This is a genomic window from Clostridium sp., assembly GCF_036781005.1.
In the GTDB taxonomy this organism is placed as follows: domain Bacteria; phylum Bacillota; class Clostridia; order Clostridiales; family Clostridiaceae; genus Clostridium_B.
Genome location: NZ_DAIQBT010000029.1, coordinates 1 through 40,646, shown reverse-complemented (window position 1 = coordinate 40,646; position 40,646 = coordinate 1). Strand labels below are relative to the sequence as shown.

The following is a 40,646-nucleotide window of genomic DNA, read 5'->3' as shown; positions in this document are numbered from 1 at the left end:
ATTATAAAATAAATAATGGTAGTATTGACTTTAATTATATTGAAAAAATTATAAATGTGAATGCCCTAAAATAATTAAAAAATCACTTGAAATTCAAACAAAATTTCAAGTGATTTAAAGTTGTTTTATTATTTTTTGTATGCCAAAAGGGAGATATACTGATTTCATTTATTTTAAAAAAATCTTCAGTGAAATTTCTGTATTTCTCCCTTTAGACATGATTGTAGCCCTAAAATACTGCCGTTCTTTATTGCATAGAAACCCAACCAGTTCCACCTTTGACATGGGCTCTTACAATTCTTCCATCACCTTGTACATAACGTATACCCTTATCCTTAAAATCTATAAATGGAAATTCAAGTTCAAATAAATCATATTTGGAAAAGGCTAAAAGATCAGATACAATTTTTCCCATACTATTACATCCATTTTGCATAACAGTTACTAAAAGTGAGTTATAAGATGGATAAGTACTTATAACTCCAGCAGTTGCACTAACAAGGCCTGATATTGTCGCATAAATTCCAGGTGCAAATAGTCCTATTACACCAGCTGTGAGAGAAATGCCGTTTAACTTTGATTCTAATCCTGAAGTACTGCGGTTTTCTATTGACTCTAACATAATTAATTGTGCTTTGTTCATTTGAGCTAGTTCTGCTGCTGTTACTTGGATTGTTGCAATATATTCTGTTGTTGCCATAAAAATACCTTCTTTCATTTTTTATTTATATTTGTAAACTTAACCGATTAAGTAATTACATATATAAAAGAGCGCATTACATTTATAATGTCAACCAAATTAAAATATTTTTTTCTTTTTCATTTATAAATCTTACATAACAATGTTATGTAAGATTTTATTTTCCCTAAAATCAAGGCTTTATAAAGTATTTAAAATAAAATATAATTATAAATATTACATTTTAATAATAATAATCATATTATGTAAGATTAAAATAAGAAGGGAAACATACTATGAAATCAGTAGAACCTATACGAGATTTAAAAACAATAAAAAATATGAGAGCTGTTCTTAAAAGCCAAAGCACTAGAAATGAGCTTTTGTTTATACTAGGCATAAATGTAGGACTTAGAATATCTGATATACTTAAACTTAAATTTGGAGATATAGTAAATTTTAAAAATATGAAGGTACTGGATCACGTAATAATTAAAGAAAAAAAGACCGGTAAAACTAAAAAGTTTTATATAGGATCTATTGTAAAAAAGCTTATAGAAAACTATATAAAAGAACTAGGGGAAGTGTCTAGTGAAGATTATATATTTAAAAGTAATAAAGGAGAAAATAAACCTATATCAAGACAACATGCTTGGTTTATATTAAATACTGCAGCAGAAATTATAGGACTTGTACAAAGAGATGAGTTTGGAAGAATAATTCAAGGGGAAATAGGTACTCATACTATGAGAAAAACATTTGGATATCATGCTTATAAAAATGGAACATCTCTAGAACTTTTAATGGATATTTTTAACCATTCCTGTAAAAGTGAAACTTTAAGATATATTGGTATTACTGAGGAAGAAAAAAGAATGGTTTATTTGAAGAGCAATTTAGGATAATAGATTATTATATATACTTTATATATTAACTAATACATAACCTAATATAATTATTAATACATTATTTTATGCAATATAAAATCCAGTATTACCAAAGTATTGCTTTGGTAATACTGAACTATAATCTGTATATTTGTTTTTATTAATTATTTCAGTAAAATAATCAATATAATTTTTTCCTATCATTTTGTTTTAAAAAATGATTTAGGTTCTTCTACTTCAGGATATTCCTCATATATTATAAATGGATCAACATCTAAACAAGTTGACTCATCATAGGTACCATCTAAGCTCCAAGATAAGGTACCATTAAGTACAGTACAAGTTTCTTTAAAGACTTTGATATCAGATAAAGGTTTAAATATGCCTTTCGTAACTAATTCACTAGCATCATATAAATGAATTGAACCATCATCAAAATAAACATACACTTTAAATTCTTCTGTTGGAATTACTTGAACAACTTCCGGCATGTACTCCATATTTATCCCCCCCTAAGAAAGTGGTGCTATTCTATATAATGGCTTATGATTTCTTGCAAGCTCCCAATTTTGCATTAACTCGTCACTATGAATCTCAGTCCAAGCAAGTATTAATTTTAACTGTCTCTTAGGAAAATATCCTTTAATTACTTTGCAATTAACTATATCTACTAATACCTTATTACCATTATATTCGGCATGAAAATGTGGAGGTATATGATCATTATAGTTTATAGTAACCCTAATTCCAAAAAACAAGCTTATTTCTGGCAAAATAACCACCACCCTAATAATTAATCATATATATTATATCAAATATGTTTTGTTTTATTCAACAATAGCTAACTAATTCCAACTTTAATGCTGTCATTTTTAAATCACCCAATTTGAACTAATATAATAAAATTGTAACAGCTCTATAAAATAACAAAAAGTTTAGAATAACAGTTTGCTTTTAATTATAATATCTTTTCTTATATGGTGTAAGGCAAAGTTAATCGATTAATAAAATCTTATAAATTAAATATATAAATTAAAGGAGAGATTTGTATGCCAAACGTAGGAGATATTACATAACTAGTAAGTATTGACATTCCACTAAGAAAGTACTTTGACAAATTTAATTATGACGTTACTATGGCCGGAGTTGGCGCTCTTGCAATAGCAGCTGCAGTTAATAAAATGTTATCTTAGGTACAAAGTGATCTTTTCACAAAATTAAAAGACAAAGTAAATGTCCAAGCTGCATTTGTAGGGGATGCTGCTACTATAATAGGAGGCCTTTCTGCATATTTAACTTACAATGGACATTATAATAATTTCTCATGGCTATTATACTAGCCACACACATTTGTATCCAAAAAATATTATTTAATAATATTTTAATATCTATTTGACCAACTTTTAAGTAATTTAATATATTCCTTAAAAGTTCAATTGAATAAATTAGTACAATTAACTTAATACATGTACATATACATGTATACAAATTTAATTTATTATTATTTACCATAGGTTTTCTCTTAATTTTTACCTGCTTTAATATAAAATAAAATAATCCAATATTAAAAATAATATACCTACTTAAACTAAACATTCTCATCCTCCATTACAATCCTATAAATCCTCCATAAAATTTAAAACAAAATTTATACTTTCATTCTAAAAGATCAACAAATCAAGTCTATTAATTAGATCTTCTTTTATCATCATATAGAAATAAGTTATGCAATAATTTTTAAAATTAATATAGCAGTTTTCAAAGTAAATCCCTTCTGAATTATTTAAATATAATAGTTGCTATATATTAAAATTATCACATAAATGCCATACCTTTCATAGCAAATTTTTTACACAACACAGCGGTTTACCACATTTTATTATTACTTATTCAATGTATATTTCAACTTTCAACAGTACTCCTTAATTTTATATTATCTATAATTTCACATATTTACTCCTACATAATTTAATATTATAATTAATATATTAACTAATATATTAATTGGCGGTGATATTTTTGAAAATCATTACATTTAGCACCCTTAAAGGTGGAGTTGGCAAAAGTTCTTGTTTATTTAATATATCTGGTATTTTAGCTGAGGATAATAAAAAAGTTTTAGCTCTTGACATAGATCCCCAGGGAAATACAACAAATAACTTCGGTATAGATAGAACTGTCCCCTCCTTTAAAAGTTTTAAAGATATAATGGAGGATAATCTATCTTTAAATGAAGTAATAATAAAATCACCTATATCTGAACTACCTAGTCTAGATATAATCCCAAGTTCTATTTTCCTTACTGGAACGGAGATGAAACTTGTAAGTCTTGCTGGCCGTGAATACATACTTAAAAATTATATAGAAGAAAATATGGATAAGTTTTCTTCCTATGATTACATATTAATTGATACTAATCCTAGCATGAGTATAATAAATCAAAATGCATTTGTGGCAGCAGATAATATAATACTTGTTTCAGACATAAGCATGAATTCTTTGGAAGGCTCTGAGCTATTTATAGCCCTTTGGAATGATATTAGTAAAAGGTTAAGACTTCAACCTAAAATATCGGGATTTTTAATAAATATGTTTGATAAAAGAATAAATCTATCTTCTCAATTCTTTGACTTTTGTAAAAATCACCAGGATATAAGTAAACTACTTTTTAATACTGTAATACCTAACAATGTAAAAATAAAAGAATCAGAGCTTGAGGCAAAACCCATTAATCTATACGATACCTCCTCCTCTGGATATAAAGCTTATGTAAATTTATATAATGAAATGAAAGAAAGGGGAATTCTTTAATGGCAAATAAATTTGAAAAGGCTGTTCAAAATAGAACTTCTGAAATCCTTGAAAGTGGTAAAAAAAACTTACCCAAAGATGAAACTTTAAATAATGATACTCTAGTGGATTTATCGAGTATAATAGATATTAAAGAAAAGAGTGGCAAAAATAAAACCTTTTATCTTGATGAAGAGGTTATAAAAAATATTAAAAAATATGCTAAATCTCAAAAGGTCAGCGAGAGTAAGCTGGTTAATGACATACTTAAACATGTGTTTAAGTTACAATAAAAAATATGCTTCACTTTTTAGCTGATAGATATAAGCATTAATAATTATCACTTATTTTTGTAATAATAGTTTGAGAAAGTATTTTAAAAGGAGTGGTTTAAATGTCATTAGCAGAAAGAATATTTGAAGATGTTAAGGACCTACCAGAAGATAAACAAGTAGAAATTATAGAGTATATAGAATTTATTAAGTATAGAGAAAAAAAATATAAAGAAAAATTAATGGATAGCTTTATAGATGATAATCTAGAAGCACTAAAGGAGCTAGCAAAATGATAGTATTTGAATTAGATGAAATATTAATGCTCCACGAGAAGTTAATTAATAGAACTGGTGGAAGTCATGGTGTAAGAGATATTGAACTATTAAAAAGTGCTTTAGAAAATCCATTTCAAACATTTGCAGGAGAAGAATTATATCCAAATAATATCTCAAAAATAGCTGTTTTAACTCATTCAGTAATAAATAATCATTGCATGATAGATGGGAATAAAAGGTTAGGAATTGCATTGATGGCACTATTATGTCAGCTAAATGGAATCAAATTAGGATATACTCAAGAAGAATTAATAGATCTAGGTCTTAATATAGCAAAAGGCAACTATACCAAAGAAAATATTGAGAACTGGATCGAAAACCATATCAAGTAGCACCTTAACAAATAAGTTATAGATTTACTAAAGGTAAGTATTACAAAAGTGTTTCTTTTGTAATACTTATTTTTATAACTACATCACTCAAGTTAAGTTTGCATTGTTAATACTTAAAATAAAAACATACTTAATGCACTACTTAACATATTACTTTATTATTAATTACTACTAGAAAGTAAGTTAAATTTAATAGTATTGGAAGGTGGAAATTTCGAAAAAATTTTTAATTTCTATAGTTACTATATTTACAATTTAATGATTTGAAAGATATACCAATAACCTATATAATTAATTAAGAACTCATTGATAAACATAGTAAATTAACCGTTAAAATATGAAGTAGAAATTGTTATTTAAAATAGTTTTTTGGAGGTAAAATAGTGAGAAAATCGTTAACACTTTTAAGTGGAATTCTATTAGCAGCGATTACAATTGTAGTATTTTTATATATAAAAATAAATAAGCCATATTCTGAAATTATTAATATTAATTGGTCTATCAAACTACCGAACTCATATAAAGAAATCTATTCAGTAGATAGTGGTAAAAGCTTTCATGGTGATGGAGAAAGATATCATATATTTCAATATAAGAGAAAAGATGATATTGACTTATCCTTAGATTGGGAAAATAATCGAAATTCGGAAATTGAAGCAGAAGTAGAGAAAGTTCTTAATAATTTAAATGTTTCAAATGATAACATGCCAGATTTCCAAAGTAACTATAAATATTACATTACAGGAAAAAATGATTCTTCAAAAATATATTTAATATTTGTTCCTGATACAAAAATACTTTATATAATTGAAGATATATATTAATAATTTTTAAAGTTAAAATAAATCGGTGCTATACTGTATTGTTTACTTAAATATTTTAAAAAGGCTTAATTCCGTACTTTACAGAATTAAGCCTTTTTTCTATTCTAAAAAATAATTTTATATTATAGTTTACAAATTTATTTAATTCTTATCTTTATATTATATATCAGTTAACTGAATTAAATTAAATTTTTAGGAGGTTTTTTTATGAATTTATCACAATTAAAAGAAATATGGCGTGCTGTTGGTGGAGCATGTGCAACACAAGGTTTAAAATACACTTCTGAATTTATATTTAGAGCTGTAGATAAAACTGATCCATCAGTTGTTTACTATTCTGATTCTGATTTAACAGCTAAGGTTCTACAAACCAAAGCTGTTCAAGACATATTAAACAAATGGATAAGAGAATATAAAACTTCAAATAAAAAATCTTTTTCTGACACTATAACTTTCACTAGCTCAAATTCTTCAAACGATTTATATTTATCTATCCATAAAGCAAGTATTGGTGGAAATATAAGTAGTAATGGTTACTTAAACTTCACTATATATGATAATTATAACTTTGAGCACTGGGATTATAGTAAAGCTGAAACATTAAAACAGCTTGGAGTCACTGCAATTAACAATTTTGCTGATTGGAGTGAAGCAAGGTCAGCTCTTAGACCTTTTGGCATATTTATAAATTGTGACTACTATGTGGGATAATAAAAATATGCCGAATTCTAAAATGTAACCGAAAATAATTTAGTTAATACATTACTTAATATATTAACTAATATAATATCAATTATGTTTTAAAAACTATTATACAACATATTTCTAAAATACTAATTACCTTTACTTACCATAGCAAAAATCCATACGCAAATTCGCTGATTAGCGTATGGATTTTTTTAATTCCGTTTCAAAATTTAATTTAGACTTAAAACTATTTTCTATCGAATAATATTATATGAATTTATCTATCTTTTTTATTCTATCTATTGATCTCAGTTAGCTTAAAATCCTCATAAAATTTTAAATTTCTAAGCATTACTAAAGATTTTTCAAACTGCTCTTTAAAAAGCCTAGACTTTTCCTTGATCTCATTAAATTCAATCCACTTTCCCTTTTGATATTCCCAGCTTGCTTTTTCTAATTCAGTAACATCCTTTTCAAATAAAGCAAATTCTTTGATTTTACTTTCATAAGAAGAATTAAGATTTTCAAGTATTGTATCATGTAAAACCTTAAAAGCCACTTCATCTTCATTTTTAAACTTTTCAGTTTCTTCTTCAATATATTCCTTATACATTTTCTTTAAATCTTCTTCTCTATTAAACTTATTACTCTTCTCACTTAACTTTTTACTCTCTACAAAATCTATAATATGCTTGTGAGTGTTTTTAAGATTAACAGTTCCACTTTCTAATGCAAATCTAAGCATTCCAGGAAAGTTTTTTACTGATTTATTATTCTCAAACTCCTTTTCCTGAAGCCAAAGTATATATTTAATTACATCCCATTTATCATACTTATATAAAATTTCTTTTGCTACTATTTCATTGAAGCCTTTATGAACTAAAAAATTATGTAGATCCTCTGGAACCTCCATTTTAAACTTTAATTCTTTTTCATCACTGCTTATTTTAAGCTTTTTATAGGATAAATTTTTAATTAAATCCTCCTTGGTTCCTTCAAATATAAAATATACACATCTTTCAGCTACACCATTTAATATTACTTCATCACCAAAAAAATAATCAGAAATAATATTAAATTTTTTAAGATACTCTAATGGCTTTTTAAGCCTTTCCTTTATTTTTGAAGGCTGATATTCATATATAGGAAGTTTATTTCTAAGTACATCAAAGCTCCTTTTTATGTATATACTTTTATGTCCATTTGAAAGATATGAGTTTCCCTTAAGATATATATATAGTCTTCTTGTAAAACCCCTAGGTGGCAGAGCAAAGTACTCTTTAGGATTTATGTATTTTATATACTGATACCTTATATTATCTACAATAAGCCTATTAAACTGAACTTTACACTTAGTATTTACCTTTTGATCCTTAACCCTTTTCTCGCTGTCAAATTCGCAGTCTACAATAAGGGAAAAACCCTTTGTTTTGGATTTTAAATATTTATCATTTTTTTTATCAAAAATAACTCCATTAGCAAAACTATAATAAGTAGCATTGTTAAGCCTTATTATTTCCTTCATAAGATTGTCTAAACTTTTTCCTCCTGTTGATTTATTCATAAATTTAGCAAGCTCATATAAGGTATACTCCATTTCATCTTCACTAATATCATAAGTGCTGTTTTCTTTGTTAAAATAGATTGGTGTAATCTTTTGAATATATAATCCTATAAGGCCATTCCATACATCCATAGTAGTCATATCTGGAATGGAGCATGTTATAAGCAGCTCTCTCTTCATTCCCTTACTATCTTTCCAGCTCTTATATACTACAGGAAAGTTTTCATAGTCAGCAGGAATAGGTGCCTTTTGAAAATCTTCTTTAAGCACCTTTAAAACCCTTTCAACACTTGGACTTATATCACTTTTTTCTAGCTGCCCTATAGTCATAATTTCCTTTGCACTTGATATAAAAAGAGGAGACTCTATTATATTATTGTCTACTATACTGGTGTTACTTTTTATAATTTTAGTTTTTTTATCCTCTAAGTTTTCCAAAAGAATTCCCCCAAATTATTATATTGATCACCATATTATTTTATCATAAATTTCACGTACTCTACAGAATTTTTCACGTACCTTATGGAATCTTTCACGCACCATATAGAAATTGAGTATTGTACTTTATAGAAAGCTTCTCGTACTTTATAGAATTCTTCACGTACTATATAGAAAAATACCATATTCAAGCCATTGGTACAAGCCACTTTAGAAAAATGTATTTAACAACAACATAATACTGTATATTGTTTTTATACTGTTCTTTTACTGTTCTTTTACTGTGATGAAAAATAGCATAAGTTAATCCATAAGAAGTGTTCTGTAAAACCTTACAATATATAAATATAAAGAAAAATAAGGAGAAAAACGAATATAATATTAAATGAAAGTAAATGAGGGCGGAACAGGTAGCCACCACCACGCTTATGCGGTTGGAGAAGCAGATTACCACATGCCTTGGCTTCCAAAATATATAAAGCCATAGGTTTTCCTATGGCTTTTCATCTATAAAATATCTATTTAAATGCTCTTCTCCCTCAAACCATCTATATGTTTTAGCTCCACAAGTAGCCTTACCTCTTCTATACCCTGGATAATCTTTTTCTGAAACTACCCTAAATAGGGTGTCAATTAATTAATTTACTAGTACAACTTTAAGGCTCCAGTATCTCTAGTAGATCCAAAGAACATCATTACTAGAGTACTCCATAAAAGGAACCAGGGCTACGCCCCCATAATATAATAGTGACGTTTCACTTCACCACCTATTTAACATAATTTATTACAGTTCTTCTACTTATTCCAATTTCTTTTGCTATATCTGTGTAACTTAATCCCTTTTTCCTAAGTTCTTTTACTTTATTTATTTTGTCCATCTTTTCTTGTTCCCTTTCAGTTAATCCATTCTCATTTCTGCGTTGAGATTTATGATACTCATTGGTTCTTTTATTAGTTCTTCTTTTAACTTCTTTTTTATCTATTATAGTTTCTAACTGTCTTTCTTCTTCCTCTGTAATATTTAAAAGCTTTATTAAAGTTGTATTTTTATAATTATATCCTCCCCTGCTATAGGTTCCTGATGGGCAGTCATTTAACCACTCCTTATAAGCTTTCTCAGCTGACTTTGTAGCTTTTGTGGCTTCTGATATGCTTAGAGGTTTTTTAAAGCCATTATTGAAGCCTAAAGTGGATTTTAAAGCATTTTCAGTATTACTCTCATAGCAGCAGCTAAAATATCTATATAAAAAGCACATAAATTCTCTAAGTCCAGTGCTTTTAAGTGTACCATCTTCCATTCTACACATACCCTTTCTTAGCTCCATAAGCTTTACTAAATCTCTAAGACGTGCATAATGCAAACTATATAATGTAAATAGATTTACTACCTTAGGTTTTCTTCCTTTTGACTTATGGTATGGATTTTTTATGTATGGTGTAAGCTCTGGTAAATAGTCTTCTTGAATATTTCTCAAATTGTATGTTTCATTACTATATAATAATAAATCTGCTGTATTTCCATTCTTTTGATTTATACTCCCAGAAAGCCTCATAACCCTTGCTGCATCTATACTTTTTTCATCTGCTCCAATTTCTTTTAATTTGTTTAAAAAATTTTTTTGTACTGCATTCCAAAGTGGTAGAGCTTTATATGGCAATGGCTCTATTAACCAATATATTGCTAGTCCCCTTCCTGTCATAACTACAAAGCTGGCTTCTGGTACTTCTATACCAAAGTAATCATTCTCTAATTGCCAAAGTATTTGATCATTTGTAAGGTCCCTAAGCTTGTCCAAAGTATAATAATCTAAATCTATGTAGAGGGCGTTTAATTTTCTTATATTTTCAATTCTTCTTATAGGCTTGTAAAAACTATTAGGGGATAAATATACATTTACTCCTTCTACACTTAATACTTTCCCTATATTATCCTTTAATTCATCTATTTTATAGTGATATTGTGCCCACTGATTGTCCTTTTTAAGAGCTATAGTAATATATCCATCATCTAATCTATGCAAAGTATCTATATGAAGCACTGCTTTTTCTATATTTTCAACATCTACTTTAATTTCTACTTCTGTACCAGATAAATTTTTAAACAATTTATCTGTATAGTCATATAAACTTAACTGTTCAGCTATCAAAAAAAGCCCCCCTATCTTTCCTTCAAAGATAAAAGAGGCTATGCATTTCTTTATTTAAACTTTTTATATATTCTTGGTTTAATATATTTATTGACTATAGCATATAAATATATTAAACTAAAAGTATATAAGTAAATAAAGTATTCTTCTATCTTTGAAGATACTGTGTTAACTCTTAAAGGTTTTGAGTGGCCAAACTTTTCGCCTTTAGGAGTTTTTTATTTTTCATTATATATTAAAAAATATCATAAATTTACTTAATTCTAAATTTATTTTAACCTTTATTTCCTTATATTTCAATTATATATGAATAAAAATATTTATTTTTTATATTTTTCTATGAATTCTACCATAGCCAGTGCCAATAAATCCTTTTGAGTTTCTTTTCTGCTCTTACAAAATGCAACAAATTCACTTATCACATCTCCATAGGTTTTAAAACTTTTTGAAATAACCTCACCTTTTAGTTTTGGGTTATTTATATTTATCTCAGGAACTTCTATTATATTTTCCTTCTCTTTATGTTCCTTATACCAACTTATTATATCCTTAATTTCTTCTATTTCAGGATAATTAGTTTTTATTACATTTTTAATTGCATCTGCCATTTTCTTATTTAAAACTATGGTTTCATCCTTAGGTAATGCCTTGGTATTACCTTCATTAAGATTATAATTTTCAATATTTTTTTCTGGTAACATTTTAGTATCATCTTTATTGAAATCTTCATTTTCCTTGGGTATTACTATGGTATTACCATCTAAATATTTCTTTGGTATATCATATAAAAAAGTAGATCTATTATATTCAATTCCAGTCCCTTTTATAGTTTCTGAAAAGTCCTTTCTAGTTATATTGAATTTTCTTATAAATTTATCAGTAGTTATTTTATCTTTTTTGCTTCTATTTCTATTTTCTATAGTGTTTTTATTAATTTCTTCTGCTATTTTTGCCAGCTTTTCTATTGTCATATCTAACCTTTTAGTTCTAGACATGGCCCCTCCCCCTTTAAACTTCCCCTAATTTAAGCATTACTTTAGTATTACTTCATTAAAGCTTAAAATCCTTCTTTATTTTATAAAAATTAAAAGGCAATACCTTAGTATATCTAAAGTATTACCTCTATAAAACCAAAAGCTTCTTTTCCAGTAATAAAAAATAAGCACTATACTTTTTAAAAAAAGTAAAAAAATGTTTAAGCAGCAAATAAATTTTACTGCTTAAACATTTTTTTATAGTAAATTTTTAATATATTCACTGCATCATCTACAGAAATATCACCTTTTATTTCTCCAAACTGAGAACCATTTGAATAAAAAATTTTAGCATTATTTTTTGAATTTTTATTTACAGAATAAATGAAATCCTTATCCAATACCTTAAATTCACCATAGTTTTTTAAGTTAATAAATTTTTGCATTTGTTCTGTGAATGTATACTTTTTACCATTGTTATTAACATACTCATATTCTGTTACACTATCATATCCACTTTTTATAGGATAAGCATTTATCTTATTTAATTTAAATCCTTTAAATTCCCCTATTTTATCCTGTTTTCTATTACTAGGATAACTTATAGAACCATTTAATATTTTGTTATAGGTATCCATATTAAAATTAGTTAGAAAATTACATATTAAATAAGATACATTTTTTAGCTCTTTCAAATCCACATATTGAAATTGATCTTCTTTTTTATCTATTTCATTATTAGGGCTTTTATTTATTAACATAAAGGCTGGTATCTCTCCATTATAAAATGAAAGATCATCACTGGAACCTCCAAGTGAAATTTGTAATTTATTTTCTAATTCCTTATTTAGCATTACAGTCATTACATTATTTTCTTGATTAGCATTTCCTATAACTACATCACCAGCATCTTTTTCACCCACCATATCAACATTAATACATCCAAGTGTATTCTTCTTTTCTTCATCTGTTAACTTGGATACAAAATATCTTGATCCACTTCTATAATATTCTTCTGCACTAAAAAACACTATTTCAATATTAAAGGGACTATCATAATTTCTTAACTGTCTTGCCACTTCAAGTATAACACTGACACCAGTACCATTATCTATAACTCCTTTAGTATAATCTGTAGTATCATAATGTGCCGTTAAATATATTGTTTTTTTCTTATCACTATGATTATCTCTTTTAGCAATTACATTTTTTCCAGCACCTTTTTTCTCTGAATTATATGGATTTAGTTTAAAATAATCTTTATTATTTTCTACATATGTTGTAGATTTAAATGTCTGCTTATAAACTGGGAACTCTTGAAACTGAACTATATAACCATATTCTTTAAGTTTATCTTTTAAATAATTGCTGCATATCTTTTCACCCTCTGAACCATAATTCCTTACATTTTCACAAACCCTTTTTAAGTTATCCATTATTAAGTTTTCATCAATAGAAATTTCAATATTCTTCTTATATTTACTTTCAGTTGATAGGCTTTTATCATTATTATCTGCGTTTGTTTTGGAATCACTTGAACAAGAAATAAATACTACACTTATAATTAATGTCATAATTAAGCTTATAACTTTTTTCATAGTATTTTCTCCTTTAATTTTTGTTTATATATTAAATAAAGTGTTTCTAAAGTATGTTATTTAGAAACACTTTACTATATTTTAATTAGTCTTTATGCTCCATAAATATATTTTGTTGCAACCCAACCATAAATACCATTGTATGAAACAGCTGCCCATGTAAGTCCATCAACATCTCTCATTTGGTATCTTGAATCAAATACAACCATATCACCTTTATTTAATTGGCGCAAAATAGTTCCATTGTTACCTGGTGTTTTTCTTAGTCTTACGCCATTTGCAGTTATTGTTCCATATTGTTGTAGAGCTCTAAAATTCATATCTTCTACAACTTCTTCTTGCTGTATGCTATTACTTTCAACTGCAGGTACATTTTTTTCTTGTGCACAAACTGGTACACCTGTTAATAAACTGATTGACATGATTGCTGCCATACAAGCTGATGCTTTTATCCTTGAAGCTCTCTTATATCCCGCCCAGTATTTTCGATAAAAAAGCACATTTCCTTTAGCCTGCTATAGGTTCTGTAATCATATCTTTCCACAATTTTATTTATACTCATGTTGGTGGTTATAATAAGAGGAAGCCTAGAGTTATTTCCCTTCTCCACTATTTGATATATGATAGCTCTTGTCCATTTATTATCTTTTTCTGCAATTATATGCATTTTATTGGGATTAATGTTACAATTGTTATATAATCTATTTACAATATATTTCACATTTGTAGATATAAACAGTATTAGTTAAAACCTGTACTTAATAAGGGGGTAAAAATGTCTGAATACAATTTTTCCAACAAAGAGCTTTTTATATTTTTTATGGTAACCTTTGGTTTGACCATAGGTATGGGTATTGTTATGGGGTTTGCATACACTAAATATCCAGTGGATTCTTTTACCTTAACACAGATGTATTATCCATCTATAGGTGTGATGACAGCTTTATTGTTAAACAAAGAAAGACGCAAAAACCTTCCCATGAAATTTTATGGAGTTTATTTGTTTTTTACCATTACATCAATTTTAGTTCTTTTAATAGATATATTTGTACTTAATAAAGATCCAAATGCATATATGCTAATGTTGTGGGTTGTAGGGAGCATTATCTTATCTCTTGTATATTTTATAGATAAAAAAGAGAAAATATATCATTCCGGATTGGGACTTGATAAAAATGTGAAATCATCTATTGGTTATACTTTGTTATTTGTTGTTCTATGTATATGTGAGAGCTTTTTAAGTGCACTTATCTCGGGAAATAGTAAAAAATTTATTGATGCTTTCATAAGCACAGAAAAATCGAATAGCGTATTTCACTTTCCGAGTATGTGTATTGCATTTTTAGGAGAAGAATATGGCTGGAGATATTTCCTTCAACCTGCCCTTCAACAAAGACTGGGTAAACGAAAGGGTGTAATTCTTTTGGGGATTATATGGGGAATATGGCATTTGCCAATAAATTTATTTTATTATAGTCCAGCAACGCCTTTTTACTCTGTTTTAAATCAATTGATTGTCTGTATTGGCTATGCCATATTCTTTGGATTTGTCTATATGAAAACGGAAAACATATGGGCTGTTACTGTAATCCATTTCGCAAACAATGGAATTGTTCCTACCCTTAACAGTGCTGCAGGAGTTAATGTTATCCTTAGCGGGAAATTAGTATTAGCAAACTTAATTTGTTTCTGTGTAATCTATTTGCCTTTCATATTTACTAAAGAATATAGTGAAACAGAAAAAAATACTTTTACTATTCACTCATAGATCTGTGCTCTTTGCCCTTTACTATATATCCTCTCTATATTCCAAAATATCACCCGGTTGGCATTGTAGTATTTTGCATAATGCATCAAGAGTTGTAAATCTAAAAGCTTTTGCCTTTTGATTTTTAAAGTTAGAAACATTAGCCATAGTCATACCAAGCTTTTGGGATAATTCTGTTAGTGGCATTTTTCTTTTTGCCATCATAACATCTAAATTTACAACTATCATACTTGTCCCTCCAATTAAAAAGTAAGATCCATTTCTTCTTTTATCTCAGCAGCTTTTCTAAAAATATTTGACATAACTAAGGAAAGAAATCCCGCTGTTATAGCAACAAAGGGGATAACTATCATAGGAATAATTGTTCCTGCATACAGAAAAAAGTCCTGTACAAAATATAAGAATAACTCTGCTAATATAAAAATTATAACTTCACTAAATGCACATATTGCCATCCCTTTGAACTCCTCAGCAATTTTAGGTGAAAAGGAATTCCCTTCGGTAAGTAACTTACATATGGATTTTAATTTAAACAGCGGCACAACATAAGGAGCAGCACAAGCATATATACACCAACATTTTAATGATTACAATAAATATTTATCATTATTCTTTATATTTTTATCGTTCTTACAACATTTTTTATGAATATAATTTTCGTATCCTTCAGTTCTAAAAATTTCTTGGTCTTGATATAGAAGTCAAAAGCAAAGAAAAAAGTGCCTCATCCTGCAAAGATTAGCACTTCTTCCTTAACAAATTTACTTAATTAAATTCATCCAATAGCCCTAAAACAAAATAAGCACTCTGTGAAAGCAACTAGCACCAAATCAAAGATTTGGGTTATCTGCTTTTGTTCTAAGACTTGGCTTAGTGTTGACGCACTAAGCTTTTCTTATTTATATTATATCAATTTATCAATCATGATATTATGCACCTTTCACATTTATAAACCGCCATAAGTTGTGCAGCTACCTAATAATTTGTTATTAAATATTCTCTACAAACTGAATTTTTAATCCATTTGGATCTAATACATAGAAAAACTTGGTATGTGGATTAGGTTGAAATGGTCCACTATGGATGTCTATGCCCTTTTCTTTAACTAAAGCCATCATTTCATCTAATGAATTCACTTCAAATCCCAGTGAAATATCTTGCCCAAAATTTACTTCATTAGAAGCTTCATTGCATACAAGTTCAATCTTTGTTTCTCCATCTCCTAAAAATGTAATTTCTACCCCTGGCCCTGCTTTGAATCTTCTATCCACCTGAAGCCCAATTATTTCTTTATAAAACTTTAAAGATTCCTCCATATTTTTAACCATTAATGTACTCCAGCAAAATTTCATAATCTAGTTCCCCCTATTCTATAAATTCTCAAAAAATAATACTATAATAACATTATAATCCACCCTTGGTAGCACATCAATTACTATTCCTCCACTATGTTATTTACTATCTTCTCTGCCAATGGAATAAATATATTAGCCAATGGCACAGAGATGGCTGTACCCAACAATGCAGATTTTAAAAATGCTATAAAAAAGCCCTCTCTAAATCCATAATTTATTAATACCATAAAAAAGGCAATGGGTATAGATATAAATGCAGCAGCAAGACATGAAAAGACAACTCCCCTATACTTCTTATTTATTTTCACAAATATCATCCCCCTCATTAATCTTCTCTATTAATATCTATTCAGTGCCTTTGCTTGTTATAACGACCACTATCACAGGAGAAATTTTTACGCTAAATGCAAGTTAAAATAAAACACTCCTCATTTATCAATAATATATTCACCTTAGAATAGATTTTGCTTATCTTTTTATTGCATTTAATCTAATTTTAATCTTCTACAAGTACAATAATGAATGTTAGTATAAAGTTGCCGAAGTGAAAATGAGTTAATTAAGGGTTTAAAAATTGTTCAAGCAGATATAATGTATTATGAAATAATATCATTCCAGTTGTTACTAGAGGTGAAAAAACTGGATTATATAACATAGGCATATGTAGTTAAATGCTTTTGAGATTGACCTCTTACAATAATACTTTCAAAATGTTACAATATAAAAGATGCATAGCAAAAAGTTAAGAAGCTAGATATTTAATAATCATTGAATGCAAGATAAGGAATACAAGGAGGAAAATGCTAAATTGGATAAGATTCTTTTTATATCATCTAACTATACTGGAAATGGTCATAAAAGTATAATTCAGTCCTTATATAATCAATTTGAAAAATTAAACCAAGGGATATCCATTGAAGAGGTAGATGCTTTTTTACTTGGTGGTGTTTTTACAAAAACATTGTCCAAGCTTTATAATAAAGTGGCAGTCTTTGCTCCTCGTTTATGGGGGGCTTTATATAAATTAGGGAATAAAATTCCCAGCCTTATTAATTCTTTCATAGAAAGTACCATAAAAAAGAATTTTCTTAAGCTAATACAAGAAAGCAAACCAAACTTAATTGTCACTGTTCATCCAGCTTTCATAGGATCTATTATTAATATTCTCGAAAAAAATGGTTTAAATATACCTGTTATAGTAATAGTAGCGGATTTGGACAATATCTCCCATCTTTGGGCTGATAAACGTTCATTATATACTCTATGCCCGTCAAAAGAATCCTATAATAGCTTAGTTGAGCTAGGAATTCCTAAAGATAGGTTGAGGATTTTTGGGTTTCCAACAAGGGATATATTCAACCATGTAAGTGCTGAAAATGTCCATATACCAATAGCTTGTACCGTTGATAATAGCAGACTTAATTTTTTCATTATGAATGGCAGTCAAGGTGGAAGTTTTTCAAAACAAATATCTGAAAGCCTTTTAGAAAACTTTAATTGTAATGTGGTAATTTTAGTTGGAAAGAATACTAGGCTTAAGAAATCCCTTGAGAGCTATTTGAAACCTAAATACCCTGACAGGATAACAGTTTACGGATTTACTGATAAAGTTAACTACTATATGATGAATTCCGACATACTTCTAATAAGAGCTAGTCCTAACGTACTTATGGAAGCTATAAATTTGTGCAAACCAATAATAATAACAGGCTCCTTTACAGGACAAGAAGAAAAAAACCCTCAGTTTGTTACACGTAACAATCTAGGAGTTGAGTGTGAGGATATAAATAAGCTGCCGCAAGTTGTAAGGGAACTTATTGATAATAATGGAAAAATGCTTAAAGAAATAAGAGAAAGTCAATTAAAATTTAGACAGCCTAATGCAGCAAGTGATATAGTTAAATTTATTGTAAGTGTTTTGCAAAATATCAAAAACAAAAGGGATTAAACTTCTGTCCCTTTATGTTTCATAATTGATATTATTCTAGGTCTATTATATCTTTGAATTATTATAAAAGGAAAATTTAATATGATGGCTAAAAACAGCATAGAAATAAATGCTGTAATGCCATCAAATATTAAAAATATAACTGTAGAAAAAATAATAGACCAGTGTGTAAATTCAGCTTTGCATGACTCCATTAAATATTTCGCTATAAATTCACCCTGGAATTCCTTTATAAATTTTTTAGGAAATATAGATTTAATAAAATCAGCTAATTCTGGAAGTTTCTTTTTCCATGCCCTCACTTTAAATTTATCTTGATAAAACTCTCCGCCCTTTTCCCAATTTCTTTCCTTGTACATCCAGCTATTATATCGATAATACCGTTCAGGCAATTTTGTTGATACAAATGTTAATATCATCGAAATAAAAAGGAATACTCCCGTGTAAATTGCAAACTTTCTTAAAAAAGATGATTTAGATATTATTCTCATAGTATGCCCTCCAATACAAAATCATATTTCCGACGAAGCTTATCTTTGCTAAATTATATTTTCAATGTCTTCTTAAAATTATCCAACAGCACGAGGCTATGACCAAAATTGATAAATTCTGAACTGTAGAAATGCTCTTATGAAAAATAAAATAGGAACAAATTAAAGGATAAATTATTGTAAGAGACATTTGAACAGGTACAATATGTATTATATCACCAAATTTATATGCAACTTGTAGAAATGCCCCTGAAATAAATCCAACAATAATATATTCATATATATAAGCAGATCTAAAAATTCCGGCAAATGAACCTCTTCCAGTATTAACACTTACATTTAATATAACATATGCAACTCCGCCAGTAAGTCCGGATATAGATGAAAATAAAACGGCCTTTATCTTATTCGTCAATTTTTTTAAAAAAACTGGTATTAACAATAAAAATGGAGACAAGGTCAATGCATAAAAGGCTGTTTTATCAACGTATGTAATAGTTTTCCTTTGCTGAGCAGCACAGATTACATATAGGCAGACAATAATAATTATTGCAAATAGTATATCTGATTTGTAAAGCTCCTCTTTTAAAAAAATGTGTGACAGAATAATAACAAATACTATACCTAAGCCTGAAATTGCTGAAATCACTTCAGGAGCCAGTCCTTTAGAGGCAATTGCTGTTGGAAAAACAGAAATATTATAGGCCAATATAAGCCCTATAACCCATATTATTAAGTCAGAGGAAATCTTCATATTTTTTATATTTTTCAAATTAATTAGTTCTTTAAAATTTATGCCGCTTGTACCTTTTTTTTGCAGCAATATGCCTATAGAATGTAAAAGTATTCCCATAATTGCCAATATGACACTCCATAAATTAGTCATTTCATAATACCTCGAATAAACATTATTTAATTTTTTTAAAGCTATTTACATTACCTTGTAGATACTTTATTATATAACATAAATATTAAAATTATATTAATTTTTAAAATTTTAAAAAAGCACATATACCTTTCCCAACTTACAGGAATTAGATACATGTGCTTTTCATTATTATTTTTCTAAAATTACTTCATTGATTCTATAATGCTATTAGCAAGGGATTCCATTGAATCTACATCTTGTTCTTTCATGCTGGAGTTCACTGATATCTCGTTGTCTAAAACAGTTATGTCTTTCATTTCATTTAAAAGTTCACGCATCAATTTATCAGATTGAGGAGCCCATGAACCATTTTCTATAAGACCAAAAGTACGTTTTTGAACATTTAATGCCTTCATATCCATAATGTAATTTAGCATTGGTGGATAAATCTTTAAGTTATAAGTTACAGAAGCAAGAACCACATGGCTATATTTAAATGTTTCAGAAATCAAATAGGACACATGAGTTTTTGAAACATCATACATAACTATATTAGTCATTCCTTTTTTAGCTAATCTTGTTGCCAAGTCGTTAGCAGCGGCTTCTGTGTTGCCGTACATTGTTCCATAAACAATCATTACACCCTTTTCTTCAGGTTCATAACGGCTCCATTTATCGTACTTACCTAACAAGTACCCAAAATTATTACGCCATACCAATCCATGTAAAGGACATATAATCTTGATATCTATAGTACTTGCCTTCTTCAAAAGAGCTTGAACATGTGGACCATACTTACCTACAATGTTTGTATAATATCTTCTAGCCTCATCAATCCAATCTCTATCAAAATTTACTTCATCATTAAATAGTTTACCATCCAAAGAGCGGAAAGAACCAAAGGCATCAGCAGAGAATAGTACACCATCAGTAGCATCATATGTCACCATAGCTTCTGGCCAATGTACCATTGGTGCAGATACAAACACAACATTATGCTTTCCAAATGACATAGTGTCGCCTTCTTTTACTTTCATTACCTTACCATCAATATGGAAACCAAATTGATTCATAAACATGAAAGCTTTTTCAGTGCATATAATCTTTACATCTGGATAACGAAGAATAATCTCTTCAATGCATGCCGCATGATCTGGTTCCATATGGTTTATTACCATGTAATCTAAAGGTCTGTCCCCTAAAACCGCTTGAATATTCTCAAGAAACTGACGGCAAATTGACCAGTCCACTGTATCAAAAAGTACTGTCTTTTTATCTAAAAGTAGATAAGAATTATATGAAACGCCTTTTTCAATAGGATGAATATTTTCAAATAGGGCAAGGCGGCGATCATTGCCACCAACCCAATAAAGATCCTCAGTTATATTTCTAACACAATACATATTTAATCCTCCTTCATACCAAAACACATTATTCCATTTATTTAATCATGTAAATTATACTTCTATAAATTCATCTTTTCCTTCACCGCAAGCTGGACAAGTCCACTCTTCAGGTAAATTTTCAAATAGTGTACCTGGCATTATTTCGCCTTCTGGATCACCTACGCTAGGGTCATATTCATAACCGCATCCGTTACATACATGATACTTCCAAGTTGGAGCAGCTTTCTTTGGAATTGCTCTTTTCATCTTCTTCATTGGTGGTGCTTCCTTCTTTGCTTCTCCATTATCTAAAGCAGCAGTAAGTAGTGGCAATATCTCCATCAAATCTCCAACAATACCATAGTCCGCATTTTTAAAGATTTTAGCATTAGGATTTATATTTATAGCAACAATTGTGGAGGCATCCTTTATGCCTTTCAAATGCTGACTCGCACCTGAAATACCACAGGCAATATAAAGATTTCCTTTGAACTTTTGACCAGACATACCAACATAACGATTTAGTGGTACATATTTAAGTGTTTCAGCTACTGGACGAGAAGAGCCTATGGCTGCACCAGCTTGTACTGCTAAATCTTTTATAAGCTTCATATTTTTCTTTTCTCCTATGCCTATACCTGCACTAACTACCCTTTCAGCTTTACCAATAGGAGTATCCAAAGGAATTCCAACTGTAAAATCATAGCCATCTTCCTTAAGAGCTTTTACTAGAGCATTAACTCTTTCTTCAGGAGTTCCTTCCTTAAAAATAACTTTCTTACGATAACCTGTAGCAGGTTCTCTCTTAGAAGTTTTACCTGTGTGCTCTTCCTTAGGCATTTTTCCTATAATGTTAGAAGCTATAACCACACGCTGAATCTCATTAGTTCCTTCATATATTGTACAAATCTTAGCATCCCTATAAGCACGTTCAACTTCCATACCCTTCATATAACCGCTTCCGCCAAATATTTGTAAAGCGTCATTTACAATCTCAAGGCAAACATCGGAAGTATATTGTTTAGCCATAGCGGCTTCCATACTATAATGCTCATGATTTTCTTTTAGCTCTGCTGCACTATAAACTAGTAATCTTGCTGCTCTAAGTTTTGTAGCCATATCAGCCAACTTAAATGCTATAGTCTGCTGCTGACAAATAGGCTTGCCAAACTGAATTCTTTCTTTTGAATACTCTAGTGCATGTTCATAAGCACCCTGTGCTATACCAAGAGCCTGAGATGCAATACCAATACGGCCGCCATCTAATGTGGACATAGCAATTTTGAAGCCTTCTCCTTCTTTACCTAATAGATTTTCTTTAGGTACTTTTACATTATTGAAAACCAGTTCTCCAGTTGCAGAAGAACGAATACCCAGCTTATCGTAATGTTTACCAAAGCTAAAGCCTTCAGAGTCCTTCTCCACAATAAATGCACTGATACCACGAGTACCTATATCAGGTGTAGTAACTGCAAAAATAATGTAAATATCAGCCTCACCTGCGTTTGTTATGAAAATCTTTTCTCCATTTAAAATGTAGTGATCTCCTTCTAACACGGCAGTGGTCTCAGTACCAGCAGCGTCACTACCGGCATTTTCTTCAGTAAGACCAAATGCTCCAAGTTTCTCTCCCTTTGCCAGTGGAACCAAGTATTTTTGCTTCTGCTCCTCAGTTCCATAGGCAGCAATTGGATATGTACCCAAGGATGTATGAGCGGAAAGGATTACCCCTGTACCACCATCAACTCTTGATAATTCCTCAACGGCAATTGCATAGCTTAATACATCCAGACCTGCTCCACCGTATTCTTTGGGATATGGGATTCCCATCATGCCCATATCAGCTAACTTATGAATTGCTTCCGAAGGGAATTTATTTTCCTGATCCAACATAAATGCAATAGGTTTTACTTCCTCTTCAGCAAATTCTCTAATTTTTGTTCTCAAATTTTCATGTTGCTCTGTAGTCTTAAAAAACATAAATACACCTCCGATTTATCTAATATATTTCATTGCATAAAGCATATTTTGAAACATCTTATTTAAATGTATACTTAATTCGTATATTTTTATTGTATACCTAAACAACATATTTTTCAACCCCAATTGAAACTTTTTTTATCATGATTACCAACTAAATAAGTTAAGTTATTTATAAACATTTCAATACTGAAGTAAACACATCTTATTTAATTTCACATATGATATAAAGAAACAAAGACAATATAAATATTTTATTACATTACTGATGGTAAATATGTTTCTGATTAGCTATATAATATGGAGGTCAATGTTATGAAAAATGAAGTAAGTCTATGTATGAGTGTAAAAAATGAAGAATACTATTTGCCAAGATGCTTAAGTAGTGTTAACAACATTGTAGACGAAGTCATTATTGTTGATACAGGTTCTACAGATAAGACTGTAGAAATTGCAAAAAGCTTTGGCGCTAAAGTTTACTTTTTCCCTTGGAATAATAATTTTAGTGAAGCGAGAAATGAATCATTAAAATATGCATCTAAAGAGTGGATATTGATTTTAGATGCGGATGATGAATTATACACTGAAGATCAAAAAAATTTAATAGCCTTATTAAATAGGCAGTTAGACGAAAATGCAATTTATAATTTAGTAAAAATTCACCACTATGGTTATATGAATAAAGGTATAGAGTCTAAAGATAAAAGAAATAGAACTATTACTCTCCTAAAGGAACAAATAAAAAAAGATCCAGATAATTATTTTGCCTACTTCAATCTAGGCACTGAATACGCTGGATTAAATGATACAAAAAAGGCTTTAGATTATTATTATAAATCTTATGAAAAGTTTGATCCTCTTAATGGATATAGTTTTTTGCTAATACTACGAATAGTTAAGTAAAAATACACCTTTAGAAGATTTCAAAAAAATTATGGAGGAGTTTCTTTCTAATTCTTCTAAGGCTAATTTAATACTTATAGATTTATTTTATAGTGAAGGCTATTACGAAACTGCATTAGATTACATTAAAAAATATGAACAAACTTCAGTGATTACAGAAGATCTAGTTCTGCTGAAAGCTAAATGTCTTGTAATGACCGGTGGCTTTAATGAATGTCTAGCTATAAATAATATAGATAAAAAAAGTTCCTCCTATTTAAATGGTTGTATAGGTGCTAAAATAATCAATCAGTGGGTATATCATAAACTCTTTACTACTATCATTATAAAAATTATTTGTCTTGAATAATACAAGCTCTGCACTGGAAATAACAACATTACTTGGTATTGAAGAAATATCAAAGAACAAATAACTGACGTAAATAAATCCTCCATCTCCACCTACAATTATAATATCTTCATTTATATTTCCATTTGACTGTTTATTTGTTACTGTAAGACTTTTGATTGCGGGAATTAGTATACTTTGCAAATCTACCACCCCTTTTTAGGGCTTAATCTGAAGCATGGAGTCAATTATGGTTCCATGCATTTTTTAAAGAATTAGTGTTAATCCTCTGAAACATATGACCATGCTGGTACTACGGTAACAGTGTCTGAACCCAAAAGCTTTGGTACAATTGCCAAAGTATAAGAGGTGTTAACAGCTAAAGCTGTATCACCTGCACTATTATCATAAGCTATTACCTTATAAAATGAACGATTTCTAGTTGGAGTAGAAGCGTTAGTAACATTAAGTGTAATTATTAAATACCCAATGCTATTTGTAGCAACAGTTCCTGTAACATCGACAGGACGAGCTGTAGCAGATTGAGGGGTATCAAAATCAAGTGTTGCAGCCATAGGATTTCGCCTCCATAAATTTTTAGGGCTTCTAATCCTACTATAATATATGAGCTTGTACATATAGTGTGCTATTATTTAAATAATATATTGATGCATACAAAAAGAGCCTAAATATTAGGCTCTTTGAACTGGCACATAACTCAATTTATTATCTTTTTTTACAATTTTATATATTTGGGATACTTTAATATTATTGTTCTTTACTATATCTATTACGGTTCTCGTATCCTCTATGTGAAAAATTATTGATTGACTGCAGCCTCTTGAAAGCCCACAAGGAGTAGAAATAAGCTTTACATTACACCCTGATTTTTCAAGCTCATTATATAACAACATTGCTTGGTTATATGAACTGAATACCATTAAAAACTGATTTTCATAAACTTCCACAAAATTCATCTCCAATTTTAATTCATAAATTACATACCACATTATATATTATTCAGTAAAGCTGTTATATGCTATTCTTAGTCCTAAAAAATTAGCGTTCATTTAAGGATAATATATTTTTTAGTGAAGAAACAATTTTACTAAACAATCTCTTTAAATTTAAAATGTAGCTTTTCTTTTTTTTCATATTCTTCACTTCCTGCCTTAGCAATTCCAGCTCTTCTTCTTTTTCTACATATAAAGCTTCAAGTTCATTCAATCTTTTTTCCTTAATTATAAGACTATCCTGAAGAAAACTTATTCCTTCATTTAACTGGTTTTTATTTTCATTAAAGTTTGCCATGCTGTTATTTATAGTTTTAAGTTTATTTTCACAATATTGTAGTTTAATTTTTTGTTCTTCCACCATTTGTTTGAGCTTAACAATTAAAATATCCTTTTCTTCTAAATCTTTATCACTTTTATAAGACTTGTTAATTAAATATTTAGTATAGAATAGATACTTATTACTTTTATTACTGCTATGGACAATTCCACAAATATTATCCACCACCAAACATTCTATATTATTATTATCTACAACAAAAATTTCCCCTATATACATATTTCTTTTATTTTCTTGAAAATTTGATATATATGTTGCTTTAAATATACTTGATGTTTCTATTAATTCAGCCTGGGGAGGAATGCTAAAAACTTCTCCATGGTCAATAGATACGGTACTGTAAATTTGATTATTTTGCATCCACAAGCACCAAATATGTTTATTTATTATAAAAAAAGCACATGAAATAATATTATGACCACTCCAGATATTATTACGATTATGGTGTAATGGATTACCCCTACAATAGGTAATGGAATAAATGCTTTCTTCATCCTTTTTTATATAAAGTGAATGTATTTTGTTCTCAATTGCCAATAAAGAATATTCTACAAATGGCAAAGAACAATCATCAATAACATAAAATTCAGACCAGCTTTTAGCATCAGCACTTAGCAGCCTATATCCAAGTTCATGATTATTTTTATATTTTTGATACATAATGTACAAAACATTTTCACTAGAAACATGTAAGTAAAAAGGAATATCATAATGGAAGTAAATATCATCTATTAAACTTGGTGAAGATAAATTACCTGTTCCATCAATAGTTTGAAAAACTATAGTTATTTTATTACTACCTTTGTGGTAAATACTATAAAATAAGAATAATCTATTTTTGTACAAAACAGTTCTAAAATAAATATTAAAGATATCTTCTTTACAATTATGCATAAGATAATATGCCTTCCAGTTTATATGGTTAAAAATGTGCAACATTAAGTTTCCATCCAAATCTTCGTATACAACACATATACTATCATTGGGTAAAATTGTTGCTGAGAATTTTTCTTTCGCTTCTTTTATCAATATACTGTAATTGGACCAAATTTCTCCTTTGCAGGTTTTATACACAATACCACGCTCTATATCGTATTTAAAGCTCCATATAGTGCCATCAGATTGCTTTAATATATACATGTTTTGCTCCATAGTTACCATAAACCTACACCCTTTTCACATAATTCTATTTATATAAAGTATGCAAACTATATTGAATGTTATAACTTATATTTTTAATAAAAACTGTAACACTTTTTTTCATAGTATCGTACTATAATATTGGATAATAAATCTCATAATTATATTAGGGGGATGTTATAATTGAAAAATATTCAAGATATTATTAAAGAAATGGAAAATTTCAGCGAACAAGTGGCAACAACAGTAATAGATGAAAATACTAAATTAACTTCAGAAGAAGCAGAAAAAGAACTAAAGTCTTTACTTGGTGATGCACCAACAGTAGCAGACCCAGTATTAGGAACATCTTGTTGTGTAGTTAATGTTCCTAATGGCTTTACTATTCCAGTAACATCCGATGATGATCCAACTGTCCCCGTTACAAACCAAAATATTATTTTTACTACTACCAATTTAGCTTGCTGTGTCAATCCTATTACTGTTACCTGCTCTGCTGCAGATTGTACTACTGGTACATTTCAAATGCCTGCATTTGAAGTAAGGCTTGTAGGATGTATTCCGTTTATAGCCAATGTTTTCCCGATAACAGGACCACTATTGCCTATTAATACAACATGTGAGGCTGTTCCAGGCACTACGAGTATATGCTGCATCAATAATTTCTGCGTAAACAAGCGTATAGGTGTGTTTGCTACTGAAGCAGAAGCTAAAGCACTTTGTAATGATCCAACTCTCCTTACCTGTGCTAATATAACTGCCGGCTTAGTAGCAACGAGATTATCACTTTGTGCTGGTAACGGTCAGGCTGTTCAATTTGCTGTTACATTTAGTTCAGTTTTAGGTAACTGTTAGTAAAAAGTAGCTTCCTATGCTTATAGTACCTTTTGATTTCAGTTCAATATGATGTAATCGCACTAAAAAAGGCTCCTGTATTGATAGTACAGGAACCTATTTTTTTGATTTAATTATATTGTAAAGTTTAGCTATTATATGCTCCTTTTCATCTATTATATCTAGAAGATTCCTTATTCTTTCGTTTGTGTTTTTAGTTAGGGTATCCATTTCCTCCCTTAATTTTGCTATCTTCAATTCATAATAATTATTAGTATCTAGATCTTCATGATTTTTTTTCATATTTTCTATTTTCAACTTCTTTAATTCAATTTTATAGTCTTCGATGCATCTATTTAATTTTTTTATAGTTTTATTGTTATCTTCTAAGTCTAATCGTAACTTATCAATATAAGTATCATTGCCCTCTATAATTCTGTTGTTTGATAACATAGCATATATATAATTTTTTTCTAAAGCAACTGCTGCATTGCTATGGCTGTCTTCTAATTTATCCATACTTAAACTTTCATAACTACAGATTAATTTAGGATTAATTATTTGATAAATGACCTTCAGATAGAAAAAATATATTGAGTTAAGTTTTAAATCCTTATCTTGTGAAAAATTGCTTAAGTATGTTAGTTCCTTCATATTTTCTTCTTTAATGCTTATCCTAAATTCCTTGCTCCAATTTATTAAGTTATCAGATTTTTTATTACGCTTGTGCCTGTATTCCATAAATAATAAAAAATATTATTTATGGAAAATATTATAGGCTTTAGGGCATTAGAATTGCTACTGGAAATATTATTGTAACTCCATATAGAATTTAGATTATTAAAATCTTTATATAAAGCATGAGTTTCAGCATTATTATTTATGATTTTATTAAAGTATATTATACCCATACCTTTTGGAGAGATGAGAAATTTTAAGTTATTTATATTTTTAATCAAAATATTGTTCTCAAAATCACTCCATTTTTTGTTACTTGTATTATACCTTATTATGGTATATTGCCCAAAAACACTATTTTTACAGTAAAATATATATATATCTTTTTCATAGAAATCTAAAAAATATGCGCGTGTATATTTTGAATAATCTATTTCTGTTACTTTTTCATTAGTCCATTCATTTGAATTTAAATAGCAATGATATATGTAGTTACATTGTTTAGTTTTATCGTTAGCTGCGAAAAAAATATGCACGCTAGAGTCCATAGATAGTATATTAAGAGAATAAATAAGTATTTCACTTTTTAAGCATGGTATTTCTATTGGGCTAGAATTGCTATTAAAATCAATATACATAAGCTGCCCCTTATTTGTGATGCAAACTATATATATTTTATCGTTTTTATCTATGTACAAAGAATATTCTAAAATATCTTTTATGAAAGTATAGGTATTGGTTTTTTTTAGCCCCTGAAACCTTTCTACCATTAAACTACCGTTATTAATATAAAATCTATATAAATTATCTTTTGAAGTTCTAACTATGTAACTGTTATTACTCATTGAACTTCCCCCAAAAAAATTTTTCCTTATACTATAAAAATATGTATGCAACATAAGTATTATGAAACATATATTTTATATCTGTATGCATTTTTTCGTAAGTCACATATTATAAAGTGTACCAATTCTATAGTTCTGCAAAGGGCATATATCATAAAAAGATATAAAATTTATAAATAATATAGGAGAAATGCAATATGAAAAAAATGTTGCTTGATGAATATCAACAGCCCAATATAAGCTATATTAAATCATCAACTGAAGCTATATCAAAATATCTAAAAAAGAATACTATAGTTGTGTTAGAATCAACAACATATCCAGGGACAACAGAAGAATTTATTAAGCCGATTCTTGAACAAAGTTCAAGTCTTAAATGCGGTAAAGACTTTTATCTAGGTTTTTCCCTAAAGCGTGTTGATCCTGGCAACTTGATTTATAAAACAAAAACACTTCAAAAGTTGTTTGTGCTATTGGAAAAGGTGCTAGAAAATACCTATAGAGATATAAATATAGGGTTAATTAACGAACTTACAATGCTGTGTAATAAAGTGGGTATAAGTATATGTGAATGGTTCTAATATTTTAGTACTGGGAGTTGCATATAAATAAGATATTGATGATTATAGGGAAAGCCTTTAAGGGTATGGAAAGTCTAACCATAGGCACGGTAAGAGCTGCTGATTTGATTATTATTACAACGGGTCATGCCAATGTTGATTACGATTTTGTTCAGGCAAACGCCATAGCTATTTTTGATACAAAAAATGCTATGAAAAATGTACAAAAACGTGAAAATATTGAAATTTTATAGTAAACTAAAAAAGAATAAGATAATGATGCTTTGTAATCATTATCTTATTCTAATATGAAAATAAAATATATATAGAATCCATCATTTTAAAGTTTTATATTAATGAGGACTTTTAGAGCACTATTTTACAATCTATAATTGTAGATATCCTTAATAGCTTTAACAACTGCCTCAATATCCTGGAAACTATTAAAATACCCAGGGCTTATTCTAACGGTACCCTTATTCAGCGTTCCTATTATTCTGTGAATAAGGGGCGCACAGTGATAACCTGTTCTAACAGCTATTCCTTTTTTATTTAGAAGATATCCTACATGAGAGCTGTCCATTCCATCAATATTAATAGAAACAACTGCACTTCTATTTTCTGCATTTAAGGGGCCATATATTTTAATATAGGAAAGCTTCTGAAGCTCCTCCAGCAAATCCTTAGCTAAATCTTCCTCGTGATTTTGGATGTTTTTTCTTCCGACTTTTCTAATAAACTTTAAGCCTTCACAAAGACCAGCAATACCTGGGGTGTTTAAAGTTCCACTCTCAAATCTGTCAGGAAGGAAGTCTGGCTGAATCATAGAATGAGAATTACTGCCTGTTCCTCCTTCCTTAAATGCTTCAAGGATTAATCCCTCTTTAATATAAAGGCCGCCGGTACCTTGTGGACCAAAAAGACCTTTATGACCAGGAAAGGCAATCAAATCAATATTACAATCTTGAACATTTATATCTATAGTACCTGCACTTTGCGAAGCATCTACTATAAATATTATTCCGTAATCCTTTGCAATTTTTCCAATGGCTTTTATGTTTTGCACAGTTCCTAAAACATTTGAAGCATGATTTACTATAATAGCCTTGGTATTTTTTCTTATTTTCTTCTCTAATGCATCAATATCTAAATAGCCATTTTCATCAGTGTCAATAAGAGTATAGCTAATTCCACTTTTACTTAAAGAATTTAAAGGTCTAAGCACGGAGTTATGCTCTATAACTGTACTTATAACATGGTTTCCGCTTTTAAGAACACCCTTTATAGCTATATTAAGCGCCTCAGTTGCATTGCTTGTAAAGACTATATTCAAGGGGTTAGAAATGTTGAACAATTTACAAAGTTCCTGTCTAGTCTCCATAACTTTAGAAGAAGCTTTTATAGCCATATCATGTGAACTTCTTCCAGGATTTGCAGCATAACTTTTCATACAGTTTAAAACTTCGTCATAAACTTCAGTTGGTTTTGGAAAGGTAGTAGCAGCATTATCTAGATAAATCATAAGTACCTCCTAGTATAATTTTATTATTATTCGTTTAGTACCCTATGATTTATCTTATGAAGTAAGTAAATTTTATGCTACAAGGAATTTCCCACAGTGTGTAACCACCCCAGTGGTATTTCCATTTTTTGAAAGGGGTCAGTCCCCTTGCTTCCACTTTTTTACAAGGGTCAGTCCCTCTTATGAGGCGATATTAAACTTTCTAACTAAATTAACTCCGATTATTCCTCCAATAGTTAAGGCCACCATGAATGTCCATCCTGATAAGGAGAAATTACATATTCCTGAATATAAGGCTCCTATGTTACATCCAGCTGAAAGTCTTGCGCCGTATCCCATAAATATTCCACCTATTGCATAGAAAACAATATCTTTAAATTTAAAGCCTCTCTTAAATGAAAAATGTCCTGCTAATAATGGAGATATTAAAGCACCTATAATTATTCCTAAGTTTCTCATTGAACCTGGGTCGTTCATAAACCCTGCATTTATATTCTTCATCTCTTTTGCAAAATAAGGCCATTTTGAAACATCAATTAACCCTATTGATTGATATATCCAAGCTCCCCAGTATGCAAAAGTAGAAGTTACTCCCCAGCTCTTGCCTGTTGAAAGTAATATTACTTCAAACATAACTGATAAAAGCACTGCTCCAGTATAGAAAGACCATCTTTTTATAAAGAACTTGTGATAAGTTTCTTTACTAAAGAACTTGTATTCAGCTGGTTCTTCCAATTCCTTTTCCCACTCTTCATATTCTAATGGAATAAGTGTATTTTCTCTTTTTCTCTTATTTTCATACCATTTTGCAAAAACATAAATTCCTAAGAATCCTAATAATGAAATTACTATGGCTCCCATATAACCAAAAACATCTGGTAAATAAACTCTTGTATTCCAAGAATAAACGAAAGTAGTTTTCCACCAAGCCATATCATGTGCTCCCCATACAGATCCTGTTACAAAGAAGAATAAAACTATTAATGCTCTTCCTTCACCTTCACCTGCATCTGTAAGTGTTCCAGAGGCACATCCTCCACCTAGCATCATACCAATACCAAATATTAATCCACCTAATGTAGCTAAAATACTAACGGGTTCAACATTTTGAGTTCCTGGTATTATCTTAGCTCCCTCTATAGCTTTATAAGCAACCTGAGCACCATTAAGATATGAACCAAAGTGTAACCCTGCTGTCATTATTAATGAGATGGTAAGCAATAACATTAATGCTTTTGTTAAACTTGAATCTCCAGTTACATATAGTTTTCTTATACCTCCTGCAAATCCAAATCTTGATCTTTGCATTAAATATCCAATTGATAGTCCAGTTATTAAAAACAATCCCAATTTAGGGTTCTTTGCAGATTGGGATGATGCAAAAGCAGCCATAGCTATTAAAATTATAAGTCCAATAAATGTTTGTGTCTTATTTATAGTTACTTTTTCAGAGGTTCCCTTTACAGAACCTGATTTAGTTCTAGTTCTTATTTCTGTCTGATTATTCATATTTCTTTCACTTCCCCATTTCTAGTTTTATTTTTTTTGTGCAAGTCTAATCTGTTAGTTAAACTATATTAGACTTGCACTTGGGTTGATATTATCGGAAATTATAATCTGTAACTATTTTTTCTCTTCCTGTTGTCACGTCATTGAAATACTCATAGAATGATATTCCCATAAATCCACCTGAAACATTATAAACATTTTCGTATCCTAAGTGCTTAAGCGCCATTAATGCATTATAGCTTCTTTGAGCACTTCTGCATTGTAGATATACTGGTTCATCCTTAGGTATTTCATTTATTCTTTGTCTTATTTCACTAAGTGGTATGTTTTTAGCTCCAATTATGTGACTTAATTCATACTCTTTTTTTTCTCTTACATCTATTATACAAGCTCCTTTTTTAACTAAGTCTCTAATATCCTTTTCTCTTACTTGTTTGAATTCGCCATGTAATAGGTTAGTAGCAACATATCCTGCAAAATTAACTACATCCTTAGCAGTTCCAAAAGGTGGAGCATAGCATAATTCTAAGTCTCTTAAGTCGTCCACTGTTGCTCCAAATTTAATAGCTGTAGCAATTACATCTACTCTCTTATCTACATTCCCTCTGCCAATTGCTTGAGCACCTAATACTTTTCCTGTCGGCACCTGGAAAATCAACTTAAAGTGAAGTGGTTCACATCCTGGCATTAGACCAACCTTATCTCCTGGAATTACTTTAGCTACTTCATAATTAATATCTAATTTAAGTGCTTTTATCATTTCTTCATTTAAACCTACTGAAGCTGCATTATAATCAAAACATTTTACTATTGATGATCCTATAAATCCTGTATTTCTTACAACTCTTCCATGAATATGGTCAGCAACTTGTCTTGCTTGTTTTTGAGCAGGTCCAGCTAATGGTAATCTAACTGTCTTTCCAGCTAAAGCATGGTATACTTCAATAGCATCTCCAACTGCATATATATCCTTGTCGCTAGTTCTATAATTTTGGTCCACTTTTATAGATCCAGTTTCTCCAATTTCAAGACCAGCTTTAACAGCTAATGAAGTCTCTGGAGCTACACCAATGGCCATAACTACTGCCTCTGCTTCTATCTTCTTACCAGATTCTAAAACAACAGTATCTTCTTCAAAGGCACTTACTTTATTTCCAACAATTAGATTTACGCCCTTATCATACATTTCTTTGTGAAGAATCTGAGCCATATCATAATCAAAAGGTTTCATGATGTGAGGAAGAGCTTCAATTAGAGTTACATTATGTCCTGCTTCTTTTAAGTTTTCAGCAACTTCAACTCCTATAAATCCTCCTCCAATTACTGAAATATTAGTTATTCCCATTGCTTTTACAGATTTGTTTAGCTTGTCTATATCTACAACATTTCTTACTGTAAATACCTTTATGCCTTCAATTCCTTTTATGGGAGGAACTATAGCCTTTGCACCTGGAGATAATATTAATTTATCATAGTTTTCAGTGTACTCTTCTCCAGTTAATGTTTTTTTAACTGTCACTTCTTTTTTCACTCTATCTATGGCTATAACCTCATTATTGACCCTAGCATCTATATTGTACTGTGCTAAAAACTTATCTGGGTGCATAAGTACTAGACTTTCTGCCTTCTTTACTGTTCCACTTAAATGATATGGCAGACAGCAGTTTGAAAAGGATACGTGAGGATCTCTTTCAAACATTATTATTTCATCTTCTTCACTTAATCTTCTTAATCTGGCTGCTGTAGATGCACCACCTGCAACTCCACCTACTATTAAATACTTTTTACTCATTTTTACCCCTCCATGATTTAATTGTTTTATTTATAATTTGTTAAATTTATCTCAATATCTATGTTAATTATAATACAATCCTATGCCATTTTATAATAAACAAGTGTTATACAGCATAACACTTGTTTATATGATGATCTTTAACTTTGGCTATTAATAATTTTTAAGATTTCTTCTCTAACATTCATATATTCAGGTGTATATCTTGCTTCTTCATGGCTTACACCTAAAATATGATATGTGAAATCCGTATTAAATTCCTTAATTATTCTACCTGGCCTGCTTGACATTACAATAACTCTTGTTGCAAGGGCTAAGGCTTCATCTACATCATGAGTAATAAGGAAAACAGTATTTTTGGTCTTAGTCCAAATAGTTCTTATTAAGGTTTGCATATTTTGCCTTGTTAAAGCATCTAATGCTCCAAAGGGTTCATCCATTAAAATCATTCTTGGCTTATTTACTAAAACCCTTGCAAGAGAAGCTCTTTGTTTCATACCCCCAGAAAGTTCATAGGGCTTATGTTTTTCAAATCCATTTAAACCAACAAGTTCTATGTATTTATCTGTTAATTCTTTAATTTCGCCTTTTGAAAACTTTCTCATTTTTAAGCCAAAAGCAACATTATCATGAACATTCAGCCATGGATATAAGGTAGGGCTTTGAAAAACAACTCCTCTATGCCAATCCGGTCCACTAATAGGGCTGTTATCCATTGCAGCCTCTCCCTCTGATGGCTGAAGAAAACCTGCAATAATCTTTAATAAGGTACTTTTACCACAGCCAGATGGTCCAAGTACGCATATAAATTCCCCTTCTTTAATATTTAAATTTATATGTTGAAGTGCAGTAACATCACCTTTTTCCCCACTATATCTTAAACTCACATCTCTCACTGTTACCACACAGTCTGTTTTATCTTTTACTATTTCATCCATGCAAAACTCTCCATTTCTATTACATTGCTTTAAGCTTTCTACAGATTATTTTATAGCCTTTTCTATAAATGACGGGTTTACCGCTTTTTCAAAAGTATCCAGCTGAGGTTCTTTTTTAAGATTCTTTTGTTTGTATAGGAAATCAGCTGTATCTTTTAATGATTTTACTAGGTTACCCTTTTTATCGCTTGTTCCAAAATAAGCAGGATCTAATTGCTGTTCAGCAGTAAGCCAAATAGAGCCTTTTGTTTGTTTTAATGCTTCCTCTGGTGTAATTTCTAAAGAATCTGAAAGTGTTTTAATAGCATCTGCTTGATTTTCATTATATAGCTTCACAGCTTTGTTTACAGCCTTGATATACTTTGTTACAAGATCCGGATATTTATCAGCAAACTCCCTCCTAACAACCTCTACGTTAGATGTAATAACGCCTTTCTCCGCCATATCCTTACTTGAAATTATACTTCTGCCATCTTTTAAAAGATTAGAAAGTGTTGGTTCCCATACATAAGCTGCATCAATGTCACCTCTTTGCCATGCTGCATATATATCAGGCATTTGCATATCAAATAGTTTTATGTCTTTTTCAGACATACCATTTAACTCTAAAGCCTTTAATAAACTATAATGTGTTGTTGTAGTATATGGTGTAGCAACCTTTTTCCCTTTAAGATCCTTTATAGAATTAATATTTGAATCCTTTTTAGCAACTAATTGTTCTGCATTCCCAAGAACTTCATGTATCCAAATTGTTTCTATGTCAATACCACTTGCAATACCCTGTGCTGCAGAAGCTGACCCAAGTAAGGCAAAGTCAATATCCTTTGAAACAAGAGCGTTTCTTATGTCCCCTGCTTGGAATTCAATAATCTTAACCTTAACTCCAAGCTCTTTTTCAAAGAAGTCTTTTGCTATAGCAATTTTTTCATCATTAGGCATTTGCTGAGTGCCTATGTTTACTACCTTAGGTAAATTTGATGAAGCACCATTATTTTTCCCATTGCCTGCGGAATTTTTTGATGATGCACATCCTGCAAATAATGCTGCCGTCATAGCTACTATTGCCACATTAGCTAAGATTTTTTTAAAATTCATTTATATCACTCCTGAATTATATTTTTATTCTTTTCCCTTCCAAGGAACAATTTTATTTTCAATAAACTGTATACTTTTGTCTAATAAAATTCCTGTAATCCCCATTATAATGATTCCCAAAAATATAATATCGCTTCTCATATAACGACTTGCATCCAATACCATCCAACCTATACCAGAGTTTGCAGCAACCATTTCAGCAGATACCAAAGTAGTATAAGCAACACCTAAAGCTGTTCTTAACCCTGTAAAAATGTCAGGTAAACACGCTGGAAATATTACATGAAGAAATACTTGCATTTTACTGGCACCTACTGTATAAGCACTATTTATGTAATCCTCTTTTACTTTTATAACTGCTGATACGCAAGAAATATATATTGGTGCAAAACAAGCTAAAAATAGAAGTGCAATCTTAGATTCATTTTCAATTCCCATCCATAAAACTAAAAGCGTATAATATGCTAATGGCGGAAGTGGTCTATAAAATTCTATAATAGGCTCAAAAATTGCCCTAAGTTTTGAATTATAACCACTTGCAAGTCCTAATGGAATAGCAATTATCATAGCAGAAAAAAAGGCGCTAATAAGTCTATTCATACTTGCCCCTAGATGCTGAAATAGTGTATAGTTTTTATATCCATTCTGCATAATATCAATTAATGCATCCCATACGGATTGAGGAGATGGTACTATTTTGGGATCAACCAATCCTAATTTTGTGGTCATAAACCATATTACTAAAATAACAATTACTGTTACACCAGTTAATACCCTTTCACCTATTGTTTTTTTCTTCACCACTACTCCCCTTTTCTTGTTAATTTTATCTCAATCTTTATATCAATTATAATATAGCCATATAGGTTTTTATTATAATGATTCATTATACTGCATAACAAATCATTATATTGCAAAATTATCCATGAAAATAACTATGGCTTGTATTCATTTTTATTGCAACTAATGATACAATATAAGTTATTAAAGTATACAGATTATTTTAAATTTAAGGGTGTGACGATGTGAATCTTGAGTATCTTCAGTCATTTTACGTGACCGTAAAGTACAATAGTATATCAAAAGCTGCTTACCATCTTCACCTTACTCAGCCTGGACTTAGTATGCAACTTAAAAATTTAGAAAAAGAACTTGGGTCAAATCTTTTAATAAGAAGTAACAAAGGTGTTAAGCTAACAGAGGAAGGAAAAGTTGTATTTAACTATGCTGATACTCTATTATCTATTAAAGTCAATATAGAAAGAGATCTTAAAAATTTACAACAGGATGTACCAAGGTTACTTATTGGTTCCTGTAAAAGCATAGGGGAGTATGCTCTTCCTTGTACTATATTTGTCTTTAAAAAACTCCATAAGGAGTTAGATATAAATATGGAAGTTAACAATTCATCTGAAGTTATAAAAAAATTATGTGATCATTCCATTAATATAGGAATTATTCAAGGTAATCCAGAAGAAGACAGCCTGGATATTGAATATATAACCTCAGATGAATTGATTTTAGTTGGAAATAGTAGCGAAAACATAGATCATATTACTATAGAAGAATTAAAAAAATTGCCTCTTATACTGAGAGAGGAAAGCTCTAATGCCAGATACTTAGTAAAAAATGCTTTTCAAGAAAAAGGTGTTTTATTAGAAGACTTAAATGTTATTTATTCTCTAAATTCTCCAGAAGCTATTAAATCTTCTATATTAGCCGGGAAAGGAGTGGCCTTTTTACCTAAGATAATAGTTAAAAATGAATTAAAAAAGGGTCTTCTTAAACAAATTACGGTGGATGAAATTAAAATAGAATTTAATTACTATCTTTGCTATAGAAAAAATTACGTACTTACCAAATATGAGAGGATGTTTGCAGATTTTATAACTTCTAATAAAAGAGCATTTTGTTAAAAAAATAGGAGGTATATTTCCTCCTAGATTAATTTAGATAAAATTTTAGTCCCTACTACAGCTCCCAAAACAACAAAAATCCAATAAACCCACGCATGTAAAGAAAAGGATGGTATGCCACCGAAAAAACTTCCAATATTACAGCCAGAAGTAAGTCTAGCTCCATAACCCATAATAATTCCCCCCACAAGGGCAAGAATAGTCTGCTTTTTATCCTTTAACCTTTTCAACTTAAATTGAGATGATAACAATGTTGCAATTAAAGACCCTGTAATTACACCAATATTTAAAATTGTATATTTATTAATAAATAAATTATGATTTAAAATTATATCGTTATATGTATAATTAAATATTTTAAAAAACCTCCAATCATATACCTTAATACCAATGAAATCTAATATCTCCATACCCCATGTGAGAAAACCAGTATTTATATGCCATACTGTTCCCGTTATTGCCAGTAAAGTCACATTAAAAATGCCCAATAATATACCTCCAACCCAGTAGGGCCAGGGTTTTTTTAACCATTCAACCATATTTTTAATCCCCTCCTATATTATCATGGCTTTTGAATATAAATTTCCCATTCTCCATTCTCTAAATCCACTACTCTTACCAAGTAATTATTTTGCTGCCCCCATTCTTCTACAATAACTCCAATGCAACTTTGGTCTGAACGCAAAACTAAAATATCTCCACATTGCATTGTTTTTAATTCCTTAACCGCCTTAATTAACGGAATTGGACATGGTTCATACAGACAATTAAGTTCTCTTACTGCCATATACACGCCTCCCTCATGTTTTTAATTTTTTTTATTTTCATATCCACTTGCTATCCTATATAAAATCATTAAAACAACTAATTGAAGTATAACTACAATTCTTAAATCCACATATTCCGGAAAGTAAATTACTTTTGTATTACTAATAATTTTGTCATACCAAAAGGAATAATTATTTGCCCCTAAAATATTACCTATTATAAATCCTAATGAAACTACCCAAGGGAAGGCATGTCCCTCTCCAATTCTCGTAAGAATCGTTGAACTACAGCCTCCAGCAATAGTCATACCAATTCCAAATATAAATGCTCCTATTGCAATATGAGGGCCTACTGAAGTTATAGAACCTGGAATACGTATATAATCTATAGGATTATTTTCAAGATAGATGTATTGAATTATGCCAAAGCCTACAGTGCTTACCATCATAGCCAATAATAAAGCCTTTAAAAGCTTTGTATTTCGCAAAATAATAAAATCCCTAAGTGCTGCTGAAAAGCAAAATCTAGAATATCTTAATGTAACACCAAATCCAATACCTATAATCCAATAAGGAATATATTTATAATTATATTTCCATAGAAACGCACAGATAGCTAGTGCAATTAAAAAGATGCTAATTGCATATGGAATTTGATTTTTTTGTTTTTTATTTGTTTTCATCTGCCTCTGCTGTATTAATAAGTCCATATCATTAATCAATATATCACCCCCGTATCATCATTACAAAATAATATCATTTTTTTTATTTATTTACAAGTTGTATTATGTGACTGCCAGACCTTTGTAAAAACTATAACAGTTTCAATATAAAAAAAGCTTCAGATGAATTATTTTGTCACCTGAGGCTAAGAGCCAAAACCTTGGCTGAGCTTGCTACTAATTTGCCATTTTCTAATTCATATTCTCTTTAATCTTTTCAATTTCTTCTTTTGTCAGCCCTGTTGCTTGCATTATAGCTAATAAATCCATTCCCATTTTCAATAGATTTCTAGCTACTTCTATCTTGCCTTTTTCTATTCCTCTTTCCTCTACTTTGGGATCATAAAAGCTTTTCACCATATTCCTTACCTCCTCATCTATATTCTCATACCTTCCATACATATCTAAAAAATAAGAAT

General features: G+C 29.7%; 47 protein-coding genes and 1 pseudogene. 15 read left to right on the top strand and 33 right to left on the bottom strand.

The window, feature by feature from the left end; genetic code table 11:
* Positions 1-247: 247 nt before the first annotated feature.
* Positions 248-700 carry a hypothetical protein gene (locus V7Q02_RS11840; protein ID WP_279146117.1) on the bottom strand — a complete coding sequence of 151 codons (453 nt, stop codon included), beginning with the start codon at positions 698-700 and terminating at the stop codon, positions 248-250.
* Positions 701-975: 275 nt separating this feature from the next.
* Between V7Q02_RS11840 and V7Q02_RS11835 the strand changes: the two genes are divergently transcribed.
* On the top strand, positions 976-1,584 hold the full coding sequence (locus V7Q02_RS11835) for a tyrosine-type recombinase/integrase (protein ID WP_279146115.1): 609 nt from the start codon (positions 976-978) through the stop codon (positions 1,582-1,584).
* 182 nt (positions 1,585-1,766) lie between these two features.
* Here V7Q02_RS11835 and V7Q02_RS11830 read toward each other — a convergent pair whose 3' ends face one another.
* On the bottom strand, positions 1,767-2,066 hold the full coding sequence (locus V7Q02_RS11830) for a DUF2442 domain-containing protein (protein ID WP_279146113.1): 300 nt from the start codon (positions 2,064-2,066) through the stop codon (positions 1,767-1,769).
* A 12-nt stretch (positions 2,067-2,078) separates the two neighbouring features.
* On the bottom strand, positions 2,079-2,339 hold the full coding sequence (locus tag V7Q02_RS11825) for a DUF4160 domain-containing protein (protein WP_279146112.1): 261 nt from the start codon (positions 2,337-2,339) through the stop codon (positions 2,079-2,081).
* A gap of 1,246 nt (positions 2,340-3,585) precedes the next feature.
* Here V7Q02_RS11825 and V7Q02_RS11820 point away from each other — a divergent pair.
* The 6 genes from V7Q02_RS11820 to V7Q02_RS11795 all read left to right on the top strand — a co-directional run bounded on the left by V7Q02_RS11820 (position 3,586) and on the right by V7Q02_RS11795 (position 6,833).
* Entirely contained in the window at positions 3,586-4,377 is a 792-nt protein-coding gene (locus V7Q02_RS11820; protein ID WP_279146110.1) for a ParA family protein, read from the top strand.
* Complete coding sequence (locus V7Q02_RS11815; RefSeq protein ID WP_279146107.1) at positions 4,377-4,649, top strand: DUF6364 family protein; 273 nt, start codon at positions 4,377-4,379, stop codon at positions 4,647-4,649. Before V7Q02_RS11820 ends, V7Q02_RS11815 begins: the two co-directional genes overlap by 1 nt.
* 101 nt (positions 4,650-4,750) lie before the next feature.
* Positions 4,751-4,924 (top strand): hypothetical protein, encoded by a 174-nt coding sequence (locus tag V7Q02_RS11810; RefSeq protein ID WP_279146106.1) that lies wholly within the window; start codon positions 4,751-4,753, stop codon positions 4,922-4,924.
* A complete protein-coding gene (locus V7Q02_RS11805; RefSeq protein WP_279146104.1) occupies positions 4,921-5,298 on the top strand; it encodes a type II toxin-antitoxin system death-on-curing family toxin in 378 nt (125 codons plus the stop codon). Before V7Q02_RS11810 ends, V7Q02_RS11805 begins: the two co-directional genes overlap by 4 nt.
* Before the next feature lie 383 nt (positions 5,299-5,681).
* A complete protein-coding gene (locus V7Q02_RS11800) occupies positions 5,682-6,122 on the top strand; it encodes a hypothetical protein (protein WP_279146102.1) in 441 nt (146 codons plus the stop codon).
* Between the two features lie 207 nt (positions 6,123-6,329).
* Complete coding sequence (locus V7Q02_RS11795; protein ID WP_279146100.1) at positions 6,330-6,833, top strand: hypothetical protein; 504 nt, start codon at positions 6,330-6,332, stop codon at positions 6,831-6,833.
* Positions 6,834-7,104: 271 nt separating this feature from the next.
* On the opposite strand, the gene V7Q02_RS11790 is transcribed toward V7Q02_RS11795, so the two are convergent.
* The 6 genes from V7Q02_RS11790 to V7Q02_RS11765 all read right to left on the bottom strand — a co-directional run bounded on the left by V7Q02_RS11790 (position 7,105) and on the right by V7Q02_RS11765 (position 14,197).
* Entirely contained in the window at positions 7,105-8,811 is a 1,707-nt protein-coding gene (locus tag V7Q02_RS11790; protein ID WP_279146098.1) for a replication initiator protein A, read from the bottom strand.
* A 767-nt stretch (positions 8,812-9,578) separates the two neighbouring features.
* Positions 9,579-10,958: a helix-turn-helix domain-containing protein gene (locus tag V7Q02_RS11785; protein WP_279146096.1), complete on the bottom strand. Its 1,380-nt coding sequence runs from the start codon at positions 10,956-10,958 to the stop codon at positions 9,579-9,581.
* Positions 10,959-11,278: 320 nt separating this feature from the next.
* On the bottom strand, positions 11,279-11,953 hold the full coding sequence (locus tag V7Q02_RS11780; RefSeq protein WP_279146095.1) for a hypothetical protein: 675 nt from the start codon (positions 11,951-11,953) through the stop codon (positions 11,279-11,281).
* A 218-nt stretch (positions 11,954-12,171) separates the two neighbouring features.
* On the bottom strand, positions 12,172-13,530 hold the full coding sequence (locus tag V7Q02_RS11775; RefSeq protein WP_279146094.1) for a M28 family metallopeptidase: 1,359 nt from the start codon (positions 13,528-13,530) through the stop codon (positions 12,172-12,174).
* A 92-nt stretch (positions 13,531-13,622) separates the two neighbouring features.
* Positions 13,623-14,030, bottom strand: coding sequence for an SH3 domain-containing protein (locus tag V7Q02_RS11770; RefSeq protein ID WP_333861209.1), 408 nt, complete (start codon positions 14,028-14,030; stop codon positions 13,623-13,625).
* Positions 13,979-14,197 (bottom strand): hypothetical protein, encoded by a 219-nt coding sequence (locus V7Q02_RS11765; protein ID WP_333861208.1) that lies wholly within the window; start codon positions 14,195-14,197, stop codon positions 13,979-13,981. Before V7Q02_RS11765 ends, V7Q02_RS11770 begins: the two co-directional genes overlap by 52 nt.
* Positions 14,198-14,305: 108 nt before the next feature.
* On the opposite strand from V7Q02_RS11765, the gene V7Q02_RS11760 reads away from it, so the two are divergent.
* Complete coding sequence (locus tag V7Q02_RS11760) at positions 14,306-15,298, top strand: CPBP family intramembrane glutamic endopeptidase (protein ID WP_333861207.1); 993 nt, start codon at positions 14,306-14,308, stop codon at positions 15,296-15,298.
* Positions 15,299-15,319: 21 nt separating this feature from the next.
* On the opposite strand, the gene V7Q02_RS11755 is transcribed toward V7Q02_RS11760, so the two are convergent.
* From V7Q02_RS11755 to V7Q02_RS11740, 4 genes are all read right to left on the bottom strand, one after another.
* Entirely contained in the window at positions 15,320-15,526 is a 207-nt protein-coding gene (locus tag V7Q02_RS11755; RefSeq protein WP_333861206.1) for a helix-turn-helix domain-containing protein, read from the bottom strand.
* A gap of 14 nt (positions 15,527-15,540) precedes the next feature.
* Positions 15,541-15,867, bottom strand: coding sequence for a DUF2975 domain-containing protein (locus tag V7Q02_RS11750; protein ID WP_333861213.1), 327 nt, complete (start codon positions 15,865-15,867; stop codon positions 15,541-15,543).
* 420 nt (positions 15,868-16,287) lie between these two features.
* On the bottom strand, positions 16,288-16,650 hold the full coding sequence (locus tag V7Q02_RS11745) for a VOC family protein (protein WP_333861205.1): 363 nt from the start codon (positions 16,648-16,650) through the stop codon (positions 16,288-16,290).
* Positions 16,651-16,733: 83 nt separating this feature from the next.
* Positions 16,734-16,961, bottom strand: coding sequence for a DUF2798 domain-containing protein (locus V7Q02_RS11740; protein ID WP_170063635.1), 228 nt, complete (start codon positions 16,959-16,961; stop codon positions 16,734-16,736).
* A gap of 500 nt (positions 16,962-17,461) precedes the next feature.
* Between V7Q02_RS11740 and V7Q02_RS11735 the strand changes: the two genes are divergently transcribed.
* Positions 17,462-18,601 carry an MGDG synthase family glycosyltransferase gene (locus V7Q02_RS11735; RefSeq protein WP_170063636.1) on the top strand — a complete coding sequence of 380 codons (1,140 nt, stop codon included), beginning with the start codon at positions 17,462-17,464 and terminating at the stop codon, positions 18,599-18,601.
* Here V7Q02_RS11735 and V7Q02_RS11730 read toward each other — a convergent pair.
* From V7Q02_RS11730 to V7Q02_RS11715, 4 genes are all read right to left on the bottom strand, one after another.
* Positions 18,598-19,092: a glycosyl-4,4'-diaponeurosporenoate acyltransferase gene (locus tag V7Q02_RS11730; protein ID WP_106062825.1), complete on the bottom strand. Its 495-nt coding sequence runs from the start codon at positions 19,090-19,092 to the stop codon at positions 18,598-18,600. The two genes, V7Q02_RS11735 and V7Q02_RS11730, sit on opposite strands and share 4 nt — an antisense overlap.
* Before the next feature lie 61 nt (positions 19,093-19,153).
* Positions 19,154-19,978, bottom strand: coding sequence for a hypothetical protein (locus tag V7Q02_RS11725; protein ID WP_333861204.1), 825 nt, complete (start codon positions 19,976-19,978; stop codon positions 19,154-19,156).
* Between the two features lie 185 nt (positions 19,979-20,163).
* Positions 20,164-21,363: an FprA family A-type flavoprotein gene (locus V7Q02_RS11720; protein WP_333861203.1), complete on the bottom strand. Its 1,200-nt coding sequence runs from the start codon at positions 21,361-21,363 to the stop codon at positions 20,164-20,166.
* 54 nt (positions 21,364-21,417) lie between these two features.
* On the bottom strand, positions 21,418-23,325 hold the full coding sequence (locus V7Q02_RS11715; protein ID WP_333861202.1) for an acyl-CoA dehydrogenase family protein: 1,908 nt from the start codon (positions 23,323-23,325) through the stop codon (positions 21,418-21,420).
* 300 nt (positions 23,326-23,625) lie between these two features.
* On the opposite strand from V7Q02_RS11715, the gene V7Q02_RS11710 reads away from it, so the two are divergent.
* Together V7Q02_RS11710 and V7Q02_RS11705 are read left to right on the top strand one after the other, a co-directional pair.
* Positions 23,626-24,228 (top strand): glycosyltransferase family 2 protein, encoded by a 603-nt coding sequence (locus V7Q02_RS11710; protein ID WP_333861201.1) that lies wholly within the window; start codon positions 23,626-23,628, stop codon positions 24,226-24,228.
* A gap of 31 nt (positions 24,229-24,259) precedes the next feature.
* The gene (locus V7Q02_RS11705; RefSeq protein ID WP_333861214.1) at positions 24,260-24,577 is read left to right on the top strand and encodes a hypothetical protein; all 318 of its coding nucleotides are present in this window, start codon (positions 24,260-24,262) and stop codon (positions 24,575-24,577) included.
* On the opposite strand, the gene V7Q02_RS11700 is transcribed toward V7Q02_RS11705, so the two are convergent.
* The 4 genes from V7Q02_RS11700 to V7Q02_RS11685 all read right to left on the bottom strand — a co-directional run bounded on the left by V7Q02_RS11700 (position 24,485) and on the right by V7Q02_RS11685 (position 27,049).
* The gene (locus V7Q02_RS11700) at positions 24,485-24,769 is read right to left on the bottom strand and encodes a DNRLRE domain-containing protein (protein WP_333861200.1); all 285 of its coding nucleotides are present in this window, start codon (positions 24,767-24,769) and stop codon (positions 24,485-24,487) included. The two genes, V7Q02_RS11705 and V7Q02_RS11700, sit on opposite strands and share 93 nt — an antisense overlap.
* A 68-nt stretch (positions 24,770-24,837) precedes the next feature.
* Complete coding sequence (locus V7Q02_RS11695) at positions 24,838-25,131, bottom strand: hypothetical protein (protein WP_333861199.1); 294 nt, start codon at positions 25,129-25,131, stop codon at positions 24,838-24,840.
* A 117-nt stretch (positions 25,132-25,248) separates the two neighbouring features.
* On the bottom strand, positions 25,249-25,524 hold the full coding sequence (locus V7Q02_RS11690) for a DUF3343 domain-containing protein (RefSeq protein WP_333861198.1): 276 nt from the start codon (positions 25,522-25,524) through the stop codon (positions 25,249-25,251).
* A 91-nt stretch (positions 25,525-25,615) separates the two neighbouring features.
* On the bottom strand, positions 25,616-27,049 hold the full coding sequence (locus V7Q02_RS11685; protein ID WP_333861197.1) for a hypothetical protein: 1,434 nt from the start codon (positions 27,047-27,049) through the stop codon (positions 25,616-25,618).
* 234 nt (positions 27,050-27,283) lie between these two features.
* On the opposite strand from V7Q02_RS11685, the gene V7Q02_RS11680 reads away from it, so the two are divergent.
* Positions 27,284-27,904, top strand: coding sequence for a hypothetical protein (locus V7Q02_RS11680; RefSeq protein ID WP_333861196.1), 621 nt, complete (start codon positions 27,284-27,286; stop codon positions 27,902-27,904).
* 96 nt (positions 27,905-28,000) lie between these two features.
* Here V7Q02_RS11680 and V7Q02_RS11675 read toward each other — a convergent pair whose 3' ends face one another.
* On the bottom strand, positions 28,001-28,537 hold the full coding sequence (locus V7Q02_RS11675; protein ID WP_333861195.1) for a hypothetical protein: 537 nt from the start codon (positions 28,535-28,537) through the stop codon (positions 28,001-28,003).
* Positions 28,538-28,581: 44 nt separating this feature from the next.
* Positions 28,582-29,406 carry a hypothetical protein gene (locus tag V7Q02_RS11670; RefSeq protein WP_333861194.1) on the bottom strand — a complete coding sequence of 275 codons (825 nt, stop codon included), beginning with the start codon at positions 29,404-29,406 and terminating at the stop codon, positions 28,582-28,584.
* Positions 29,407-29,603: 197 nt separating this feature from the next.
* On the opposite strand from V7Q02_RS11670, the gene V7Q02_RS15970 reads away from it, so the two are divergent.
* Positions 29,604-29,987, top strand: coding sequence for a hypothetical protein (locus V7Q02_RS15970; protein ID WP_442882167.1), 384 nt, complete (start codon positions 29,604-29,606; stop codon positions 29,985-29,987).
* A 17-nt stretch (positions 29,988-30,004) separates the two neighbouring features.
* A complete protein-coding gene (locus V7Q02_RS15965; protein WP_442882166.1) occupies positions 30,005-30,220 on the top strand; it encodes a hypothetical protein in 216 nt (71 codons plus the stop codon).
* A 125-nt stretch (positions 30,221-30,345) separates the two neighbouring features.
* On the opposite strand, the gene V7Q02_RS11660 is transcribed toward V7Q02_RS15965, so the two are convergent.
* From V7Q02_RS11660 to V7Q02_RS11635, 6 genes are all read right to left on the bottom strand, one after another.
* Positions 30,346-31,488 carry an aminotransferase class V-fold PLP-dependent enzyme gene (locus tag V7Q02_RS11660; protein WP_333861193.1) on the bottom strand — a complete coding sequence of 381 codons (1,143 nt, stop codon included), beginning with the start codon at positions 31,486-31,488 and terminating at the stop codon, positions 30,346-30,348.
* Between the two features lie 180 nt (positions 31,489-31,668).
* Entirely contained in the window at positions 31,669-32,925 is a 1,257-nt protein-coding gene (locus V7Q02_RS11655; RefSeq protein ID WP_106062854.1) for a YeeE/YedE family protein, read from the bottom strand.
* Positions 32,926-33,088: 163 nt separating this feature from the next.
* Entirely contained in the window at positions 33,089-34,789 is a 1,701-nt protein-coding gene (locus V7Q02_RS11650; RefSeq protein WP_106062831.1) for an FAD-dependent oxidoreductase, read from the bottom strand.
* A 140-nt stretch (positions 34,790-34,929) separates the two neighbouring features.
* A complete protein-coding gene (locus V7Q02_RS11645) occupies positions 34,930-35,727 on the bottom strand; it encodes an ABC transporter ATP-binding protein (RefSeq protein ID WP_106062832.1) in 798 nt (265 codons plus the stop codon).
* Positions 35,728-35,772: 45 nt separating this feature from the next.
* Positions 35,773-36,822, bottom strand: a complete 1,050-nt coding sequence (locus tag V7Q02_RS11640; protein ID WP_333861192.1) for a taurine ABC transporter substrate-binding protein — start codon at positions 36,820-36,822, stop codon at positions 35,773-35,775.
* Positions 36,823-36,846: 24 nt separating this feature from the next.
* On the bottom strand, positions 36,847-37,623 hold the full coding sequence (locus V7Q02_RS11635; RefSeq protein WP_106062834.1) for an ABC transporter permease: 777 nt from the start codon (positions 37,621-37,623) through the stop codon (positions 36,847-36,849).
* A 224-nt stretch (positions 37,624-37,847) separates the two neighbouring features.
* Between V7Q02_RS11635 and V7Q02_RS11630 the strand changes: the two genes are divergently transcribed.
* The gene (locus V7Q02_RS11630) at positions 37,848-38,738 is read left to right on the top strand and encodes a LysR family transcriptional regulator (RefSeq protein ID WP_106062835.1); all 891 of its coding nucleotides are present in this window, start codon (positions 37,848-37,850) and stop codon (positions 38,736-38,738) included.
* Positions 38,739-38,761: 23 nt separating this feature from the next.
* Here V7Q02_RS11630 and V7Q02_RS11625 read toward each other — a convergent pair whose 3' ends face one another.
* From V7Q02_RS11625 to V7Q02_RS11610, 4 genes and pseudogenes are all read right to left on the bottom strand, one after another.
* On the bottom strand, positions 38,762-39,277 hold the full coding sequence (locus tag V7Q02_RS11625; RefSeq protein ID WP_278335562.1) for a YeeE/YedE thiosulfate transporter family protein: 516 nt from the start codon (positions 39,275-39,277) through the stop codon (positions 38,762-38,764).
* A 23-nt stretch (positions 39,278-39,300) separates the two neighbouring features.
* On the bottom strand, positions 39,301-39,525 hold the full coding sequence (locus V7Q02_RS11620; protein WP_106062837.1) for a sulfurtransferase TusA family protein: 225 nt from the start codon (positions 39,523-39,525) through the stop codon (positions 39,301-39,303).
* A gap of 21 nt (positions 39,526-39,546) precedes the next feature.
* Positions 39,547-40,227 carry a YeeE/YedE thiosulfate transporter family protein gene (locus tag V7Q02_RS11615; protein WP_106062838.1) on the bottom strand — a complete coding sequence of 227 codons (681 nt, stop codon included), beginning with the start codon at positions 40,225-40,227 and terminating at the stop codon, positions 39,547-39,549.
* A 192-nt stretch (positions 40,228-40,419) separates the two neighbouring features.
* Positions 40,420-40,646, bottom strand: a pseudogene (locus V7Q02_RS11610) (hypothetical protein); the annotation flags it as partial.

Bases quoted from the DNA above. Each gene is read 5' to 3' on its own strand.
- V7Q02_RS11840 (WP_279146117.1), bottom strand. From the start codon at position 700: ATGGCAACAACAGAATATATTGCAACAATCCAAGTAACAGCAGCAGAA.
- V7Q02_RS11835 (WP_279146115.1), top strand. From the start codon at position 976: ATGAAATCAGTAGAACCTATACGAGATTTAAAAACAATAAAAAATATG.
- V7Q02_RS11830 (WP_279146113.1), bottom strand. From the start codon at position 2,066: ATGGAGTACATGCCGGAAGTTGTTCAAGTAATTCCAACAGAAGAATTT.
- V7Q02_RS11815 (WP_279146107.1), top strand. From the start codon at position 4,377: ATGGCAAATAAATTTGAAAAGGCTGTTCAAAATAGAACTTCTGAAATC.
- V7Q02_RS11810 (WP_279146106.1), top strand. From the start codon at position 4,751: ATGTCATTAGCAGAAAGAATATTTGAAGATGTTAAGGACCTACCAGAA.
- V7Q02_RS11805 (WP_279146104.1), top strand. From the start codon at position 4,921: ATGATAGTATTTGAATTAGATGAAATATTAATGCTCCACGAGAAGTTA.
- V7Q02_RS11795 (WP_279146100.1), top strand. From the start codon at position 6,330: ATGAATTTATCACAATTAAAAGAAATATGGCGTGCTGTTGGTGGAGCA.
- V7Q02_RS11780 (WP_279146095.1), bottom strand. From the start codon at position 11,953: ATGTCTAGAACTAAAAGGTTAGATATGACAATAGAAAAGCTGGCAAAA.
- V7Q02_RS11775 (WP_279146094.1), bottom strand. From the start codon at position 13,530: ATGAAAAAAGTTATAAGCTTAATTATGACATTAATTATAAGTGTAGTA.
- V7Q02_RS11765 (WP_333861208.1), bottom strand. From the start codon at position 14,197: ATGCATATAATTGCAGAAAAAGATAATAAATGGACAAGAGCTATCATA.
- V7Q02_RS11760 (WP_333861207.1), top strand. From the start codon at position 14,306: ATGTCTGAATACAATTTTTCCAACAAAGAGCTTTTTATATTTTTTATG.
- V7Q02_RS11755 (WP_333861206.1), bottom strand. From the start codon at position 15,526: ATGATAGTTGTAAATTTAGATGTTATGATGGCAAAAAGAAAAATGCCA.
- V7Q02_RS11745 (WP_333861205.1), bottom strand. From the start codon at position 16,650: ATGAAATTTTGCTGGAGTACATTAATGGTTAAAAATATGGAGGAATCT.
- V7Q02_RS11730 (WP_106062825.1), bottom strand. From the start codon at position 19,092: ATGAGAATAATATCTAAATCATCTTTTTTAAGAAAGTTTGCAATTTAC.
- V7Q02_RS11725 (WP_333861204.1), bottom strand. From the start codon at position 19,978: ATGACTAATTTATGGAGTGTCATATTGGCAATTATGGGAATACTTTTA.
- V7Q02_RS11720 (WP_333861203.1), bottom strand. From the start codon at position 21,363: ATGTATTGTGTTAGAAATATAACTGAGGATCTTTATTGGGTTGGTGGC.
- V7Q02_RS11715 (WP_333861202.1), bottom strand. From the start codon at position 23,325: ATGTTTTTTAAGACTACAGAGCAACATGAAAATTTGAGAACAAAAATT.
- V7Q02_RS11710 (WP_333861201.1), top strand. From the start codon at position 23,626: ATGGAGGTCAATGTTATGAAAAATGAAGTAAGTCTATGTATGAGTGTA.
- V7Q02_RS11705 (WP_333861214.1), top strand. From the start codon at position 24,260: ATGGAGGAGTTTCTTTCTAATTCTTCTAAGGCTAATTTAATACTTATA.
- V7Q02_RS11695 (WP_333861199.1), bottom strand. From the start codon at position 25,131: ATGGCTGCAACACTTGATTTTGATACCCCTCAATCTGCTACAGCTCGT.
- V7Q02_RS11685 (WP_333861197.1), bottom strand. From the start codon at position 27,049: ATGTATATATTAAAGCAATCTGATGGCACTATATGGAGCTTTAAATAC.
- V7Q02_RS11675 (WP_333861195.1), bottom strand. From the start codon at position 28,537: ATGAAGGAACTAACATACTTAAGCAATTTTTCACAAGATAAGGATTTA.
- V7Q02_RS11670 (WP_333861194.1), bottom strand. From the start codon at position 29,406: ATGAGTAATAACAGTTACATAGTTAGAACTTCAAAAGATAATTTATAT.
- V7Q02_RS15970 (WP_442882167.1), top strand. From the start codon at position 29,604: ATGAAAAAAATGTTGCTTGATGAATATCAACAGCCCAATATAAGCTAT.
- V7Q02_RS11660 (WP_333861193.1), bottom strand. From the start codon at position 31,488: ATGATTTATCTAGATAATGCTGCTACTACCTTTCCAAAACCAACTGAA.
- V7Q02_RS11650 (WP_106062831.1), bottom strand. From the start codon at position 34,789: ATGAGTAAAAAGTATTTAATAGTAGGTGGAGTTGCAGGTGGTGCATCT.
- V7Q02_RS11645 (WP_106062832.1), bottom strand. From the start codon at position 35,727: ATGGATGAAATAGTAAAAGATAAAACAGACTGTGTGGTAACAGTGAGA.
- V7Q02_RS11640 (WP_333861192.1), bottom strand. From the start codon at position 36,822: ATGAATTTTAAAAAAATCTTAGCTAATGTGGCAATAGTAGCTATGACG.
- V7Q02_RS11625 (WP_278335562.1), bottom strand. From the start codon at position 39,277: ATGGTTGAATGGTTAAAAAAACCCTGGCCCTACTGGGTTGGAGGTATA.
- V7Q02_RS11620 (WP_106062837.1), bottom strand. From the start codon at position 39,525: ATGGCAGTAAGAGAACTTAATTGTCTGTATGAACCATGTCCAATTCCG.